Below are 56,483 nucleotides of genomic sequence, written 5' to 3'. Positions count from 1 at the left end.
AAGAGCAGAGACGCGAAGAGCAGACGATAATCGACCGCGGCGTCGGTGAGCCTGACCATCTGCAACGGTTGTGGACGCCGCACCGGATGAGCTACATTGCCGAGGCGCCGATGAAGGGCGGTTCGGCGGGATCGGGCAAGTCTCTGCAGCCGTTCACCGACATCCCCATGATGTCGGACGAGGAGGGACTCGTCGTCGCGCGTGGCGAGTCGGTCTACATCGTGCTCAACCTGTACCCGTACAACCCGGGCCACTCGATGGTGGTGCCCTATCGGCGGGTGGCCGAGCTGGAGGATCTCACCCCGGACGAGAGCCTCGAGCTGATCTCGTTCACGCAGAAGCTGATTCGGGTGATCAAGTCGGTGTCCCGGCCGCACGGCTTCAACGTCGGGCTCAACCTCGGCCAATCGGCGGGCGGCTCGCTGGCTGATCATCTGCACATGCACGTGGTGCCGCGCTGGAGCGGCGATGCCAACTTCATCACGATCATCGGCGGCTCGAAAGCGGTGCCGCAGTTGCTGGGTGAAACCCGTGAACTCCTTGCCAAGGAATGGGCGAGGCAGCAGTGAGCAACTTCTATCTGATGACCCGCGCGGCGTACGAAAAGCTCAGCACGCCGGTCGCCAAGGCTGCGCTTCGGGTGGGTTTCACACCCGACAGCATCACCATCCTGGGCACCGCCGGCTCCGTGTTGGGCGCGCTGACGCTGTATCCGATCGGTCAGTTGTGGTGGGGCTCGGTGGCCGTGTGGCTCTTCGTGCTCGCCGACATGCTCGACGGCGCGATGGCCCGTCAACGCGGCGGCGGCACCCGGTTCGGCGCCGTGCTGGACGCCACCTGCGACCGGATCAGCGACGGCGCCATCTTCTGCGGGCTGCTGTGGTGGGCCGCGTTCGGGCTGCGCAGCACGTCGTTGGTGGTCGCAACCGCGATCTGCTTGGTGACCTCGCAGGTGATCTCGTACATCAAGGCCCGCGCCGAAGCCAGTGGGCTGTCCGCGGAGGGCGGCTTGATCGAGCGTCCGGAGCGGCTGATCATCGTGCTGCTCGGGGCCGGGTTGTCGGGATTGTTCGGGGTGGAGTTGTTGCTGCACTTCGCGATGTGGGTGCTCGCGTTGACCAGCCTGGTCACGCTGGGCCAGCGGGTGCACAGTGTGCGTACCTCGCCGGGGGCGATGGACCGCATCGCCAAGCCCGGCGCCACCGACTCCGGTAAAGAGAAACCGGAGGCGTGGGGGAACCACCCGCCCGGAGGGCAGGGGGACGAGCCGTGACGACCACGCCCTCGGGGCCGACGGCCAGTGCCCATCCAGTGGGTGGCCGCTTGGCCGACTGGGGGTACGCCGCCGGATGGCGGGTCGTCCGTGCGATGCCGGAGTTCCTCGCGCGCAACGCGTTCGACGCCGGAGCGCACTATGCGGCGCGTGGCGGCGGACCGGAACAGCTGCGCAAGAACCTGGCTCGTGTCGTCGGCATCGCACCCGAACAGGTGCCCGACGGCTTGATTCGCGCATCGCTCGCCTCCTACGCCCGGTACTGGCGGGAGGCATTCCGGCTGCCGACGATGGACCACGAGGCGATCGGCCGTGAGCTCGTCGTGGACGACATCGATCGGCTATGGGCCGCGCTGGACGCGGGTCGCGGCGCCGTCTTGTCGCTGCCGCACAGCGGTAACTGGGATATGGCGGGGGTCTGGCTCGCGCAGAACTACGGCACATTCACCACGGTGGCCGAGCGGCTCAAGCCCGAGTCGCTGTACAACCGGTTCGTCGCCTACCGGGAAGGCCTCGGCTTCGAGGTCGTTCCGCTGAGCGGCGGTGACCGGCCGCCTTTCGAGGTGCTCGCCGAGCGGTTGCGGGGCAACCGGCCAGTGTGCCTGATGGCGGATCGGGACCTGAGCCGCAACGGAGTTCAGGTCGATTTCTTCGGCGAAGCCACCCGCATGCCGGCGGGTTCGGCCAAACTCGCGATCGAGACCGGGGCGGCGTTGTTTCCGGTGCACTGCTGGTTTGAAGGCGACGGTTGGGGCATGCGGGTGTATCCCGAGGTCGACACGTCCTCCGGTGACGTCACCGTCATCACCCAGTCGTTGGCGGACCGGTTCGCCCGCAACATCGCCGCGTACCCCGCCGACTGGCACATGATGCAACCGCAGTGGCTGGCCGACCTGCCCGCGGAGCGGCGCGCGAAGCTGGAGGCGGGCTAGTGCGCATCGGCATGGTCTGCCCGTACTCGTTCGACGTGCCCGGCGGCGTGCAGTCGCACGTTCTGCAATTGGCCCAGGTGATGCACGATCGCGGCCACGACGTCAGCGTGCTCGCGCCGTCGTCGCCGGGTACGGAGTTGCCCGACTACGTGGTCTCCGGCGGTAGGGCCGTGCCGATCCCGTACAACGGGTCCGTCGCGCGTCTGCGATTCGGGCCCGCCACGCACCGCATGGTCAAGCGGTGGCTGGCCGACGGCGACTTCGACGTGCTGCACCTGCACGAGCCCAACGCGCCGAGCCTGTCGATGCTGGCGCTCAACGTCGCCGAGGGCCCGATCGTGGCGACGTTTCACACATCGACGACAAAGTCGTTGACGCTCACCGTGTTCGAGCCGATCCTGCGGCCGATGCACGAGAAGATCGTCGGCCGGATCGCGGTCTCGGACCTGGCGCGGCGCTGGCAGATGGAGGCGTTGGGCAGCGACGCCGTCGAGATCCCCAACGGCGTCGATGTGGGCGCGTTTGCGTCCGCGCCGCTTCTCGAGGGCTATCCCCGCGCGGGTAAGACGGTGCTGTTCCTGGGTCGTTTCGACGAGCCGCGCAAGGGCATGGCCGTGCTGCTGCGTGCGTTGCCGAAGTTGGTCGAGCGGTTCGGTGACATCGAGATACTCATCGTCGGCCGCGGTGACGAGGACGAACTGCGTAAGGACGCCGGTGAACTCGCCGCGCGTCTGCGCTTCCTGGGTCAGGTCGACGACGCAGAGAAGGCCTCGGCGATGCGCAGCGCCGACGTGTACTGCGCGCCGCACACCGGCGGTGAGAGTTTCGGCATCGTCCTCGTCGAGGCGATGGCGGCCGGCACTGCGGTGGTGGCCAGCGACCTCGACGCGTTCCGGCGGGTACTCGCAGACGGTGTGGCCGGACGCCTGGTCCCCGTCGACGATGCGCCGGCACTGGCCGACGGGCTGATCGAAATGCTCGAGAACGACGCGGTGCGCGAGCGCTACATCGCGGCAGCGACCGACGCGGTCCGGCGCTACGACTGGTCGGTGGTGGCGCGCCAGATCATGCGGGTGTACGAGACCGTCTCGGGCGCGGGGATCAAGGTGACGGTGGCCGGTGGTGACGGCAGCGGCCGGGCCAAGCCCGCCAGAGCGAGGGCAGGGAAGGCGACCGGAGGCGTCCGGTGATCACCTGGATCGTGGTGATCACGCTGGCGCTACTTGTCGTGGTTCTTCTGGCGATCGGTGCGTGGGCGTTGCAGATGGCCAACCGGCTGGACCGGCTGCATGTGCGTTACGACCTGTCGTGGCAAGCGCTCGACGGCGCGTTGGCTCGCCGCGCTGTGGTCGCCCGCGCGGTCGCCGTCGACGCCTACGGTGGCGGCCCGGAGGGCAGGCGGCTGGCGGCGCTGGCCGACGCAGCCGAGCGGTCGGCGCGGCCAGCGCGCGAGGCCGCCGAGAACGACTTGTCCGCCGCGCTGACCATGGTCGACCCGGCGTCGCTGCCACCGGCTTTGGTCACCGAACTCGCCGACGCCGAAGCGCGGGTGGTGCTGGCCCGCCGCTTCCACAACGACGCGGTGCGAGACACCCTTGCGCTTCGCGAACGACCGGTGGTGCGCATCCTGCGGCTCGGCGGAACCGCCGCGCTACCAACCTATTTCGAGATTGTCGAGCGACCGGAGGCGGCACCGGGGGTCAGCCGCCGGTGAGCTGGCGCACGTCGGCGCGAGTGGTTCTGCTCGACGAGACCGGTGCGGTGCTGTTGCTTCGCGGCTCGGACCCGGCGATCGTCGACGCGCCGCTGTGGTGGTTCACCGTCGGTGGTGCGGTGGAACCGGGGGAGGCCCTGGCCGAGGCCGCGGCGCGAGAAGTCGGCGAGGAGACCGGCCTGCGAGTGGCCGCCGCCGACCTGGTCGGCCCGCTATGGCGGCGCCAGGCGGTCTTCGAGTTCGACGGCGCGGTGATCCGGAGCGAAGAGCTGTTCTTCGTGCACCGCACCATCCGGTTCGAGCCGTCTATGGGCGGTCACACCGCACTGGAACGACGCACGATTCACGGCTACCGCTGGTGTGATGAGACAATGATTCAAGAACTGGTCGCCAACGGCGAAACCGTCTACCCGCTGCAACTCGGCGAGTTGCTGAAACAAGCCAATGCGCTCGCCGACGCGCGCGGGGGCGGTCTGCGGCCGCAGTTGCAGTCGATCCGTTGAAGCGCGGAATCAACACATTTGCGCCCGCCCTTAGACTGGATCAGTAGCGATTCGGAGGAGATAGCAGTGGATACCGCACCTAACGGGGTCCCAGGGGGCTGGAGCGATGGGGGTACCTCCCATCCGGAGGGTAGGGGGACGACCGGGGGGAAGGACGGGGTGACCCAGACCGGAACCGCCCGGGTGAAGCGCGGCATGGCAGAGATGCTCAAGGGCGGCGTGATCATGGACGTCGTCACGCCGGAGCAGGCTCGGATCGCCGAGGGCGCCGGTGCGGTGGCGGTCATGGCGCTCGAACGCGTTCCCGCCGACATCCGCGCGCAGGGTGGCGTCGCGCGGATGAGCGATCCCGATCTCATCGAGGGCATCATCTCCGCGGTGACCATTCCGGTCATGGCCAAGGTCCGTATCGGGCACTTCGTTGAGGCGCAGATCCTGCAGAGCCTCGGCGTGGACTACATCGACGAGTCCGAGGTGCTCACCCCCGCCGACTACACCCATCACATCGACAAGTGGAAGTTCACCGTCCCGTTCGTGTGCGGTGCGACCAACCTGGGCGAGGCATTGCGTCGCATCACCGAGGGCGCGGCGATGATCCGCTCGAAGGGCGAGGCCGGCACCGGTGACGTGTCGAACGCGACCACCCACATGCGTCAGATCGGCGGCGAGATCCGTCGGCTCACCTCGCTGTCGGAGGACGAGTTGTACGTCGCCGCAAAGGAACTGCAGGCGCCGTACGATCTCGTGGTCGAGGTGGCTCGGGCCGGCAAGCTGCCGGTCACGCTGTTCACCGCCGGTGGTATCGCGACCCCGGCCGACGCGGCGATGATGATGCAGCTCGGCGCCGAGGGCGTGTTCGTCGGGTCGGGCATCTTCAAGTCCGGCGACCCCGCCGCACGCGCCGCCGCGATCGTCAAGGCCACCACGTTCTACGACGATCCCGACGTGCTGGCGAAGGTGTCGCGCGGGCTCGGCGAGCCCATGGTCGGAATCAACGTGGAGGACGTCGCGGCCCCGCACCGGCTCGCCGAGCGCGGCTGGTAACCGGATCCGATGTCGATCGAACAGATCCTCGATCTCGAACAACTCGAGGTCAATATCTACCGCGGCACCATGTGGAGCCCCGAGTCGGGCTTTCTGCAGCGCACGTTCGGCGGGCATGTGGCGGGACAGTCGCTGGTGTCGGCAGTGCGCACCGTCGAGAGGGAGTTCGAGGTGCACTCACTGCACGGCTACTTCCTGCGCCCCGGGGACGCGACCGCGCCCACGGTGTACATCGTCGAGCGGTTGCGTGACGGCGGTTCGTTCGCGACGCGCCGCGTCAATGCGATCCAGCACGGCGAGACCATCTTCTCGATGTCGGCGTCCTTCCAGACCGACCAGAGTGGCATCGAGCATCAGGACTCGGTGCCGTCGGCGCCGCCACCGGATGATCTCCCGGCGCTGACGGATACCAAGGCCTTCGACGACGCAGGCTTCAAGCAGTTCGAGGAGTGGGACGTGCGCATCGTCCCGCAGGAGAAGTTGGTGCGGGTCCCAGGCAAGGCTTCTCAGCAGCAGGTCTGGTTTCGGCACAAGGATCCCCTGCCCGACGACCACGTTCTGCACATCTGCGCGCTGGCCTACATGAGCGACCTCACCCTGCTGGGGTCGGCGCAGGTGCACCATGCCGATGAACGCAAGCACCTGCAGGTCGCCTCGCTGGACCACGCCATGTGGTTCATGCGGCAGTTCCGCGCCGACGAGTGGCTGCTCTACGACCAGTCCTCGCCGTCGGCGTCCGGTGGCCGCTCGCTGTGTCAGGGCAAAATCTTCAATCAGGACGGTGAGATGGTCGCCGCGGTGATGCAGGAGGGCCTGACCCGCTACAAGCGCGACTACAACCCGTGAGCACACCCCACGTCGGCGTGCTGGCGCTGCAGGGGGACACCCGCGAACACCTTGCCGCACTGCGGGAGGCCGGCGCCGAGGCGTCGACCGTGCGGCGGGTGCCCGAGCTGGAGTCGGTCGACGCGCTGGTGATCCCCGGCGGCGAGTCCACGGCGATGAGCCACCTGCTGCGCGAACTCGATCTGCTCGAGCCTCTTCGGTCGCGGCTGGCCGATGGTATGCCGGCCTACGGCTCGTGTGCGGGGATGATCCTGCTGGCGTCGGAGATTCTAGATGCCGGCGCGGCGGGCCGCGAAGCCACACCGCTCAAGGGCATCGATATGACGGTGCGGCGCAATGCCTTTGGCCGTCAGGTCGATTCGTTCGAAGAAGACATCGACTTCGGCGGTGTCGACGGGTCGGTGCACGCCGTATTCATTCGGGCGCCGTGGGTCGAACGTGCCGGACCCGAGGTGGAAGTGCTGGCCGAGGCGGCCGGTCACATCGTCGCGGTGCGTCAGGGCAAGCGGCTCGCGACGGCCTTCCATCCGGAGATGACCGGCGACCGCCGCATCCACAAACTGTTCGTCGACATGCTCTGAGCGGCGATTTGTGGAGCCGCACCGGCGGTGAGCGCCGGTGCGGCTCCACAAATCGCTTGCTCAGCGGATCTCGAGGCCCGTGACCGCGCGGCCGATCACCAGCCGCTGGATCTCGCTGGTGCCCTCGAAGATCGTGAAGATCTTGGCGTCGCGGTGCATCCGCTCGACCGGATACTCGCGGGTGTAGCCGTTGCCGCCGAGGATCTGGATCGCCTCGTCCGTCACATACACCGCGGTCTCGCTGGCGACCAGCTTGGCCATCGAGCCCTCGGCGTTCTCGAACGGCTTGCCGTTGCGGGCCATCCAACCGGCGCGCCACACCAGCATCCGGGCGGCGTCGATGCGGGCCTTCATATCGGCCAACTTGAACGCAATGGCCTGGAATTCGCCGATCTTGCGGCCGAACTGCTCACGTTGGCGGGCGTAGTCGAGCGCGTACTCATATGCCGCGCGCGCCACGCCGACGGCCATCGCCCCGACACTGGGTCGCGTGCGTTCGAACGTCATCAGCGCCGCCTGGCTCTTGGCGCTCTTACCCTCGCGCACGCGCGCGATGCGTTCCTCGAACTTCTCTCTGCCGCCGACGATCAGACGGCCCGGGATGCGCACGTCCTCGAGCACCACCTCGGCGGTGTGCGAGGCGCGGATGCCGTGCTTGAGGAACTTCTGGCCCTGCCGGAAACCGGGTGTGTTCGGCGGGATGATGAATGTCGCCTGTCCGCGCGTGCCGAGTTCGGGATACACCGAAGCGACGACGATGTGCACCTCGGCGATACCGCCGTTGGTGGCCCAGGTCTTCACGCCGTTGAGTACCCATTCGTCCGTGGCCTCGTCGTAGCGGGCGCGGGTGAGGATGGCCCCGACGTCGGAACCCGCCCCCGGTTCCGACGAGCAGAACGACGCGACTTTCGGCTCGTTGACGGTGCCGAACATCTGCGGCAGCCATTCGCCCATCTGCTCGGGCGTTCCGTTGGCGGCCAGTGACGCCGCCGCCAGACCGGTGCCCAAGATGGCGAGCGCGATGCCCGCGTCGCCCCAGAACATCTCCTCGAAAACCGTCAGCATGCCGAGGCCGGTCGGCTCCGCGGACTGCTCAGCGAACATCTCCATCGAGTACAACCCGACCTTCGCGGCCTCCTGGATGATCGGCCAAGGCGTCTCTTCCCGCTCGTCCCATTCGGCGGCGGCGGGCCGGATGACGTCGGCTGCGAACTCGTGCACCCAGTCCCGGACGTGGATCAGGTCGGGGGACAACTCAAGCGAGAAGGACATGCGCGCTATCTTACTGCGGAGTAAGATAGCCGCGAAATCCTGTGGCAGAGCTAACAGGCGGGCCCCCGGAGGGGAAGCCGCAACCGCGCTTCGACACGCTCGTCAGATCCCTGGGCCGGACTGGCGCCATCGTCTCCCGACGCTGTTCGGTAGAGCGCAAACGTCCACGTAGACTCGTCGAGCGGACTTAGCGCACGAACTTTGCGCATTGATAGCGCACGGAGAGGTATCACCAGCATGAGCGGCCATTCCAAGTGGGCCACCACCAAGCACAAGAAGGCCGTCATCGACGCCCGCCGCGGCAAGATGTTCGCCAAATTGATCAAGAACGTCGAGGTCGCGGCGCGCGTCGGCGGCGGCGACCCGGCGGGCAATCCGACGTTGTACGACGCGATCCAGAAGGCCAAGAAGTCGTCGGTGCCCAATGACAACATCGAACGGGCCCGCAAGCGCGGCAGCGGTGAGGAAGCCGGCGGCGCCGAATACCAGAACATCACCTACGAGGGGTACGGCCCCAACGGCGTCGCGGTGCTGATCGAATGCCTGACCGACAACCGCAATCGCGCGGCCGGTGAGGTGCGCGTCGCGATGACCCGTAACGGCGGCAACATGGCCGACCCGGGTTCGGTGTCCTACCTTTTCTCGCGCAAGGGCGTCGTCACGCTCGAGAAGAACGGCCTCACCGAAGACGACGTGCTGATGGCCGTGCTCGAAGCCGGGGCCGAGGATGTCAACGATCTCGGCGATAGTTTCGAAGTCATCTGTGAGCCAACCGATCTCGTCGCTGTGCGCACCGCCCTACAGGACGCTGGTATCGACTACGAGTCGGCCGAGGCCGGGTTCGAGCCGTCGGTCAGCGTGCCGCTCGACGCAGACGGCGCCCGCAAGATCATGAAGCTGGTCGACGCGCTCGAAGACCTCGACGACGTCCAGGACGTCTACACCAACATCGACATCCCCGACGACGTCGCAGCCGAGCTCGACAACGACGACTAGAGGGGCATGGCCGTCATTGGCTCATTATCGGCAACCGCGTCAGATCAGTGGTTGCCGTTGGACCGCGCGAGGTCGTCGTCGCACTCGATCGTGTGATCGAAAGCCTTGGCACGTTCCTCGGCTTCGGGGCTGCCGGAGAACATCCCCGCCGCGACGCGTTTGGTCTCGCCGGCGACTTCGCGGTCGGTCTGCGCTTCCGGAGCGGGCGCCGCAGGTTCGATGCGCTGAATGGGCACCACGCCGCCGGTGCGCTGCACCCAGTCGACCATTCCCTCGCGCACCGCGCACTGCAGATCGAACAGTGCGCCGGCGTTGCGCGCGCTGACGACGATGCGCACCCGCACCACACCGGCGACCGCGTTGGTCACCTGCAGCACGCCGCGTCGGCCGTCCCAGAGCTCGCTTTCGCCGAGCAGCCGGTCGAGCTCGGCGCGCATGTCGTTGAACGGGACCGAGAAGTCGACGTCGAACTCGACCGCGCCCATGATCTCGGTGGCGCTGCGAGTCCAGTTCTCGAACGGCTCGGTGGTGAAGTAGGTGGACGGCAGCACCAGCCGGCGCTCGTCCCAGAGCCGCACGACGACGTAGGTCAGCGTGATCTCCTCGATGCGGCCCCACCACTGACCGTTTTCGAGCTGCACGATGTCGCCGACGCGGATCGCGCCGGAGAACGCGATCTGCATCCCCGCGAAGACCGCGCCAAGTGACGTCTGCGCGGCGAGACCGGCGACCACCGACAACACACCGGCGGAGGCGAACACCGTGGTGCCGATGTCGGAGAACCTCGGGAACGTCATCAGAATCGCGGCCCCGCCGAGGATGACGACAAGCGCGATCGCGAGCCTGCGCAGCACCGTGACCTGGGTCCGCACCCGTCGCCAGCGCCGGTCGGCGTCGGAGATCTCCTCACCACCCCCGCCGTAGCGGGCGATCATTCGCCGTTCGGCCACGCGGACCAGGCCGGTGAGAAGCCAGGTGATCGACGCGATCATCAGGATCAGCAGCCAGTGGTCTACCCAATCGCGCCACGAGTCGGCGGTGTCCGAGGTCCGTCGCACCGCGAACGTCGCCGCGATCACCATCAGCAGCATGCGCACGGGCTTGCGGGTGAGCACCTCGATGTCCTTGATCAAGGCGCTACGCCGGCTGACCCTGGCCATCAGCCAGGTCAGCGCCACCCCGAACACGTACACGGCGGCGATCGCTCCGACGGCCCAGGCCGCGGTCACGGCGATGTTGCTTGCGGTCTGCAGTTCGGTCTCGTCCGGCATGGGGATGGGGTCAGCTCCACGAATCGGGGTCAGGTCCTCTGCGCGACGGTAGCGGCGATACCGCCGGCCGTCACATCGCGATCGCGGGTGTCGACGCGGATTCGGCCCTCTCACAAGCACAATTGGCATGGCAGTGGTGCGCGACACAGGTGGCCGTCGGTTCGTCATCCGAGCCGGGCGTGTCATGGCGGGCGCTGTCCCGCAGGGCGGCTAAGCTCTCGAACAAGTGTTCACAGAAGGGCCTGACGTGCGGGTGATGGGAGTCGACCCCGGGTTGACGCGCTGCGGTCTGTCCGTCATCGAGGGCGGCGCGGGCCGGCAGGTGATCGCGCTCGATGTCGATGTGGTGCGCACCCCGTCCGGCGATCCGCTGCACCGGCGACTGCTGACGATCAGCGACACGGTCGAGTACTGGATGGACACCCACAAACCCGACGTGATCGCGATCGAGCGGGTGTTCTCCCAGCAGAACGTCTCGACCGTGATGGGCACCGCGCAGGCAGGCGGCGTGATCGCGCTCGCCGCGGCCCGACGCGACATCGACGTGCATTTTCACACTCCGAGCGAGGTCAAGGCGGCGGTCACCGGCAACGGCAACGCCGACAAGGCTCAGGTGACCGCGATGGTGACCAGAATCCTCGAGCTGCAGACCAAACCGACACCAGCGGACGCCGCCGACGCGTTGGCGCTGGCGATATGCCATTGCTGGCGGGCTCCGATGATCGCCCGGATGGCCGCGGCGGAGACGCTGGCCGCCGAACAACAACGCAAATACCAGGCGACGCTCAAGGCGAAAACGAAGGCGGCACGATGATCGCATCTGTTCGCGGCGAGGTTCTCGACATCGCACTCGACCACGTCGTGATCGAAGCGGCCGGCGTGGGCTACAAGGTGATGGCGACCCCGTCGACGCTGGCCACACTGCGGCGCGGCACCGAGGCCCGGTTGATCACCGCGATGATCGTGCGCGAAGACTCTCAGACGCTGTACGGCTTCGCCGATGCCGACGCTCGGGATTTGTTTCTCACGCTGCTCGGGGTGTCCGGCATCGGGCCGAGCATCGCGCTCGGGGCGTTGGCGATGTACGACGGAACGACCCTGCGCCAGGCCATCGGTGACGGCGACATCACCGCGCTGACCCGGATCCCCAAGGTGGGCAAGAAGACCGCCGAGCTGATGGCGTTGAGCCTGCGCGACAAGGTGGGCGCGAGTTCACCGGCCGGCAGCCTGACGGCGAACGGCCATTCGGTTCGTGGCCCCGTGGTGGAAGCGCTCGTCGGGCTGGGGTTCGCGGCCAAGCAGGCCGAGGAGGCCACGGACAAGGTGCTGGCCAATGACCCCGAGGCCACCCAGTCGACCGCACTGCGGTCGGCGCTGTCGATGTTGGGCAACAAATGAGCCGGTTCACCGACGACGAGGGTGAGCCCGAGGACCGTGAGGTCTCCCCGGCGCTGACGGTCGGCGAGGGCGACATCGATGCCAGCCTGCGTCCGCGGTCGCTGCGGGAGTTCATCGGCCAGCCCCGAGTGCGCGAGCAACTGCAGCTGGTCATCGAGGGCGCCAAGAACCGCGGCGGCACACCGGATCACATCCTGCTGTCGGGGCCACCCGGCCTGGGTAAGACGTCGCTTGCGATGATCATCGCCGCGGAACTCGGGTCGTCGCTGCGGGTCACCTCCGGGCCGGCATTGGAGCGCGCCGGCGACCTCGCGGCGATGTTGTCCAACCTCGTCGAGCATGACGTGCTGTTCATCGACGAGATCCACCGCATCGCCCGGCCGGCCGAGGAGATGCTTTATCTCGCGATGGAAGACTTCCGCGTCGACGTCGTGGTCGGGAAAGGCCCTGGAGCCACATCGATTCCGTTGGATGTCGCCCCTTTCACGCTGGTGGGGGCCACCACCCGCTCGGGTGCGCTGACGGGTCCGTTGCGCGACCGGTTCGGTTTCACCGCCCACATGGATTTCTACGAACCCACCGAACTCGAGCGGGTGTTGGCGCGCTCGGCGGGGATTCTCGGCATCGAGTTGGGCGCCGAAGCAGGAGCCGAGATCGCGCGCCGGTCGCGGGGCACGCCGCGCATCGCGAACCGGCTGCTGCGCCGGGTCCGCGACTACGCGGAAGTGCGCGCCGACGGCGTGATCACACGCGATATCGCCAAGGCGGCGCTCGAGGTCTACGACGTCGACGAGCTCGGGCTCGACCGTCTCGACCGGGCCGTGTTGTCCGCGCTGATACGCAGTTTCGGCGGTGGGCCGGTCGGGGTCTCGACGCTGGCAGTCGCGGTCGGGGAGGAGGCGGCCACCGTGGAAGAGGTGTGCGAGCCGTTCCTCGTGCGCGCCGGGATGATCGCCCGCACACCCCGTGGGCGCGTGGCCACCGCGCAAGCCTGGACGCACCTCGGCCTGACGCCGCCGAGCGGCGTCAGCGGTCTCGGGCAGGCGGGTTTGTTCGACTGAGGAGGACCTATGGGAAGCGGCACGATCAGGCTGGGTGGATTGCTCGGCGTGGCCTCCGCCGCGGTCATCGTGCCCGCGTATGTTGTCGGATCACCGGAGACGCCGAAAGACGCCGACGGCTTGCAGGCCTACTTCGACAGCGCCGCAACGTTTCTCACCCTCAACGGCACGCTGGCCGCTTTGCATCTCCTGTTCGGCCTACTGTTTCTCGGGGTGTTGGTGTCGATGCTGCGGTCGGCGGCCGGACCCACCGGTGCGGTGTACACCGCGGTACTCGGCGCGGCGGTTTTCGTCGCCCTGACCGCTGCCGGATTGGCTGCCGAGGTCGCCGTCCCGGCGGCCATCGTGCGGTTCGACGACCCCATGACGAATTATTCTCAACCATTCTTCGGTCTGGCGGTGTGGCTGTACCACTACAGCCATATCGGTTCGGCCGCCTTGATTTTCGCCACCACTTACATCGTGTGGCGCACCGGCGTGCTGCCGAAGTGGTCGGCAACGCTGGCGCTGCTCGGTGTGCCCGCGTTGTCCCACATCTGGATCGGGCTGCCCGGCGCGTACAGCGTGATCGTGTGGATCGCATTGACGGGGCTGCTCATGCTGGCGATACCGCCGGTCGTTCGAGTGGAAAGCGTAGGGGCATAATGGGGTTCGCCGGTTTGTTCTTTGCGGGCCTCGCGGCGCTCCTGCATGTCTACATCTGGGTGATGGAGTCGCTGACGTGGACGTCGCCGCGTACCAGGGCGACATTCGGCCTCACCGAAGAAGAGGCGTCGGCCACCAAAGAGTTGGCCTTCAACCAGGGCTTCTACAACCTGTTTCTGGCCATCATCACAATTGCCGGAATCGTGATCGGCGGCATCGGCGACAACTGGGCGGGCCTCGCGCTCGTCTTCGCCGGTGTCGGGTCGATGCTGGCGGCAGCGCTGGTGCTGTTGCTGTCCTCCCCGGACAAGGCGCGCGCCGCCATTACACAGGGAATCTTTCCGCTGATCGCCATAGTGCTGCTGGGAGTGGCCGTCGCGCTGTAGTGCGGCCGCGTCCCCAACAAGCCGCTCGCGCTCCTCGCCGGTGCGTCGGCGGTGTCGTGTTCGAGCCGATTAGGTCCAACTTCGGCCAAGCGCCGGTTACGCAGCCGTCAACGTGGGTAATCACCGAACGACCAAGGAGGCATCATGACCGATACGCGTGTATCGCCCCGAGGTGGGCGGATGCGAATGCCGCGCAGCCGCGGTGCTGCAAGCGGATTCCTGCTGATCTTGTTGGGCGCATGGGGCGCGCTGGCGCCGTTCATCGGACCGTTGTTCAACTTCGCTTACAGCCCGGACCAGGCGTGGACGTGGACGACCGGGCGAGGCTGGCTGGAAGTGCTGCCGGGTGCGGTGGTCGCGCTGGGTGGGCTGCTGCTGCTGATGTCGCGCAACCGTGCGACGGCGATGTTCGGTGGATGGCTCGCCGTGGCCGGTGGCGCGTGGTTCATCGTCGGCCGCGCGTTGGCTGGGCCGCTGGGTATCGGCGACGCCGGTGTGCCCGTCGCCGCCACCGAAGCCAAGCACGTCGCGCTGGAGTTGACGTACTTCTACGGCCTCGGCGCACTGATCGTGTTCCTCGGGGCGGCGGCGCTGGGGCGTATCTCGGTACGTAGCGTGCGCGACGTCGAGTGGGCGGATCGGCCGGTGGCTGCGGGTGCAGTCGCGGAACAGCCCACGGTGACCGAACCCGAGGCTGGACACGCCGCGGTGGCAGAGCATCCCGCGACGACGGAGCAGCCGGCGACGACGGCTGGGCAGCCCGCGATGGCCGAGCAGCGGACCGAGGTCATCGGGCCCACGGCCGAAACCGCGCAACCGCGGCGTCGCGGCTTGCTTGACAGGTTCCGCTCGCGCGGTCGCGGTGGTGGCCGCCTCGCGCACCGCTAGCACGCAGAGGAACGAAGTGCTCCGACGCTGTTCGGGGCACTTCGTATGTCAATGGCGGCCTGCCTCCTGGGCGAGTTGAACTCTCGATCTGACATCCAGCTTGTCGTAGATGTGACGCAGATGAGACTGAACGGTGCGCGGGGAGACGAACATGTGTGTGCCGATGTCTTTGTTCGACAGTCCATCGCGCACCAGGCCGGCGACCTGAAGCTCGGTAGGGGTGAGAGCCTCCCACCCGGATGACGGGCGTTTGCGTTCTCCGCGGCCGCGCAGCGCGTATGCGATCGCGTCATCGGTGGACATGGCCTCGCCTTCGGCCCAGGCGGCTTCGAAGTCGTCATCGCCCATCGTATTTCGCAGCCCATCAACGAAAGCCTCGTGCTCGGGATCGAAGGCCTTGAACCGGACCATGCACATTCGCCGGCGCGCGCCATCCGCCGCGCCGAAGAGCCGCGCTGCGTCACGGTGGCGATCCGCGCGACAGGCTAGACCGGCGATGCATTCGAGTATGTCGGGGATGGTGAGTCGCCCGTCGACAGTCACGGCAAGTGTGAGCGCCGCGTAGGCGTCGGCCTCGGCCTGGATGAGGTTGTCCAGCGTGAGATGGACGCGGGCGCGCGTGGTCAGTGCGGTCGACAGCCACCAGCCCTTCACGGCGGGCACCGCCTCGTCCAGCCACCGAAGCGCGGTGGCCGACTCGCCTGACACCATGGCAATCTGGGCCAGGAACGCCCTGTTGGTCATCGCTGCCGGCGGATTGATCGGGGCGGTGAGTCCGTCTTGCGCTGCCTGCCACGCCGTTTCGCAATCCCCGTCTGCCAGGCACGCCATAGCGAACATGACGTAGGCGCCCTGGTCGAACACCCCACCGATATCAGCGCAGGCTTGAATGGCCGCTCTGCCTGCCGAACGTGCACCGGAGCAGTCGCCGTTCCAGGCGCGCAGGGTCGTCTCGTTCATCAAACCGATCGCGATGTTCACCGGATCGTGCACAGCAGTGGCCTCGGCGATGAATTGCGAGTTCTGCGCAAGGGCGCCCACCAGATCCCCGCGAAGAGCCTGCATGTTCAACAGGACCCAGCGGCACTGCCGCGCGTTGAAGCGGTCCCCGATCGCCTCGGCGATGTCGCGCCCTTCCGTTGCAACCGGTTGGATCGAAGGGAGGTCGCCCACCATGAACTCGCCATAAGCCTGACGGCTGAGGATCTGGCTCAGCCGCCACGAATCGCCCAGTGCGCGAGCCATTCCGATCGCCTCGTCGAAATACGGTCGCGACAGCTCAGGATCGTGGGCCGTGATGCAGGCACATGCGGTGAGCGCTCGGGTCGTCAGCGCTGGATCCTCTTCAGCGCGTGCGATCTCCAGCGCCTCAATCGCTTGGTCGAGGCTGGCACTGATATCAACCCAAGAGTTCAACGCCGCCGTGTCGGCGAGGGCGAGCGCACGCACCCTGGCGGGGCATCTCGATTGGTCGCCATCGCGATTCGTCAGCGCGGACGCGAGCCAGGCGAGACCCTCGACGAAGCGACCGCGGGCCAGCCACAGCGGCTGCAATGACGACGCCAATTCGACGGTTCCGGTGATATCGCCGTACTCGTGACACCAGGTGAACGCCGACCGCAGGTTGTCGATCTCGAGTTCGGCTTGTTCGATGAGTTGCTCGTAGTCGTCGCGTGCGGCCGTGTCCAAGCGGCGCGCGAGCGATGTGAAATAGGCACAGTGCCGACTCCGTACAGTGTCCGCTTCGCCGGACTCGCTCAGCTTCTCGAGCGCGAACTGTCGAACGGTCTCGAGAAGTCGGTATCGGGTTGGACCGCTCGCATTCTCGGCCACGACGAGCGACTTGTCGACGAGCAGGCTCAACTGGTCGAGTACCTGGAAGCGCTCCACCGCCGTAGCCACCGCGACCGCTTGCGCCGCGGGGAGGTCGAACCCGCCCATGAACACCGCCAACCGTCGGAACAGCACGCGCTCCGGTTCGGTCAACAGCGCATGAGACCAGTCCACCGAAGCACGTAGAGTCTGCTGTCGTCGCACCGCCGTGCGGGCCCCGCCGGTCAGCAACCGGAATCGGTCGTGCAAGCTGTCGGCGATCTCCTTGACCGACAACGCCCGCACCCGCGCCGCCGCCAGTTCGATCGCCAACGGCATACCGTCCAAGCGACGACAGATCTCGGTTACGATCGCGGAATTGTCCTCGCCGACAATGAAGTCCGGCCGAGCTCGATGTGCTCGATCGGCGAACAACTCGACGGCCTCATCGGCGAGCGATAACGACGGCACACTCCAGTTCAATTCACCGGGAACCAGTAGTGGCTCGCGACTGGTCGCCAGAACCGTCACACTCGAACACCCGGCCAGAATCTCGCTGACGAGCGTGGCGCAGGGCTCCAGCAGATGTTCGCAGTTGTCGAGCACCAACAGCAGGTGGCGGTCACGGATGTGGGCCTGCAGCGTGTCGCTGATCGAGCGGCCCGGCTGGTCAGGCAATCCGAGGGCGCGCGCGACTGCAACGGGAACCACTTCGGGATGAGTTATCGGTGCGAGGTCGACATACCAGCCGCCGTCGCGGAAATGCGGCGAAACCTTTGCCGCTATCTCGATGGCGAGGCGCGTCTTGCCCGCGCCCCCGGTGCCGGTCAGGGTGACCAGTCGGTTGCCGGCGAGGATGGAGCGGAGGTCGGCGATCTGCGCCTCGCGGCCGATGAAGGTCGTCAACGGTGTCGGGAGGTGTTGTGTACCAACATTTGACGGGGCACGAAGGGGAGCGAACTCGTTCGTCAAATCGCTGTGACACAGCTGAATGACGTGAACCGGCTTGGGCAGGTCGCGTAGCGGGTGGCTGCCGAGGTCGGTCAGCCAGGCGCCGTTCGGCAGGCCGTCCTCGACCAGTTCTGCAGTCACGGCGGACATCACGGTTTGGCCGCCGTGGGCGAGGTCGCGTAGGCGAGCGGTCTTGTTGATGGTGCGTCCGGCGTAGTTGCCCTCGTCGCGGAGTTGGACATCACCGGTGTGTACTCCGATGCGCAGTTTGACGAGGCCCAGATCCGCCCCCTGCAGCGCGAGGGCGCATTGCACCGCATCGCGCGCGTGGGTGAACGCGACCACGAAGCTGTCACCCTCGCCCTGTTCGACCGGTCGGATCCCGTGATATTCCGCGACGCGGGCATCGACGGTGTTGTTGAGATCGGCAATGGCTTCCGTCATCGCAGCGGACCGGGTTTCCCAAAGCCGGGTCGAGCCCTCGACGTCGGCGAGCAACAGCGTGACCGTTCCGGTCGGAAGCAGCTCGGCCATGGCAACCTCGCTCGACTCAGCTGTGCTCATCGTGCCAGCATGGGGCGATCGATATCGGCGAAACATCCGCCATTTGGCGCATGTCGACCGAATGTCCCTGGCGCCGAGCTCGCTGGCAGGTGACGTGGGTCTCCAGCCGTTGCTGATGCGACGAGTTTCACCGCGTCGCTGTGACCTGCATGACTGACCGTGCCCCGCACCGAAGCTAGCCTGGCTATCTAATCTCATGCGAAGTACGCCGTCTGGCCGATGTTCCGTGCTCGGCGGCGTCCGATAGTCGACGTATCACGATTTCTCAGGAGGCCGACCATGCCCGACAGGCCTAACATCACCGATTCGATTGTGGCGCGCCAATGTTCGGCCGCCGCGTTGTGTGAAGCGTTCGGCTTCCCGGAACAGGATTGGCCGATGTTCGCCCGATGGGCCGCCGGTCCGATGACGCCGCGAGACGAGGAGACGCTGTACCAATACGTTGATGTCATGATCGCCGAGCGTTGCTGCAAGCCCACCGAGGACCTGTTGTCTCACCTGATCGACCTCGAGGTCGGCGGGGCCGAACTGACCGTCGACGACATTCACCGCTTCGTCGCCACGCTGGTGACCAACACTCCCGTCGCCTGAGCGATTTGTGGAGTCGCACCGGCGGTCAGCGCCGTGTTCTGTTCGGGGACATCGCTGACAGTTGTATGTCTCGGGACATCGCTGACACTTGAGTAGGGCCTGGGCCAGGATGGCTCATGGCTCAGAAGGTGACGGCGATGGACATTCGGATGGCTTCGGCGTTGGCCGGCCAGGTCGACAACGTGGCGCAGTTCTGCCGGGACAGCGCGATCAGTCGACAGACGTATTACAAGTTCCGCAAGCGTTTCCGTGACGGTGGGATCGAGGGTCTGCAGGATCGGTCGCGGCGTCCGCTGACTTCGCCGGGGCAGACCCCGGTCGAGGTGGAAGACCTGATCGTGTTGCGGCGTAAGCAGTTGATCGAGGATGGCCGCGATCACGGTGCACAGTCGATCGTGTGGTCGTTGCAGCGCGAGGGTATCGCGGTGCCGTCAGTGTCGACGGTGTGGCAGATCTTGACCCGTCGCGGGGCGATCGTCCCGCAGCCACAGAAGCGGCCGAAGTCGGCGACCAAACGGTTTTGCTTCGATCGGCCCAACGAGTGTTGGCAGTCCGATTGGACCGGATGGACGCTGGCCGACGGCAGCGCGGTGGGCATCGCGGGCAGTCTCGACGACCACTCCCGGTATGTGGTGGGTTTGCGCGCGGGCGCCGGTGACGCGGACGCCGAGCTTGTCTGGGAGGTGATGCTGGCAGGCATCGACGAGTGCGGGATACCATCGATGTCGTTGTCGGACAACGGAATCGTCTACACTGGCCGGTTCCACGCGCATGAATCAGCTTTCGAGGTCAATCTGCGCGCTCTCGGGGTGCGGACCATCAACTCGACGCCGTTTCACCCGCAGACCTGCGGCAAGATCGAGCGGTTCTGGCAGACGCTGAAGAAGTGGCTGTCTGCCCGCGATCCGGCGGCTACTGTCGAGGAACTCAACGCCCTGCTCGAGCAGTTCCGCACCTATTACAACCACCAACGGCCGCACCGCGCGCTACGTGGCGCCACCCCGGCCGAGGCATTCAGCGCCACCGTCATGGCCCGCCCCGCCGAGCGTCCACTGCCCGCACCGGTGTTCGTCAGCCGCCGCACCGTCGGAGAGAAGTCGGGACACGTGTTCGTCGCGCCCTACAAGGTCAACGTCGGGCTGCGCTGGGCCGGCCACGACTGCGATGTCATCCGCGACGGCGAGCACATCACCATCTTCAGCGGCAACCGACTCGTGCGCACTCTCACTGCCGATCCCACACGCAACTACCAGTCCATCGACAAGACCACCCGCACCTATCGCACCCGCGAGCCCAAACCGGCATCATGAGTGTCAGCGATGTCCCGAGACATAAGTGTCAACGATGTCCCGAGACACCACACGGCGGTCAGCGCCGCTAACACTCCACAGATCGCACGTAGTTACCCCGTGTACGCCATGACGTGCTTGATGCGGGTGTAGTCCTCGAACCCGTACATCGACAGGTCCTTGCCGTGGCCCGACGACTTGAACCCGCGATGCGGCATCCTGGCCGAGTTCCCCTCCAGCACCCGTGCGGCGCCGGCGAAGAATGGATCTGGTCGACCATTGGCGGGACCTCTTCAGCCGTGGTGACGCGGTTGGGCTCACGGGGCCGGAACAGCACCGATTCGGTTGATAACGCAGGCGCACTGTGGCGTGATTCTTAGCCATCACGGATAGCTGCGACGGAATCCGTGGCGCTGGACAACACCGGGCCGTGACGCCGCACCGTGAGCCGCGCTGATTCGGGCCTTGATCTCGGTGGGCTCATCGCCCTGGCCGCTCGCAATGGCACACTGGTCACTTATGGGCGCGGCCCGACCGTCGCTGCGCCGCGACCACAAGAACTAACGAAAGACTTTGTTGCCATGGATCTCGTCGTCTTCCTTCCCCTCCTCATCGTGCTGGGCGCGTTCATGTTCTTCGCGTCGCGGCGCCAGAAGAAAGCGATGCAAGCCACCATTGACCTGCACAATTCGCTTCAGATCGGCGACCGCGTGCACACCACCTCGGGTCTCGTCGGAACCATCACCGGCATCGCGGACGACGATGTCGAGCTCGAGATCGCGCCGGGCGTCATCACTACCTGGATGAAGCTCGCGGTGCGCGACCGCATCACCGACGACGAGTTCGACGATGTCGAGCCCGAGTCGACCGCCACCGAGCTCACCGAAAGCCCGACCACCAAGACTGACGGCTGAGATCTCAGCTAGAGCCCGTACTCTTTGCGGTGCTGACGAACTGATCTCGAGGAGACCTGACAAAACGTGGCATCGTCTTCGACGCCGGTGCGTCCTGCCCGCTACCTGTTGCTGTTCATGGCGTTGCTGGTCGGCGCCTACTGTCTGGTCTTTCTGACCGGAGACAAGAAGCCCGAGCCCAAACTCGGTATTGATCTGCAGGGCGGCACCCGCGTCACCCTGACCGCACGCACCCCCGATGGGTCGCCGCCCACCCGCGACGCCTTGAACCAGGCACAGCAGATCATCAACGACCGAGTCAACGGGCTCGGGGTATCCGGTTCCGAAGTGATCATCGACGGCAGCAACCTTGTCATCACGGTGCCTGGCAGCGAGAGCAGCGAGGCCCGCAACCTGGGCCAGACGGCGCGGCTCTACATCCGGCCGGTCGTGCACGTCATGCCCGCCGAGGCGCCGGGTGAACAACCACCGGCAGCGGGACCGCCCGGAATGCCACCGGGCGGCCCCATGCCCGGAATGCCGCCGGGCACCCCGATGATGCCCGGAATGCCGGGCGCCGATCAGCCACCCGCCCCGCCCGCCGGTGAGCAACCGCCCGCGGAACCGGTCGTGCCGCCGGCCGCGCAGCCGCGCCCCTATCCGCAGGAACCGCCCGCGCAACCGGCGCCGGAGCCCCCTCCCACTCCTGCGCCGCCCACCCCCGGCGAGCCCGCGCCACCGCCGGCGCCGGCCAAGCCCCCCTCGCTCGAGGACATCCCGCTGGCGCAACGCATCGCCGACGAAAAGCAGTTGCGACAGAGCACCGACCAGCAGATCCAGATCTTGGCCCTGCAGTTCCAAGCCACCCGCTGCCACGAGGACGACGTCCTCGCCGGCAACGACGATCCGAACCTTCCGCTGATCACCTGCTCGGCCGACGGCACCGAGGTGTATCTGCTGGACAAGTCGATCATCAACGGTGAGCAGATCGACAACGCCACCTCCGGCCTCGACCAGCAGCGCGGTGAATACGTCGTCGATCTCCAGTTCAAGAGCGAGGGAGCGAAGACCTGGGCGGACTTCACCGCCGCCAACGTCGGCACCCAGACCGCATTCGTCCTCGACTCGAAGGTGATGAGCGCCCCCGAAATCCGGGAGGCGATCCCCGGCGGACGCACCCAGATCAGCGGCCACTTCACCCAGCAGACCGCGCGCGAACTGGCCAACGTATTGAAGTACGGCTCCCTGCCGCTGTCGTTCGAGTCATCGGAGGCCGAAACCGTCTCGGCCACATTGGGTTTGTCGTCGCTTCGGGCGGGCTTGATCGCCGGCGCGGTCGGGTTGGCGCTGGTGCTGGCGTACTCGCTGCTCTACTACCGGATGTTGGGCGTGCTGACCGCGCTGTCGCTGGTCGCCTCCGGCGCAATGGTTTACGCGATTCTCGTGCTGCTCGGCAGATGGATCGGCTACACGCTCGACCTCGCCGGTATCGCGGGTCTGATCATCGGTATCGGTATGACGGCCGACTCGTTCGTGGTGTTCTTCGAACGCATCAAAGACGAGATCCGCGAGGGTCGTTCGTTCCGCTCGGCCGTGCCGCGCGGCTGGGCGAGGGCGCGCAAGACGATCGTGTCCGGCAACGCGGTGACGCTCCTTGCCGCGGTGGTGCTTTACATCCTCGCCGTGGGCCAGGTCAAGGGCTTCGCGTTCACGTTGGGTCTCACCACGATTCTCGACGTCGTCGTGGTCTTCCTGGTGACGTGGCCGCTGGTGTATCTGGCGTCGAAGTCGCCAACACTGGCCAAGCCTTCGCTGAACGGACTCGGTGCCGTGCAACAGATCGCCAGGGAGCGACGAGCAGCCGCACACGCGATGGGACGGGAATAACACATGGCGGCCAAGCACTCATCGGATGAACAGCAGAGCAGTGCAGTGGAGGCGCCCGACCTCGAGTCTGCCGCGCCGCAGCACGGCTTCTTCGTCCGGCTCTACACCGGCACGGGTGCGTTCGAGGTCGTCGGTAAGCGCAAGCTGTGGTACGCGGTCAGCGGTCTCATCGTGGCCGTGTGTCTGGCCAGCATGCTGTTGCGCGGCTTCACCTTCGGCATCGACTTCGAAGGCGGCACCAAGGTGTCGATGCCGACCGCGACCGAGTCCGGCACCGTGACCACCCAGCAGGTCGAGGACGTCTTCAGCAGGACACTGGGCAAGAGCCCGGAGTCGGTGGTCGTCGTCGGCAGCGGCGGCTCGGCCACCGTGCAGATCCGCTCCGAGACATTGACCAACGACGAGACGGAAGAACTGCGCACCGCTCTGTTCGACGAGTTCAAACCGAAGGGTTCGGACGGGCAGCCGAGCGAGCAGGCCATCAGCGATTCCGCGGTGTCGGAGACGTGGGGTGGCCAGATCACCCAGAAGGCGTTGATGGCCCTGGTGGTGTTTGTGGTGCTGGCGACGCTCTACATCATGCTGCGCTACGAGCGCTATATGTCGATCGCGGCGATGGCGACGCTGTTGTTCGACCTCGTGGTCACGGCCGGCGTGTACTCGATCGTCGGGTTCGAGGTCACCCCGGCGACCGTGATCGGCCTGCTCACGATTCTCGGGTTCTCGCTGTACGACACCGTCATTGTGTTCGACAAGGTGGAGGAGAACACCCACGGCTTCGAACACACCACCCGGCGCACCTTCGCCGAGCAGGCCAACCTTGCGGTGAACCAGACCTTCATGCGGTCCATCAACACCAGCCTGATCTCCGTACTGCCGATCGTGGCTCTGATGGTGGTGGCGGTGTGGCTGCTGGGTGTGGGCACGCTGATGGATCTGGCGCTGGTGCAGTTGGTCGGCGTCATCGTAGGCACCTACTCGTCCATCTTCTTCGCCACTCCGCTGTTGGTGTCGCTGCGAGAGCGCACCGACTTGGTGCGCAACCACACCCGCCGGGTGATGAACCGCCGCCAGGGGGCGGCAGCGAGAGCCGCTCAAGCAGAGGAAGCGACCGGCGGCGAACCGGAGACCGTCGCCGCCACCGCCACGGCGCGCGCCGATACCGCCGCGCGGACCGACGCAGCGCCGCCCCCGGACAAACCTGCGCCTGGTGCGCGTCCGCTGCGGCCGTCCAGCAGCCGGACCGGACGCCCGTCGGGTAAGCGCGGCACCCGGCGGCGGTAGGCACGATGGAGGCCCGCAAGCGGGCGGGCGCCCAGCCCGCGAGGGAATCGAATCCGATACGGCGTTGCGGCGTGCTGGCGGCCGCTCTGGTGCTCGCCGCGGGTCTGGCGTCGGCGTGTACGCCGAGCCCGGCCGACAGCATCGACTACGCCGTCGACGGCACGCTGAGCACCTACAACACCAACACCGTCGCCGGCGCCGCTTCGGCCGGCCCGCAGGCGTTCGCGCGGGTGCTGACCGGATTCAACTACCACGGCCCCGACGGGCAGATCGTCGGCGATCACGACTTCGGAACGATCTCCGTCGTCGGCAGGCAACCCCTGGTGCTCGACTACGAGGTCAACGCCAACGCGGTCTATTCCGACGGCAAGCCGATCACCTGCGACGACCTCGTGTTGGCGTGGGCGTCGCAGTCCGGCCGGTTCCCTACGTTCGACGCCGCCAATCGTGGCGGTTACAGCGATATCGCCTCCGTGGACTGCACGCCTGGGCAGAAGAAGGCGCGGGTGTCGTTCGCCCCGGATCGCGGGTTCGTCGATTTCGGGCAGCTGTTCTCCGCGACGTCGCTGATGCCGTCGCACGTCATCGCCGATCAGCTGGGCCTGGGCGACGGCGGGGTCACCAGAGCGATTTTGGACAACGACGGCCCGGCGGTGGAGCGCATAGCGCAGGTCTGGAACACCGGCTGGACGCTCAAACCCGACCTGGACATGAAGAGGTTCCCGTCGTCGGGTCCCTACAAACTCGATGCGGTGACCGACGACGGTGCGGTCGTGCTGGTCGCCAACGACAAGTGGTGGGGTGCCAAACCCGTCACCGAGACGGTAACCGTGTGGCCCCGCGGCGCCGACATCCAGGAGCGCGTCAACCAGGGCTCCTACGACGTCGTCGACATCGCCACCGGATCGTCGGGGACCCTCAACATGCCCGATGACTTCGTGCGGACCGACGCCCCGTCGGCGGGCATCCAACAGCTCATCTTCGCCCCGCGAGGCCCGATGGCCGCCCCGCCGGCGCGCCGCGCGCTGGCCCTGTGCACGCCGCGCGACGTGATTGCCCGCAACGCCGAGCAGCCCATCGCCAATTCGCGGCTCAACCCCGCGACGCAGGACGCCTACAGTGCGTCCGAGGGTGGCGCGGAAGCCGGGCAGTTCGTCGCCGCCAACGCCGACGCGGCCAGGGCCGCGCTCAACGCGCGACCGTTGACCGTTCGCGTCGGCTATCAGAGTCCCAATGCGCGGCTGGCCGCCGCCGTCGGCGCGATCGCGAAGGCCTGTGCGCCCGCGGGCATCACCGTGCAGGACGCGGCGGGCGACGCCGTTGGGCCATTGTCGTTGCGTGACAACGTGATCGATGTGCTGCTCGCCAGCACGGGCGGTGCGGCGGGCAGCGGATCGTCCGGGTCGTCGGCGATGGACGCGTACCAGTTCCACACGGGCAACGGCAACAACCTGCCGCGCTACTCCAATCCACAGATCGACCGGGTCGTCTCGACGATGGCCATCACCAACGACCCCAAGGAAATGGCCCGGCTGCTCGGTGAGGGCGGCCCGGTGTTGTGGGCCGATATGCCGACGTTGCCCCTGTACCGGCAGCAGCGCACGGTGCTGACGTCGAAGAAGATGTTCGCCGTCAGCAGCAACCCGACCCGGTGGGGCGCGGGCTGGAACATGGACCGCTGGGTGCTCGACCAGTGAGTGCCGGACCGGGCGGGTCGGCGGGGACCATCTCGGCTCTGATCGCGGCGATGATGCGCGAGGTGCCCGACTTCCCCGAACCCGGGATCGCGTTCAAGGACCTCACCCCGATTCTGGCCGACGCGCACGGGTTGGCCACGGTCACCGATGCGCTCGCTGAGATGTCCGGCGGAGCCGACCTGGTCGCGGGAATCGACGCGCGCGGGTTCCTGCTCGGTGCGGCGGTCGCCTTGCGGCTGGGCACGGGCGTCTTGGCGATCCGCAAGGGCGGCAAGCTGCCGCCGCCGGTGTACAGCGAGACCTATGCGCTCGAATACGGCACCGCGACGCTGGAGATCCCCGCCGACGGCATCGATCTCGGGGGCCGCGACGTGCTGATCATCGACGATGTGCTGGCCACCGGCGGAACAGCCGCCGCCGCCGTCAAGTTGCTGCAGCATGCGGGCGCGACGGTGACGGGCGCCGCGGTGCTGCTCGAACTGACCGCGCTCGGCGGTCGCCGGCTACTCGAGCCGTTGCCGGTCACCTCACTGCATCGGGCCTGAGGGATATCCTCGAAGTCGGGGTGCGGGCAGGTAGCGCGTGACGAGGAGGTGAGCATGGCCGAAGAACCCGGCACGGGCCAGGCCGTGCAGTCGCCGCCGCCGGCAGCGCAGATGCCCGAGACGCAGCCTGTGGAAACGCCGAAAGCCCCGGCAAGCGCGTCGCGTCGGGTGCGCGCCCGGTTGGCACGCCGGATGACGTCGCAACGCAGCGCGATCAACCCGGTCCTCGAACCGCTCGTCGCGGTCCACAAAGAGATCTACCCGAAGGCCAATTTGCAGTTGTTGCAGCGCGCCTACGAAGTCGCCGAAGAGCGCCACGCCGATCAGCTACGCCGCTCGGGCGACCCCTACATCACCCATCCGCTGGCGGTGGCCAACATCCTGGCCGAACTCGGTATGGACACCACCACGTTGATCGCGGCGCTGCTCCACGACACGGTCGAGGACACCGGGTACACGCTGGAGGCGCTGACCGAGGAGTTCGGCACCGAGGTCGGCCACCTCGTCGACGGCGTCACCAAGCTGGACAAGGTCGCGCTGGGTACGGCCGCCGAGGGCGAGACCATCCGCAAGATGATCATCGCGATGGCGCGCGACGCCCGCGTACTGGTGATCAAGGTCGCCGACCGGCTGCACAACATGCGCACCATGCGATTCCTTCCGCCGGAGAAGCAAGCCCGCAAGGCCCGTGAAACGCTGGAAGTCATTGCGCCGCTGGCGCATCGGCTGGGCATGGCCACGGTCAAGTGGGAGCTCGAGGACTTGGCGTTCGCCATCCTGTATCCGAAGAAGTACGAGGAGATCGTGCGCCTGGTCGCCGACCGTGCGCCGTCGCGCGACATCTACCTGGCCAAGGTGCGCGCCGAGATCAACGCGACGTTGAACGCCTCGAAGATCAACGCGATCGTGGAGGGCCGGCCCAAGCACTACTGGTCGATCTACCAGAAGATGATCGTCAAGGGTCGGGACTTCGACGACATCCACGACCTGGTCGGCGTGCGCATCCTGTGCGACGAGATCCGGGATTGTTATGCCGCGCTCGGCGTCGTCCACTCGCTGTGGCAGCCGATGGCGGGGCGGTTCAAGGATTACATCGCCCAACCGCGATACGGCGTCTACCAGTCGTTGCACACCACCGTTGTGGGACCCGAGGGCAAACCGCTGGAAGTACAGATTCGCACTCACGACATGCACAAGACCGCCGAACTGGGCATCGCCGCGCACTGGCGCTACAAGGAAACCAAGGGCCGCAACCCCGTTCCGAGCCAGCACTCGTCGGCCGAGATCGACGACATGGCCTGGATGCGACAGCTTCTCGACTGGCAGCGGGAGGCCGCCGACCCCGGTGAGTTCCTGGAGTCGCTGCGCTACGACCTTGCGGTGCAAGAGATCTTCGTCTTCACCCCCAAGGGCGACGTCATCACGCTGCCCACCGGGTCGACGCCCGTCGACTTCGCCTATGCGGTGCACACCGAGGTCGGCCACCGCTGTATCGGCGCCCGGGTGAACGGCCGCCTCGTCGCTTTGGAGCGCAAGCTCGAAAACGGGGAAGTGGTCGAGGTTTTCACGTCGAAAGCGCCCAACGCCGGCCCGTCCCGCGACTGGCAGACCTTTGTGGTCTCGCCGCGCGCGAAGGCCAAGATCCGGCAGTGGTTCGCCAAGGAGCGCCGCGAGGAGGCGCTCGAGGCGGGTAAGGACGCGATCGCACGCGAGGTTCGGCGAGGTGGACTTCCGTTGCAGCGGTTGATGAACGCGGAGTCGATGGGGGCGCTGGCCCGCGAGCTGCGGTATGTCGACGTCTCCGCGCTCTACACCGCGGTGGGCGAGGGTCATGTCTCGGCGCGGCATGTGGTGCAGCGGTTGGTCGCCCAGTTCGGCGAGGACGAGGAGGCCTCCGACGAACTAGCCGAGCGATCCACGCCCGCGACGATGCCGGTGCGTCACCGCACCAGCGACGACGTCGGGGTGGCTGTGCCCGGCGCTCCCGGCGTGCTGACCAAACTGGCCAAGTGCTGCACCCCGGTGCCCGGCGACAACATCATGGGCTTCGTCACCCGCGGCGGAGGAGTCAGCGTGCACCGCACGGACTGCACGAATGCCGCGTCGCTGCAGGAGCAATCGGAGCGCATCATCGACGTGAAATGGGCGCCGTCGCCGTCGTCGGTGTTCCTGGTCGCCATCCAGGTCGAGGCGCTGGACCGGCACCGGCTGTTGTCCGATGTGACCCGGGTGCTCGCCGATGAGAAGGTCAACATCCTGTCCGCGTCGGTGACGACATCCAACGACCGGGTGGCGATCAGCCGGTTCACCTTCGAGATGGGCGACCCCAAACATCTCGGTCATGTGCTCAACGTGGTGCGCAATGTGGAGGGTGTGTACGACGTCTACCGGGTGACTTCTGCGGCGTGAGCCGCGATTGGGCAGAAGCGGCGTGAGCCGCGATTGGGCAGAAGCGGCGTGAGCCGCGATTGGGCAGAAGCGGCGTGAGCCGCGATTGGGCAGAAGCGGCGTGAGCCGCGATTGGGCAGAAGCGGCGTGAGCCGCGATTGGGCAGAAGCGGCGTGAGCAAATGTGTTCAAGCCCGTCAATTTTCCTCAGGTCTGCGATACTGCGACGATGCGGCGCGGTCTGCTCGTCCTTCTCGTCTCGCTCGGCGTCGTGGTCGTCGGCTGCAGTTCCACGATCAAGCCGGAAGGCGCCGCGCAGTCCGTCGTCGACCTCGTCTCCGAGCAGACCGGGTTCAAACCCACCGACGTCAAGTGTCCCGAAAATGTCGAGGCCAAAGAAGGTACTCGGTTCGAGTGCACGTTCACTGGACCGGAAGGCGCGGAGTACACCGCGAACATGCGGGTGACCAAGGTCGAGGGCGACGACGTCGAGTTCTACATCGAGACCGCGCCGAGCAAGTAGCCGGTCAGTCCAGCAGGATCGACTTCACCGTGACCGGAGTGGCCGGTGCGCTGTCGTCGCCGCCCCCGGCAACCCCGGCCGCAGCGATCTTGTCCAGCGTGGCCAGGCCTGTCTCGTCGATCGTGCCGAACACGGTGTAGTTCGGCGGCAGCTTCGAGTCCTGATAGACGAGGAAGAACTGGCTGCCGTTGGTGTCCCGGCCGGCATTGGCCATGGCGAGGGTGCCGCGCGGATAGAGCACCGGTTCCCTCAGTTTCGGGTCGTCGGGCTGGTACTGGTTGGTCGGATACTCGTTGGCGAACGAATAACCTGGGGTGCCGGTCCCCTCACCGGCCGGGTCGCCGCACTGCAACACCTTCAGTTGTTCGGCGGTGGTCAGCCTGTGACACGGGGTGTTGTCGAAGTAGCCTTGCTGGGCGAGGCTGGCGAAGCTGTTCACCGTGCACGGCGCCTTGCCGTTGTCCAACAGCAGGCCGATGTTGCCCTGGTCGGTGGACATACTGGCACTGACCTCGGCGGGATCGGTGGGCACTTTGCCGGTGCGCGGCGGGTTGACCTGCTTGCTGGCCTTCTCCGCCGACGCCGGGTACTGGCAGTTCTCGCCGAGACCGGCCGGCGCGGTGAACGGGGGCAGCGCCCCCGGTGCGCCCGGCGCGGCCGAGGGCGTGGTGGTTGTCTCGGTTGCGGTCGCGGTCTCGCCGCCGGAGTCACGGTTGATGACGACGATCGCGATGACGGCGGCGATCACGACGACCGCGGCCGCGACCGAGCCGATGATCGTGTACAGGCGCCGCTTGCGGGCCTTTTCGGCGCGGTGTTCCATCTGCCGCTCGAGTTTGCGCTTCGCTGTCGCCCGCCGCTGTTCGTTGGTCGGCACCGCCGGTGTCCTCCTCGTGTCGATCGATCGGGAACGAGTGTGCCAGGCATCGCTGAGTGTGGCGCTGCGACCCACGCCATCGCGGGATGGGAAACTGGAGGTCGTGTTCATCACCGCGTTTCCGGCCGGCATGCTGGCGTGCAACTGCTACGTGCTGGCCCCACGGGCCGGGGCCGACGCCGTCGTCGTCGACCCCGGTCAGAGGGCGATGGGGCCGCTGCGCCGAATCCTCGACGAGAACCGCCTGACACCGGCCGCGGTGCTGCTGACGCACGGCCACATCGACCACATCTGGTCCGCCCAGAAGGTCGCCGACATGTACGGCTGCCCGGCCTATATCCATCCCGAGGACCGCTTCATGCTGACCGATCCGATCAAGGATTTCGGGCGGGGCTTGATCGGGGGGCTGGCTAGCTCCGCGTTCGGGGCGCTGTTCCGCGAGCCGAAGCAGGTCGTCGAACTCGACAGGGATGGCGACAAGGTCGAACTGGGCGGCATCACTGTCACCGTCGACCACACGCCGGGCCACACGCGCGGATCGGTGGTCTTTCGTGTCGACTCGGCCATCGGGCCGGGTCCCGGATCGGTGGCACTCACGGGCGATACCCTGTTCCAGCAGTCGGTTGGCCGCACAGACCTGCCGGGCGGCAGCGGCCGGGACCTGCTCGGCTCGATCGTCAACAAACTGTTGGTGCTCGACGACGACACCGTGGTACTACCGGGACACGGCCCGACGACCACGATCGGTGCCGAACGTCGTACCAACCCGTTCCTCGAAGGCTTGACCAAGTGAGCTCCAGTGAGTGAATTTCAGGCGCCCAAGGGTGTCCCTGACTATCTGCCGCCCGACTCGGCGCAGTTCGTCGGCGTCCGCGACGGTCTGCTCGCCACTGCCCGGCGCGCCGGTTACGGCGACATCGAACTGCCCATCTTCGAGGACACCGCGTTGTTCGCTCGCGGGGTCGGCGAGTCCACCGATGTGGTGTCGAAGGAGATGTACACGTTCTCCGACCGTGGTGACCGGTCGGTCACACTGCGGCCCGAGGGCACCGCGGGCGTGATCCGCGCCGTCATCGAGCACGGCCTGGACCGCGGGCCGCTGCCGGTCAAGCTGTGCTACGCCGGGCCGTTCTTCCGGTACGAACGCCCGCAGGCCGGCCGCTACCGCCAGTTGCAGCAGGTGGGAGTCGAGGCGATCGGGGTCGACGACCCGGCGCTGGACGCGGAGGTGATCGCGATCGCCGATGCCGGATTCCGATCGCTGGGGCTTGACGGCTTCCGGCTGGAGATCACCTCGCTCGGCGACGACACTTGCCGACCGCAATACCGAGAACTGTTGCAGGAGTTCTTGTTCAAGCTCGACCTCGATGAGGAAACGCAGCGGCGCGTTCGGTTGAACCCACTGCGGGTGCTCGATGACAAGCGGCCCGCGGTGCGCGAGATGACCGCCGATGCGCCGGTGATGTTGGACCACCTCTCCGATGTCGCCAAGCAGCACTTCGACAGTGTGCTGGCGCATCTCGACGCGCTCGGGGTGCCCTACGTCATCAACCCGCGCATGGTGCGCGGGCTGGACTACTACACCAAGACGACGTTCGAGTTCGTGCACGACGGCCTGGGCGCGCAATCCGGTATCGGCGGCGGCGGGCGTTACGACGGGTTGATGGCGCAGCTCGGCGGAAAAGACCTGTCCGGCATCGGGTTCGGGCTCGGCGTCGACCGGACGATGTTGGCGCTGCAGGCCGAAGGAAAGAAGGTCGGTGGGACGGCGCGCGTCGACGTCTTCGGTGTTCCGCTAGGGGAGCAGGCCAAGACGAAGTTGGCGGTGCTGGGCGCGCGACTGCGGGCGGCCGGTGTGCGGGTCGACCTCTCCTACGGCAACCGCGGCATCAAGGGTGCGATGCGCGCCGCGGATCGTTCGGGTGCGTCGCTTGCGCTGGTGGCCGGTGACCGCGACATCGAGGCGGGCACCATCGCAGTGAAGAACCTCGCAACGGGTGACCAGACGGATGTCCCGGTTGACGACGTGCTGGCCGAAGTCCTCACTCGGCTCAACCGCGCCTAACGTTTGGCTTGCGCGAGCGCGCGTGTTTGCACACGACGCGCCACGCATTCCCCGGAGATTGCGCACGCTCGTGGACGGACGAGCGTGCGCAACTGCGGTGTTGCCGAACATGACCCGCGCGAGTAAGGCGGTCAAACCGGCAATGTGATTTCCGTCGGCGCTCGGCCGCGGTCGATCAGTAATACGTCGGGCCCGCGTTTGGCCACTGCAAAGGGCGCTCCGATCGGTCAGTGGTAAGGGTCACGCAGAACCGCGGGCGACTGAGTTGAGCAACTCGTCGATGTGGCCGACCCCGCCGTCGAACGGGTTGCCGCGCTTGAGCACCTTCGTGCCCCCGGGCATCACGGCCACGAGTTTCGGTGAGCTGGAACCGATTTGGAACTTGCGGACAAAGCGCACCTGATCCAGCTGCACCAAGGCGCCACCACGATAACTGAACAGTCCGAGTTTGCGATCGAGGACCGCTGCCGATCGGCAGTCGTGCAGGGGCCGGGAGCGCACGCGGCCGATTCGGCGGACAACGAAGGTCGTCGCCACCGCCAGTGCCACACCGACGGCCACGAAGACTGCGCCCGATGCCCGCGACGGCACGCCGGCGATGAACGCTGTCAGCCCGAACCCTGCCACCACGAGCGTGAGGATGCCGAGGACGAACGCGAGTACCGTCAGCGCTCCCGTGCCGCGGTCCACGACGAGCACCCGTCGGCCGTCGTCGGTGATGACCAGCCCGCCGGTGTCGGCGAGTACCTGCGGCTCCGATGCTGTGTCCACGGGTGCACTGTGCCATTTCGTCGGTCGCGAGCGTGCGCAAACTGTTGAAAAATCACAGTGTGTCGTGTGCCAACACGCACGCTCGCGGAAACGTCTTCCCCGCGCACGCCGCCCCGCGGTGGTGTAACGGTTTGGTACCGTCCGGCGATGTGACGAACATGCGAACAGCTAAAGCCAAGGTCGGGGCGGCGTTAATACTGGCAGCAGCGTCAGTCGCAGTCAGCCATGCAACGGCGGATGCCCAGTCGGAGGGCCATCTGGTCCGGTACACGCTGACGGCGACGGGGGCGGCCGACTTCCAACTCAACTATCTGATTGCGCAACCTCCGAGCAAGGCGGCGTACAACGCCGACGCCTACGCCTACCTGAAGAAGGAACAAGTGGTCGTGTCGCCCGGCGTGCCGTGGGTGTTCGAGACGACGATGCAAGATCCGCAGTGGGCGATCCTCACCGCGAGCACCGGCGTGCACGCCATGCAGGCTTCGCCGAACCCGCACTGTGAGATCGCGATCGACGGTCAGGTGGCAGTGCAGCACGACGGCACCTACACGGTGCAGTGCCAATTGAGCCAGTGGTGATCCGACCGCTGCACGTGTGACGGCGCTCCGACGGGGACACGGTTCCCGCCGGCCTTGACATCTTGTCGAACGTCAGTTCGAATCAAGGCATGCGGTGGGATGGTCAGGCAGTCGGTGCCGACGACGGCGCGCTGCCCGGCCTGCAGCGAATCGGTTTCGTACGCAGCGTGCGCACACCGCAGTTCGAAGGCATCACCTTTCATGAGGTGCTGTGCAAATCGGCGCTCAACAAGGTGCCCAACGCCGCCATGCTGCCGTTTCGGTTCACGGTCAACGGCTACCGCGGGTGCTCGCACGCCTGCCGTTACTGCTTCGCCCGGCCGACGCACGAGTATCTCGACCTGGATTGCGGCAGCGACTTCGACAGCCAGGTCGTTGTCAAGACCAATGTCGCCGACGTGCTGCGTCGTGAACTGTCGCGGCCGTCGTGGCAACGCGAAACCGTCGCGCTCGGCACCAACACCGATCCCTACCAGCGTGCCGAGGGCCGTTACGCGCTGATGCCCGGGATCATCTCCGCACTGGCCGATTCCGGCACACCGTTCTCGATCCTGACCAAGGGCACGCTGCTGCGGCGGGATCTGCCACTGCTGAGCGAGGCCGCCCGGCGGGTCGACGTCAGCGTCGCGGTCTCTCTCGCCGTGGCGGATGCAGAACTGCACAAGGAGGTCGAACCCGGTACGCCCTCACCACAAGCCCGGCTGGGGTTGATCGCCGCGATCCGCGACGCCGGACTGGACTGCCACGTGATGGTGGCTCCGGTGCTGCCGTATCTGACGGACTCGGTCGCGCATCTCGATGCGCTGCTTGCGCAGATCGCGGCGGCCGGGGCGACCGGCGTCACCGTATTCGGCCTGCACCTACGCGGTTCCACGCGCGGGTGGTTCATGAACTGGCTGGCCGGCTCACACGCTGAGCTGGTGCCGAAGTACCGGAAACTGTATCGCCGTGGCGCCTATCTGCCGCAGGACTATCGAAGGATGTTGCACCACAGGGCGGCACCGCTCGTCGCAAAGCACGGACTGGCACCGCACCGTCGCTCCTTCCGCGCGGCGGACACTCCGGCCGAAGCACCCGTCGAGGCGCTGCAACCGACGCTGTTCTAGGCGTGCACCCTGAGCGCGAGCAGAGCGAAACCTGCCTGAAACAGCTCAAAGGGAGTTCTCGTGCAGGCGACATCAGCCCCTGTTGTGCTTGACCTCTTTGAACGGCACGTCGCGGTCGGCGGCGGGTTCGCGGGGGAAGCCCAGCACACGCTCGCCGATGATGTTGCGCGCGATCTCGGTGGTTCCGCCGCCGAGCGCCGCGGCCTGCCGGGACAGGTACCGCTCGCCGTACCGGATCAGGTCACCGTCGACGTCGACCACACCGGCGCTGCCGGTGATCGCCAAGGCGGTGTCGAACTCGACGTGGTGCACATCGGCATGGGCGATGCGGATGATCGAACCCGCCGCCGGGGGAAGCGACCCGTCGAGGACACCGTGATACACATGGTCGATCAACTGCTCGCGGACCGCGCGGTGGACCAGCGCCCGTCCCGCCATCTCGCGCAGCCGCTCGTTGTCGGGCGCTCCGATGCTCTCCAGCAACCCGACGTAGTCGATCGGCACGTCGGATTTGCCTTCGGCCCCAATGCCGCTCGCGAACTCTGAGCCGCCGCCGACCGCCCGTCGTTCGTGGTACAGCTGGCGCGAGGCCACATGCCAGCCCCCGTTGACCTCCCCGACCACCGCGTCGTCGCCCAGCTCGAGGTTGTCGAAGAACTCCTCGCAGAACTCGACCGACCCGTTGACCTGCTTGATCCGCCGCAGGGTGATGCCCGGGCTGTTGATCGGCACGAGGAACATCGTCAGCCCCTCGTGCTTGGGCGCGTCCCAGTTGGTGCGCGCCAGCATCAACCCGTAGTCGGCGGCGAATGCGCTTGTGCTCCAGGTCTTTGCGCCGTTGATGACCCACTTGTCGCCCTTGCGGTCGGCGCGGGTGATCACACCGGCGAGGTCGGAACCGCCGCTCGGCTCGGACAGCAGCTGCACCAACACCTCGTCACCGCGCAGGGCCGCGGAGATGTGTCGGCGCTTCTGCTCCTCGCTGCCGGTGTCGAGGATCGTGGCCGCGCAGATCGTGAACGTCGGGGTGTTGAGAATGACGGGAAGCTCGTAGCAGCGGGATTCGGTGTTGAACGCCTTCTGGTACGCGATCGGCAGACCGAGCCCGCCGTACTCCGTCGGGAAGCAGATTCCGGCGAATCCGCCGTCCCAGAGCAGCTTCTGGAGTTCACGGGCACGCTGCCACGGTTGCTCCTCGCCGCGGTCGTGTTCGGGCGGATTGTTGGGGTCGATCGGTGGCATGTTGCCCGCGAGCCACGCCCGGGCGCGAGCCGCGAACTCCTCGACCGACTCCTGGGTCGTGGTCGGCGCCGATGTGGTCTCGGTCATGACGCTTGCCCCACTTCGGTCAGCGAGTAGACGCGAAGGTTGTGATCCTCGGGCGTGCCGAACAGCGAGCGGTACAGGGTGACCCGTCGCAGGAACAGGTGCAGGTCGTGCTCCCATGTCACCCCGATGCCACCGTGGAGTTGTATGCAGAGCTGAAGCATTCCTGGAGCGTGTTCGCCCACATAGGATTTCGCGACACTGACCGCCATCGCGGCGCCGGGTGAGCGCGCCGCCACCTCGGCTGCCGCGGCGTTGGTCGTCGCCCGACAGCCTTCGAACCAGATCTTCAGGTCGGCGAACTTGTGCTTGAGGGCCTGATACGAGCCCAGTGGCCGACCGAACGAGTGCCGGTCAAAGCCCCACTGGATCGTGAAGGCCAGCACCGTGTCCAGGATCCCGATGATCTCGGCGCATTGCAGCACAATGGCGATCTGGCTCTGCCGCTCGATCAACGCCTCGGTCAGTTCGGCCGAGCCGACGACCGCGGTCTCGCCGACCTCGACGCCGTCGAACTGCACCCGGGCGTAACTCTTGACCATGTCGATGGAACGCTGCGATTGCACCCGCACGCCCGATGCGTCCGCCGGAACCAGGAACTGGCGGGGGTGACCATCGAATTGCGCTGTCACGAGGAGCATTCCACTGTCCGCGCCGGCCTCGACACGGTCTTTGACACCGTCGATGCGAAATCCGGCGCCCGTCTGGGTGGCGGTGACCGACGGCGTCAGCGGCGCCCACGGCCGACCGGGTTCATAGACCGCCCAGCTTGCCACCAACTCGCCGGCGATCAGCGCTTCGATGGTGTCCTCGTGGCCCTCGGGAGCCTCGACAAGCCCGGCCAGAACGGTGCTGACCGGATGCAATGGACCCGGCGCGACGGTCTTCCCCGCGATTTCGGCGACCAGTGCCAGATCCTTGACGCCCCCGGAGACACCGCCCGACACGCTGCCCCCGCCGAACTCCTCGGGGACGAGCAGGCTCGTCCAGCCGAGTTCGGCCGCCCGCCGCCACCACTGCGGGTCGAATGACGTTCCCTCGTCGTGCATCTGCCGCATCCGGCTCAGCGGCACTTCCTTCTCGAGGAACGACTGGGTCGTCGAGGCGAAGAGCAGCACCTCGGGATTCGCGCTGTCGGTCACGGGCTCGCTTTCGTGGTAGTGCGGACGTGCGTGTCGATGGGGCGCACGCACGTCCGCGGTGGTGAGCCTAAGTCAGGCGGGGATGACGAGCGCAGGCACGTCGGGGTTGTGGACAATCTCGTTTGGCACCTTGAACAAATCGATCATGTTGCCGCCCATGACTTTCCGCTGGCCCTCTGCGTCGAGACCCTGCAGGTCGTCGATCAGGTGCGTCGGCTCGGCCAACCCTTCCGGATGCGGCCAGTCGGAACCGAAGATCACCCGGTCCACTCCGAGCAGATCGGCCATCTGCTTGAAGTCGTCCTCCCAGAAGGGGGCGACGTATACACAACGCTTGAACGCCTCGATCGGGTTCTCCGGGAACTCCTGTGGCATCTTCTTGTAGACGCCGTCGAACTGCTTGAACAGGTAGGGCACCCAGTCCGCTCCGTTCTCGATCGACAGGACCCGTAGATCGGGATTGCGCGTCAATGCGCCGTGGCACACCAGCGCGGCCATCGAGTCCTCGATCGGACGCTTGCCCATCGACACCATGCGGAACGCCGTGGGCTTGAACGGCAGGTACTCGTCGGCGGGCTCCCAATCGTTGAGGTACTCGGCGTAACCGGAGTCCGACGCGTGCATCGACACGGGGATGCCGGCCTTGACGCAGGCATCCCAGAACGGGTCGAATTCGGGCAGCCCGAACGATCGCGTGCCACGCAAGCCGGGCACGGGCGCGGGCCGGACCAGGACCGTCTTTGCCCCGCGCTCGAGACACCACTCGAGTTCCTCGAGCGCCCGGTCGACGATGCCGAGGTTGATGACCGGCGTGGAGAAGATCCGGTCCTCGTAATTGAACTGCCACGTCTCGTACATCCACTCGTTGAGCGCATGGATGACGTCGAGGATGAGTTCCGGATCGTCCTTCATCCGTTCCTCGACCAGGCTCGCCAGGGTCGGGAACATCAGCGAGTAGTCCAGGCCGAGGCCGTCCATCACCTCGAGCCGTGCGGCGGGTTCCCGGAAGGCCGGGATCGCCTTCATCGGCTTGCCCATCACCTCGCGGAAGCTCTTTCCGCCGCTGCCGTGCTTGAAGTACTCCTCCTGGGCGCCCGGCCGCGCGACGACCTCGAACGTGGGGTTCGGGATGTAGTCGCTGACCTGGTTGCGCACCATGATCTTGGTGCGGCCGCGGACCTCGATGTAGTCGATGACGTTCTTGCGATGGTCGGGGAGGAACTTCGTCAGGGCCTCTTTGGGCTCGTAGAAGTGGTTGTCGGCGTCGAACACCGGGAAGGGAAGCTGGCGGGCCATTTGCGCCTCCTGGACGTGTGCTTGGCTGCTGGTGGTAATGACATTACCACGTTCGGACCAGCATAAACACCGGGTCGGAGAAGTGCATTCTCCGGCGGTCGGCTCGCAGGTCAGGCCGGGTCCGCGCGAAGGCCGCCGACGCAGAAGTCGTAGATGTCGTCGGCGTCGATCGGGGCACCGTTGAGTTCGGCGCCGAGCACCTGCAGCCGGATCGCCCCCAACGACGACTGCATGATCAGCGCCGCCCGGGCGTCGACGTTCACATCCGCGCGGAAGACCCCCTCGGCGATCCCGCGGTGGATGATGTCCTTGATCAGGTGGTGCACCGGCGACAACACCCGGGCGTACTCACGAGGCAGGGTCTCGGCGAGGCGGTCGTTGTAATTGGTCAGGCCCCGATTGACCTTGTCCTGGGCCGTCGTCTCCGCGGGTGTGCAGATGCGGTCGATCAGAACCCGGAGTGCGGCGGCGGCGGGCAGGCCGGCGGTGTCCTCGCGCCACCGGCGCGTCGACTCGGACATGATCTTGTCGACCAACGCGAGCAGCAACTCGTCCTTGGTGGAGAAGTGTTGATAGAACGACCGCAGCGACGTCTTCGAACGCTCGACGACCTCGAGCACCGTGAAATCCGTGCGACCGGTCTCGCCGAGGATCGCCAGCGCCGACTTCATGAATCGTTTGGGGCGGGACTCGGGGTCGGGGAGGCGGTCGGGTGTGGCGGATCGGGCGGTCCCGGCCGCCGCTCGTCCGCTTGGCTTCGCCATCGTCGACACCTTCCCCTCATGGGTGCTCCGCTGGTAACGACGTTACCGCTTTTGCTGAAGCTCGGTTACTGTTCTTTTCCATGACCACAGACTCAGCGCAGAACACGTGGACCGTCGAGGGGTTGCTCGACCTGTTCGATGTTCGGTCGGACGGGGAGAACCGATTCATCGCCGAGACCGGCCCGGCCGGGGAAGAGGACCGGCAGGTGGTGGAGGGCACGCAGGTGCTCGCTCAGGTGATCGTGGCGGTGGCCAAACGCTTCGAGGGCAAGTCGGTGCGCTCGGCGTACGCGGTGTTCTCCCGGGCGGTCATGGTCGGCGCCGGCCCGCTTGAGTTGGAGATCGACGTCGTCAACGAAGGCCGTTCCACCGCAACCGCTGTCGTCGCCGCCAAGCAGAACGGCAAGCGGTGCATCACGGTGACCGCGCTGGCCGACGTGCCGACGCCCGACGTCATCCGCCACGCCGTCGCCCGCCCCGAGACGAAGTCGCCCGCCGAGGCGCACGATGCCCATATGCCGATGACGGGCCGCGAGATTCGGCTGGTCGACGTCGTCGACGTCAACAGCCCCGATGAGGTCGGGCCGCCGGAACTGTACGCCTGGGTGCACTATGACCCGGTCCCGACCCGCGACGAGCTCGCCAAGGCTCTGGTCGCGTATCTGACTGGGCACCTTGGTATTTCGACGACGATGCGAGCACATGAGGGCATCGGCACCGCCCAGTCGCACGTCACGGTGTCGACGGCGCCGATGACGGTGTCCGTCAGCTTCCACGAGCCGTTCGAATGGAACGGGTGGCTGCTCTACGGCCACGAGAGCACTCAGGTCGGTGCCGGCATGTCGTATGTGCGGGGCACCGTGCACACGGAATCCGGTGAGCTGATCGCATCGTTCAGCCAGGACGCCCTGATCCGCCCGCTGCGCAGCAGCGATACCGCGATCAAGGAGCAGTCGCGCCTCTAGATCTTCAAATAACCCTTGTCGGCGGGGACTTGGGCCGCGGTCACCAGAGACGACGCGTCGCTGGCCAACCAGACCACGATGTCGGAGATCAGATTCGGGTCGGCCAGCGTCTCGGTCGGCAGCGCGCCGGGCGAGAAGCTGTGGATGTAGTTCTGGTGGTCGGCGAAGATCTGCCACATCGAAGTGTCGTTGCCCATCGGGGTGTCGGTGCCGTACGGATGCACCGAGTTGACGCGGATGCCGAACTCGCCGAGCTCGACCGCCAGCGAGTTGGTCAGTGCGACCACGCCGAACTTGCTGGCGCAGTAGTGGCCACACCCCGGAACGGCCTTGATGCCCGCGGCCGAACTGATCGTGATGATCGACCCGCCGTTGCCCGCCTCGATCATCGGCGGCACCACGGCCTTGATCGTGTTCCACACCCCGGTCAGATTGACGTCGAGCACGTCCTGCCACTGCTGCGCCGAAATCTCCCACAGCCGACCCCAATTCATCACACCGGCGTTGGCGACGACGATGTCGAGGCGGCCGAACTGTTCGAACGCTTCGGCCACCACGCGTTGCTGACCGCCGGCGTCGCGGACGTCGACCCGGTCGGCGACGATTTTGCGGCCCTCGCTTTCGACCAGGCTCACGGTCTCGGCGAGGTCTTCGGGTAACGCAGGCGGGTAGCCGTTGTGTTCGGCGACCGGCCCGCAGGCGTCGATCGCGACGATATCGGCGCCCGCGCGTGCCAGCCGGACGCAGTGCGAGCGACCCTGTCCGCGGGCCGCGCCCGTCACGAAGGCGACCTTGCCCGCCAGCGGGGCGTCCAGGTTCGTCATATCCGGTTCTCCTGTTCAGTTGGCGCCGGCGGCGAGCCAGTCGTCGAACGTCGTCGGGGCGAGGCGCGCATTCTTCCCTGGCAGCAACACGTTTCCGGCCATCGACAGTCCGAAGACCCCCGACCAGGTCGGCACGAGCTTCACCTGCTGCCCCCTGGCGTCGAGTGTCCGGCGGGCCATGTCGACGAGATCCTGCGTCTCGGGTCCGGCGACGTCCACATGCCGACCCTGGGGTTGGCCGGTGGCGACCTCGGCGAGGATGCCGGCGATGTCGTCGGGTGCGATCGGTTGCACCAGCAGCGGTGCAATGGTGGACACTCCGTTCTGTTCGGTCCAGCCGGCGACCATGGCCGCGAAATCGTGAAACTGGGTGGCGGGCACGATCGTCCAGGGGACCGGCCCTTCGGTGATCAACCGTTCCTGTTTCCGCTTGCCCGAGTAGTGCGCGTTGCCCTCGATGCCCTGGATCCCGACGATCGACAGCAGGACGTGGTGTTGCACGCCCGCGCGGTGCTCGGCGGCGAGCAGGTTGCCCGTGGTGCTCCCGAAGTACTCGACGGTGCTGTCCCGGTCGGTGGGTGGTGCACTGGTCGCGTCGACGACCGCTTCGACGCCGGCGAGGGCGGCGTCCAAACCCTCACCGGTCACCAGGTCGACGCCGAGCGAGCGGCTGATCCGGACGACGTCGTGACCGTCGCGTTCGAGTGCGGCGGCGGTGCGGGCGCCGATGTTTCCCGTCGCTCCGGCGACTGCGATGCGCATGGAGGTCTCCTTCGGCCCAAGGGTGATGCCGCCTGATGGTATGGCCGCGCGTCACTCCGTGGCGCGTTTCGGAGACACGCTCTAGTGTTCGACGTCCCAGGCGTGGTGGACCACGTCATGCAAGTGGTAGATCGCGAGCGTCGCGATCGTGAAAGCGCTTCCGTTGCTGCGCAGTCCCCGACGAGACCACGCCGTCGGCGGCACGGCGTCGTAGGTGTCGGCCACGACGGACGCGGCGTCGAACAGTTCAGTGGCCACGGTGCCGGGGTCCTGCGAGCCGTAGTCGTCGGCGCGGGCGGTCTCGTTCTGGTCCCAGTTTCCGAACAGGGGATCGTCCTCGTCAAGCATTAGTCGAACCCGGTGATCGAAGATGCGGTGCACATCGCGGACATGACAGCCGTACTCGAGCGTCGACCACACATTCGGCCGCGGGCGCACGCGTACGTCGGGACTTTGGAGTCGGCGCACCCAGTCGCCGCGTCGCGTCGGATGCGCTCGGCGACCTCGGCGCGGTCGAAGGCCTCGGGATCGAATCCACAGTCGAGACAGGACTTCGACAGCACCCAGGTCCAGTCCTTAATATCCGGTTCGACCGGGTCCCCTTCGATGCTCACGGCGTCAGTGTGGCAGCGACGTCGCGAAGCCGGTCACGGGCGCCCGACAGGATCGGCTCGCCGTATCCGAAACATGCCGTTTCGACGTCGAGCGCGGCGAGCCGCCGGAACGACGTCACCGTTCGCGCCCGGTCCTGGTTGAAGGTGCCGAGCATGGGCACACCACGTTGGCGGCGTCGCCGGCGCCGGTCAGCACCGTGGCCCCGGTCGACTCGCGCGACTCGGCCGCCGAGCCGGTGTGGTCGACGTGCCCGTGCGTCAACAAGATTCGATGAATGCCGGGCACTGCCTCGGCGATCGCCGCGCCGGATCCCGGTGCGCCGGTGTCGATCAGCGTGACCGAATCGCCGCACCGCCAGACGTAGACCTGCCAGCCCTTGACGACGTGCATGGTGAGGTTGGGCGTGACGGTCACGGTGTCCATGCGTCGACGCTAGGATCTCTGCGTCGATTTCAGAAACCGATATTGCTATTGGCGAATCCGGTTCCATGGTTGTACCACGGTGCCACGATATTGACGTGGACGACCGGGGGCGAGGCCGCGCGCATCTGCGTGAAAATGCTCGGCGATAACCGCTACGAGTCGTTTGCCGCTGCCGGCCAGGCGATGTCGAACGCTGCGATGGCGGCCTACGCCTTCGAGCAGATCGACCGGACCCGAGCCGCGCTCAGCTCGCCGACAGCGCAGACTTGAGTACGTCGAGCGGCAGGCCGCCGAGGTCCAATGCGCGGCTGTGGAACTCCTTGAGCGATACGCCCCGCCCCAGCATCTCGTCGCGCAGCTGTTCCCAAATCCGTTGCCCGATCGCGTACGACGGCGCCTGGCCCGGCCAGCCGAGGTAGCGGTCGAGTTCGAACTGTAGGTGCTCCTCGTTCATCGCGCTGTGGGACACCAGGAATGACCACGCTTTCTCGGCGTCCCACACTCCTCCGTCGGGTGCCGTCATCCCGCAGTGCACACCGATGTCGATGACCACGCGTGCGGCCCGGAAACGTTGTGCGTCAAGCATTCCGATGCGGTTGCCGGGATCGTCGAGCCAGCCGAGTTCGGCCATCAGCCGTTCGCCGTAGAGGGCCCAGCCCTCACCGTGTCCCGACACGAAGCAGCCGAGGCGCCGCCACCGGTTGAGCTGGTCGGCTAGCACCACCGCGCGACCGATCTGCAGGTGATGGCCGGGCACCCCCTCGTGGTACACCGTGGTTGTCTCCCGCCAGGTGTGGAAGGTCTCCACGCCGTGCGGTACCGACCACCACATCCGCCCCGGTCGGCTGAGGTCTTCGGACGGGCCGGTGTAGTAGATCCCGCCGGTGTGCGTCGGCGCGATGCGGCACTCCAGCCGTCGCAGCGGCTGCGCGATGTCGAAGTGCGTGTCGGCCAGCGCCTCGACCGCACGATCGGACAAGTCCTGCATCCAGGCCTGCAGCGCGTCGACACCGTGCACGAGGTAGCGTTCCTCGCCGTCCAGGCGGAGCAGCGCGTCGGCCACAGACGTCCCCGGGTACATCTGCTTCGCGAGGCTTTCCTGTTCGGCGACAATGCCGTTCAGCAGTTCGCGACCCCACTCGTAGGTCTCGTCGAGATCGACCTCGGCGCCCAGGAACGACCGCGACCACAACCGGTACTGGTCGCGGCCGACCGCATCTTCGGCGCGGGCGTGCGGGGCGATCTCGTCGCCGAGGATCCTGCCGAGTTCCCGGTAGGCGTTCGCGGCGCTGGCCGCGTTCTGCTGCAACTCGTCGTGCAGCGCCGCATTTTGCGGTGCTGCGCCGGCCACCATGTCCACGAACAGGTGCTGGATGGTGGCGGCCTGGTCGATGCCCCGCACCACCTGACGCACCGCGGGTGGATGGCCGTCCGCGACCGCGGCGCGCAGCGCGTCGGCGTATCCGGCCGCCCGGTCGGGAATGTGCGACAGCCGGTGGGCGATCACTGTCCAGTCGGCGTCGGTTTCGGTCGGCATCAGGTCGAAGACATCGCGCATGGACTGCAGTGGAGATGCGATCACGTTGAGCTCACCCACGTCCAGTCCCGCATCGTTGAGCTCGACCACGACGCCGAGGCGTTCGCGCATCGCAGCCACGGTCACCTCGTCGGTCGCGTCCGCGGGTTTCACCTCGGCCAGCTCACGCAGCGCGCGGCGGGCCGCGTCCGCCCGGGCGGCGACCCCGGCGGGAGAATAGTCGGTGATCTCGCCTTCATAAATCCGGCCGGGACCGACAATTCCCATTTCCGTTGCGGCGCAAGGGTCGAGCTCAGCGAGGGTGTCAAGGTAGCGTTCGGCGACGGCGTCGACGGCCGTGGGCGTCCTACCCAAGGTCGTTCGTCGCGAAGGTGTCGCAAGCCTTCGGATCGCCGGTGCGGTAGCCCTCCGTGAACCACTTCTGCCGCTGAGCCGCCGATCCGTGGGTCCACGCCTCGGGGTTGACCCGGCCGGTGGCCTGCTGCTGGATGCGGTCATCGCCCACCGAGGCCGCCGCCGACAGAGCATCTTCGATGTCCTTGTCGGTCAACGGTTCCAGAAAGGTCACGTCGGTGCCTTCCTGCTTGGTGATGGCGGCGTAGTGCGCCCACACACCGGCGTAGCAGTCGGCCTGCAGTTCAGTACGCACACCGCCGCCCGTCGGGCCCGCGGCGCCGGGACCCTGCGACTTCCTCAGCGTGCCCGTGAGGTTCTGGATGTGGTGGCCGAACTCGTGGGCGACGACGTATTCCTGCGCAAGCGGGCCGCCGCTGGAGCCGAATTGGTCTCTCAGCACATTGAAGAAGTCGACGTCGAAATAGGCGGTCTGATCCGGCGGGCAGTAGAACGGCCCGACCTCGCTGGTCGCTGGGCCGCATCCGGTGTCTACACTGCCGGTGAAGAGCCGAACGTGCGGCCGGGTGTAGTCCGGCATCAGCTGAGGCCATATTCCGTCCAGCGAGTTTCCAGTTGCCACCACGCGGCACTCGGGGATCTCGTTGGCATCGGCACCCGTCTTGCACTGGCTCAAGTCGAAGCCGGGCGCCTCGAGACCCTGGCTGTCGTACGGGCCCTGCTGCGGCACCACCGTGCTGGGGTCGACGCCGAGAAACAACGCCACCACGAGAACTAGTAGGCCGCCGACCCCGCCACCGACCGCGATGCCGCGGCCGGGACCACGTCCGCCACCGCTCGACGAGGTGGTGCTCGTGTCGATCTGCATGCCTTCGTTGAAGGTCATGACGATCAGCTTCGCACACTACGATTCGGTTGTGGCCACCGTTGTCGGACATTCGGTCATCGTGCACACCGACCTCGGTGATCTCCGCGGCACGACCGAGGGCGGCGTGGCGGTGTGGCGCGGGGTGCCCTACGCCGAGCAACCGGTAGCTAGGCGACCTCGGTGACGAGTTCGGCAACAACCTCGCATTGCGCGAACAGATGGCCGCACTCCAATGGATCCGCGATTACATCGCGGCCTTCGGCGGCGATCCGAGCCGGGTGACGGTGTTCGGTGAGTCCGCGGGGGCACGTCGGTGCTCGCCCTGCTCGCCAGCCCTGCCGCCGAGGGCCTGTTCTGCCGGGCTATCGCGCAGAGCCCGGCGCTGCCGCTGATCGCCGAGCGGGAGCTGCGGGCCAAGCAGGCCCACGAGTTCCTGCGCCGCCTGGGGGTGCCCGCCGCCGACGTCAAGCGGGCACCGCAGCGCGAGTTGCGCCGCGCAGCCGGCAGTCTGCAACTCGAAAAGCGCCGCGACCACCCCGACGCTGGCCTACGGGCTGACGTACGGCGTCGACCTGCTGCCTCGTCATCCGGTGGACGCCGCGCGCGACGGCGCCCTGCGCCGCGTGCCGCTGATCATCGGCACCAACAGCCACGAAGCGTCGATGTTCGCCTGGACCAAACCCCCGATGCTGCCCACCACCCGGGCGTCCGTGGAGGCCTACCTCGAGCGGGTCGCGCCGGGCGCCAAGAAACGGGTGGGCGCGTATCCCCAACTATCCGCGCAGCAGGGCACTCGTCGCGTTCGGCTCCGACGTGATGTTCGGGGGCCGGCGTGGGCCTTCGCCGATGCCTACAGCGGCCGCGCCCCGACGCACGTGTACCGCTTCGACCACGTCGGCTTCAGCCTGCGGATGCTCGGGCTCGGCGCGACCCACGGCAGCGAGATCGTGCACATCCAACACAGCTACGCCTCGTACCTCGGCCGCAAGATGCACCCGCTGGGGCGGCGGCTGCAGCCGGCGGTCGGTCGGCGGATGCAGCGGGCGTGGCTGGACTTCGCCGCGCAGGGTTGGGGAACCGGCGAGCGCCGCAAGGCCTGGGCGGGGCTCTACTGATCGCGAAACTGTGTTCCAGCAGCGAAAGTGCGAGAAGACGCCTGCGTGGTTACAGTCTCGCGGCGCTGAGGGCTACTTCCCCGCGTACCGCTCGGCGGAGTAGTCGCGCAGGTTGTGCAGGAACTTCTGGAACATCCAGCCCATCACCGGCCGCCCGAGCGACATCCCGATCCGGGCGGCGACGCCCCTGGGCTTCATCGCCATCACCCATGTCAGGTGACAGCCGTGAGGCGTGCGCACCACCCGGTAGTCCTCCGCGAACGCCGCGATGCTTCCCGTCGACGCTTCGTTGAAGCGGAACGCCATGTGGCTGTAGGGCTTCCAGGCTAAGAACTCCTCGTCGCCGACGATGCCGCCGCGCATCTTCACGGTCCGCGTGGTGCCGACGCCGCGTGGTTCGGGACTCGTCCACGTCACCTCGGTGATCACGGTGGCCCAGTGCGGCCACGACTCCGCGTCGGCGAGCACCTCGAAGAGTTGCTCGGGCGTGATCGCCAGGTCGACGGTGCTGACGAACCGGAACGGCGCGCTCTCGATGAAATCCAGACCGACACGCTCACACGGCTGCATGGCCATACACCGTAAGGCATGGTGTCTATCTCATGGCGTGAGCCAGGGCGATGTGCCCTTCCATACCGGTTGACTCCGCATGGCTGCGGTAGCGGTCACGCAGATCGCGGTAGGTCGCGTCGTCGCCGCGTGCCCGGGCAAGCAGCGCCCGAAGCCGCATCAGCGGCAACTCGTAATAGAGGAAGCCGGGTTCGGCCGGCAGGTTCGACAGCCGGTCGATGGCGGCCTGGGCGAGGTCGAGATCGCCCTCCGACGCGCGGCCGAGCAGCGCTTCAACGAGCACCGTTGTGCCCCAACCCTGATTGATCGCCTCACCGCTGCCCAATTCGTTGTCCAGGACGCGGCCCGCCAGCTCGACTGCCGTCTCGAAGTCTCCTCTTCTGGTCATCTCCGCCGCCACATCGAGGTCGGTGCACCACGCCGCGATGATGGTGTACCGGTGTTGCCGCGCCGTCTGGGCGGCGCTTTCGAGCAGATCGAAACCGCGTTCGTGGTCTGCGTTGCCGTGGCGTACAAGCACCAGGCCATGGGCGAACTCGGCATTGGCGACGGTGAAGTCATCGGCGCCGCGGCGAGCGATTTCCAAGGCCTCTGCAGTGTCGTGCAGCGCCACGTCGTCAGCCTGGAGTGCCCAGTTCAACACGGCGATGTACTTGAACTGTACGACTCCGCAGAAAGTGAAGGGATCGACGCTGCGGGCCATCGCGATCGCACAGTCGAAATCATCGCGCCATCCCGAAATACCGAGACAGCACCGTGCCGATCCGCGCAGCGCCAGCATGAAGGCGAGTGGAGAGCCGATGACCAAATTGCCCGCAGTCGGATCGCCCTCGGAAAGGTCGATTGCGCGTTGGGACAAGCGCATGGCTTCGGAGATGTGGCCGGCGTTCCACTTCGCCAGAGTCGGAGTGATGAGAAAGGCGATTGTCAATTCCGCATCGCCGATCGAATCGAGTAGGGCCACGTACTCGGATGCGAGCTGCGACGCTTCGGTGAACTTCCCGTGGAAGTTGAGCATCTGTACCTGCCCGATCATTCCCATCGCCAACGACCGCTTGTCGCCCGCAGCGGTCGTCAGTTCGCGTAGCTCATCGAAGCCGACGTCGTCGAGGTCCCCTCCTACCCGCCAGACCGTCGCGCACAGCCACGTTCGTGGCACGATCCGCATCGTCAACCGGCCGGGATCGTCTTCGGGCAGCGCGTCGGCGACCGCGCGTGCCCGCTCCCAGCTCATCCGGGCGGCCGCGATATCGCGGTGTACCGACCAGGTTCCGGCCCGCATATGCCAATCGAAAGCCTCATGCAGGTCGCCCGCCGCCTCGAAATGAGTCGCGATCAGGGCGGCGTTCTTGTCCACTGACGACGGATCCTGCTGTTCGATAGCGGCGGCTACCCGCCGGTGAAGTTGCGAACGGCTCGACTTGAGTTGCGACTCGTAGGCCACCGTTCGGATCAACGGATGTCGGAAGGCGAACTCTGACGGCGACACGGGCTCGACAAGCTCGGCATCGACCAACTCGGCCACTTCGGCGACATCGAGCGCGTTCAGTAAGTCGTCGCCGAACTGGGAGCCGATCACCGAAGCCGCGTTGAGAGTTGCCTTGGCGGCCGGGCCGAGGCGGTCGATGCGCGCGGCGATGGTGGCCTGAACCGTCGGTGGAACGCTGACTTCGCCGTCGCCCCTATAGACGTAGGCGCCGCGTTCACCGTCAAGGATCTTGCGCTCGGCCAGGTCGCGGACGATCTCCTCGGTGAAGAACGGGTTGCCCGCGCCGCGGTCGGCAATGCGTACGGCGATCTGCGCGACCGAGGGGTCCGACCCCAACAATTCGGCGGTCAGCCGCGAGGTCTCGGAGTAACCAAGGGGGGCAAGCGAAATCACGTCAGTGATCACGCCGGTACCGGGTGCCCGGCCAAGTTCACCGTGATAATCCGGACGGTACGTGATCAACACCAGCGCATGCGCTTTCGGGACAGTAAAGAGCAGCTCGGTGAGCATCGATTCGCTCACGGAGTCGATCCACTGCGCATCGTCGATGACGTGGACGGCGGGTTCGGTACGCGCGAAGAGCGCCGTGGCGAGCAGTCCGGTGAGCCGACGCCTGCGGGCGTCTGGGTCGATACCACTGCCTGCACCGTGGTCACCGATACCGAGCAGGTCGTGCAGCAGGTCGAGATCCTCGGGATTCGCTTCGGGCGCCTTGGTTCGGATTCTGAGCGCGGCCTCGGCTGGGTCCAACCCGTCGACCCCGAAGAACGAGCGCAGCAGCTCGGCGGCGGCGGAGAATGGAATTCGGCTGGAATGCGATTCGCAGTACGTGGCGAAGACATCTATGCCGTGGTTCCTGGCCATTGCCACGGCTTCCTCGGTGATCCGGCTCTTGCCGACCCCGGGCGCTCCTTTGATCGCTATGACGCGCCCGTGCCCGCCGAGCGCCTTGTCGAGCGCCGCTTCTATCAGGCGCATCTCTCGCTGTCGGCCTACCAGTGAGGCCGTGCGCCGCCGGGTGCGGCGATGGGTGCCGACGGCCAGCAGTCGGCGCGCTGTCACCGGCTCAGTTGCCCCTTTGATGCGGACGGGCTGCGGATCGCTGAGCCGTGTGTCGTCTTCAACCAACCGGGCCGTGGATTCGCTGAGCATCACTCCACCGGGCGGCGCCACGGATTCCATCCTCTGGGCCATCCCGACGTGCTCGCCGATCGCCGTGTAGGCGAGAGCTTCCGGACCGATGTCGCCGGCAACAACCATTCCGGAGTTGAGCCCGATCCGCAGTTGCAGGGAGATCCCATCACGGCGAGCGGTCTCCGCTGCCAAGGCACGGACCTCTTCCTGAACGTCGAGCGCGGCCAGACATGCCCGACGAGCGTGATCCTCCAATGCCCTCGGAGCGCCGAACAGCGCCATGATTCCGTCGCCGGTGAATTGGTTCACGGTGCCGTCGTACCGACGGATGACGGCTGTGGCGCGGAGCACGAGCTCTGTCATCACTTCCCGGAGCCGCTCCGGGCCTAGCGCCGCGGCGATGTCCATCGACCGGACCACGTCGGCGAACAGCACCGTCACCTGCTTGTACTCGGCGAGGTGAGGCTTATCCAGCGGGGTTCCGCACCCATCGCAGAACCGGGCGCCGAGACGCGCTTCGGTAGCGCAGGTGGGGCAGCGCGCCGGTGCTTTCATCCGCCGCCTTTAAGAGGCCGTCGCTCGATCGGTGCCGGAAAACGATATCGCCGTCCGGCGCCGCCCGTGCGGTTATCCGGGCCCGTCGCTGGCCGCGGCCAGCAGCGGCACCAGCACCTCGCTGATCGGGGCGGGCAGCCCGTGTTCAGCGGCCTTGCGGACGATCACACCGTTGCGGATATCCCATTCCAACCGCCGGCCCGCCTGGCGGTCGGTCAGCATCGACGTCGTGATGTCCTCCGGGGACTTCGCGAGCAGGTCGACGATCTGGTCGATCACCTCGTCGCCCAGCTTGGCGCCCTCGGCCCGCGCGACGGCCAGGCACTCGGCGAGATAGCGGCGTGCCAGGCCGGCCACGTCGTCGCGGCGGAAAATGCCCGCGCGGCGACCGGTGAGCACCATGAACCCCACGACCGCATTGACCAGAAGTTTGTGCCAGGCCGCGCTGACGAAGTTCGGATCGATCTCGACCGCGACCGCGCTGCCCTCGAAGAAGTCCGCCAGCGTCCGCGCGGCAGCGGTGTCGGGCAACACCAGGCGCGCCGCCGTGCGCAACCGGACAAAGCCATCTTGCGTCGACTCCGCTGAAACCCACACCGCCGCAGGCACTACCGTCGATCCGGGGCAGTAGCGGCCGACGCGCTCGATCTGCTCGACCCCGTTCTGCAGCGCACCCACCACCGTGCGTTCGTCACACAACCTGGCCAGCCACCCGGCCGACTGTTCGGTCTGGGTGTCCTTCACCGCCAACAACACGACATCGACCGGTTTGTCGATGGCGGCGGGATCGGTCAGCACGGGACCGGGCACTACGATCGGCTCGCCCTCATCGGGTCTGACCTCAATCGAGTCGCGCGGCGTGCGGCCGCACAGCGTCACCGTGTGACCGGCCGCATGCAGCAGGGCAGCGAACGTCGAGCCGATGGCGCCGGGACCAACGACCGCGGTACGGGTCGCGCAGCCAGGGTCTTCGCGCGAGCGCTCATCCACAGCGCCAAACTACCGGCGCGGAAGGGCCCCTCTACACTTGGGCAGTTGTCTTGTCGGACGATTTCCTCAGGAGTTTCAGTGCTGCGCAGTCATGCCGCCGGATCGTTGCGGCTCGCCGACGCCGGTCAGAAAGTGACGCTGGCCGGCTGGGTGGCGCGTCGCCGCGACCATGGCGGTGTCATCTTCATCGACCTGCGCGACGCGTCGGGGGTGTCGCAGGTCGTGTTCCGCGAAGGGCAGGTGCTCGAAGCCGCGCACCGGTTGCGCGCGGAGTTCTGCATCGCCATCGACGGTGTGGTGGAGATCCGCCCGGAAGGCAACGCCAATCCGGAGATCGCCACCGGTGAGATCGAAGTCAACGCGACGTCGTTGACCGTGCTGGGGGAGAGCGCGCCGCTGCCGTTCCAGCTCGACGAGCAGGCCGGCGAGGAGGCGCGGCTGCGGTACCGCTACCTCGACCTGCGCCGCGACGGCCCCGGTCACGCGATCCGGTTGCGCTCCAAGGTGAATGCCGCGGCCCGGGAGGTGCTCGCGCGCCACGACTTCGTCGAGATCGAGACACCGACGATGACCCGCTCGACCCCGGAGGGCGCCCGCGACTTCCTGGTGCCCGCTCGGCTGCAGCCGGGATCGTTCTACGCCCTGCCGCAGAGCCCGCAGCTGTTCAAACAGTTGCTGATGGTGGCGGGCATGGAGCGGTACTACCAGATCGCGCGCTGCTACCGCGACGAGGACTTCCGTGCCGACCGTCAGCCCGAGTTCACCCAGCTGGATCTCGAGATGAGCTTCGTCGACTCCGAGGACGTGATCGCGGTCTCCGAGGAGATCATCGCCGCCCTGTGGCGGTTGATCGGATACGACGTGCCGTTGCCGTTGCCCAGGATCACCTATGCGGAGGCCATGCGCCGGTTCGGTACGGACAAGCCCGATCTGAGATTCGGACTCGAACTCGTCGAGTGCGCCGAATACTTCTCCGGCACCCCGTTTCGGGTGTTCCAGGCGCCGTATGTCGGCGCCGTCGTCATGCCCGGCGGCGCATCCCAGCCGCGTCGCACGCTGGACGCCTGGCAGGACTTCGCCAAACAGCGCGGCCACAAGGGGCTGGCCTATGTGCTCGTCGCGGAGGACGGCACGCTGGGCGGCCCGGTCGCCAAGAACCTGTCCGACGCCGAACGCGACGGTCTGGCCGCTCATGTCGGCGCGTCGCCGGGCGACTGCGTGTTCTTCTCGGCCGGTCCGGCCAAGGGGTCGCGGGCGCTGCTCGGCTCGGTCCGCATCGAGATCGCCAAGCGACTGGACATGATCGACCCGGACGCCTGGGCGTTCACCTGGGTGGTGGACCCGCCGCTGTTCGAGCCGGCCGACGACGCGACGGCACACGGCGACGTGGCGGTCGGATCCGGTGCGTGGACCGCGGTGCACCACGCCTTCACCGCACCCAAACCCGAGTTCGAGGACCGCATCGACAGCGATCCGGGCAGCCTGCTGGCCGACGCATACGACGTGGTGTGCAACGGCAACGAGATCGGCGGCGGTTCGATCCGTATCCACCGCCGCGACATTCAGGAGCGGGTGTTCGCGGTGATGGGTTTGGACAAGGCCGAAGCCGACGAGAAGTTCGGATTCCTGTTGGAAGCGTTCACCTTTGGCGCGCCGCCACACGGCGGGCTGGCGTTCGGCTGGGACCGCACCACCGCATTGCTGGCCGGCGCCGACTCGATTCGTGAGGTGATCGCGTTCCCCAAGTCAGGCGGCGGTGTCGACCCGTTGACCGGTGCCCCCGCGCCGATCACCGCGCAGCAGCGCAAGGAATCCGGCATCGACGCCAAGCCGAAAACCGACTAGCCCCAGTCCACGTCGGGTCCGGCGCGACGAACGCTACGACCGCGGGTGACAGTGCCGATCAGCGCGGCCAGTCGCATCCGGTGAGTTCGGCCGACGCGTCCCACAACCGGCGGGCCATCACCGGATCGACCGCCTTTCGCCGCAACCGCGTCACCTTGGGCCGGCCGAACTGGTTGAACCGCGGCGCCAGATAGGTGCCGCTGGGGAGCTCGGTTGTCACGGCCTGCAGGGTGGCGCGGGCGCCCTGGGCCGGGGTGTGCATCAGGCGCCGCATCCGCCGATGCTCGCCCATTCCGAGCGATCGGGTGATGTCGGTGTCGGTGGCGCCTGGATCGGTGGCGTACGTGCGCACGCCTCGGTTGGCCAACTCGGCGACGAACAACAGGTTGGCCAGTTTGGATTCGCCGTAGGCGCTCCACTTCGAGTATTTCCGGCGGTGCCAGTTGAGATCCTCGAGGTGCAGCGTGCTGAACAAGTACGTCGCGCTGGCCACCGAGATGACCCGGTCCGTGATCCGGTCGGCCAGCAGGCACGTCAGCGCGAAGTGGCCGAGGTGGTTGATGCCGATGTGGGCCTCGAACCCGTCGGTGGTGCGCGTCAACGGCATACCCATCACACCGGCGTTGTTCACCAGCACGTCAACGGATTCCACGGAGTCGGCGAACGCGCGCACGCTGGCCAGGTCGCCGAGATCGACGGCGGCCACGTCGACGTCGCCGGCCATCTCGGCCGCAGCGCGCTTCCCTTTGTCGACATCGCGGCAGGCGATCAGGACGCTGTGGCCGTCGGCCGCCAGTGCCGCTGCCGTCGCCTTACCCACGCCGCTGTTACCGCCGGTGACTATCGCTCGCATGGCTGTTGATTATGCGGGGTGACTTCGGTGCGCATCTGGTCGGTCATCGATCAGTTACGCACCGAAATCCCAATCACGGCGATAACCGATTACCGTTCTGCACTGATGGCACTTCCGGCACCGAATGCGTCCGACGGCCTGCTGGCGAGGTACCGCACCGCGCGGATCCAGCAGGCGCTGTTCGACGTGCGCCCACCCGACGCCGACTACCAGGCCGCGCTCGACCGCCACTACACCGACGGAACGCCCGCGAACTGGGGGCAGACCTACGTATCCTCCTACGCCACCATGCATTCGGCCGAGGACTGGGCGGAGACGTTCGCGCACTATCTGCACATCCGCGACACCCTCGACACCGCCGCCGCGTTCGGTGTCGCGCCCGCGGCGGCGACATTCGAGCGTAAAGTGCTGGGGCCGAGCGGGTTCGACGCCATCATCGAGTTGTGGCTACCACTGTCGTGGGCGCTGAACATGTTGAACCGCTCGATGGGTGAAACGGATCTCTATCCCTTCGTGCTGGCGGCCGCGGTGCTCGAGAAGATGCGGTTCATCCACACGGTGGTCGAGGAGATCGCCTAGCCTCACAACTGCCGCGAGCGACCGTGTTTGCGCGCGACACGCCGCGCAAGTTTGGCATTCTGCGGTCGCTCGTGAGTTATGAGTGTCCCGCCACTCCCAACGCCAACAGCTCCCGCGCCTCGGCCGTGCCATTCAACGCCCGTGTCCGCCGCGCGACGATGACCCATCGCCCGTCGCGGCGGCGCAACCGGAAGTGGTTGGCGCCCGCCCGCGACACGGCGAACCCGTCGTCGCGGCGTGTCACCAGCACCGACTCGCACACGGCGACCGCGTCATCGCCATCGACCGTGACCACCGCCGGCCCGAGGAAGTGGCAGCAGCCTCGACGAATCAGCCCCTGGTGGGCGTCGGAGCGCACCATCGCCGCGACCTCGTCACGGTTGGCCATGTACCACCCCTCGACGTCGTAGCTGCCGTCTTGCGCCCAGAGATCCGCCACGACGTCTGCTTCGCCCGCGTCGACGAGGGGGCCGTACGAGGCAATCAGCCGTTCGACCGCGCGCTCGTCCTCGATGCGCTGCAACCGCCGCTCCAGGTCCGCCACGTCGGTCATCTGCTTCCTTTCTCGCCCAACAACTTCTCCATGAAACGGTGGGTGCCCAGGACGATCTTGGCCCGGTCCGGATCGCTGCGACGCGCGACATCGGCGGCGTTGCCGCCCGCCACATGCACCGGCCCGTTCCCCAACTGCGCCAGGCCTTCACGCGCCACGTCGGCGGGCTCGGCGACCCGCATACCGGGCACGTCGAAGTTCAGCCCGACGCGCTCCATCGCGGGCGTGCGGGTCACTCCGAGAACGAGTTCCAGCACGTGGACGTCGTATTCGCGCAACTCCAGCCACAGGCCCTCGGCGAAGACCCGCCCGAACGCCTTCACACCGCCGTACACCGTGTGGCGCATGGACCCCAGGTAACCCGCCATCGATCCGACCATCAGGATTCCGCCCCGGCGGCGCCCGCGCATCGGACGGCCGAAGTGCTGCACCAGTGCGAGCATCGCGCCGACGTTCAGGTCGATCACCCGCTGGAAGTCGTCGAGGTCCGCGTCGAGGAAATGCTCGCTGCAGGTGTTGGCGCCGGCGTTGTAGATCAGCAGTCCGACCTCGACGTCGGAGGTGGCGGCCACCACCCGGCCCAGCGTGTCGGGTGACGTCAGATCGGCAGCGACCGTTCGCACGTCGACGCCGCTTCGACGGCACGCGTCGGCCGTCCGTTCGAGGGGATCGGGCTTGCGCGCGATCAGCACGAGATTGATCCCCGCAGCGCCGAGTTGGTGGGCGAACTCGGCGCCCACACCCTCGGAGCCGCCGGCGATCACCGCCCACGGTCCATATCGGGTCAGATCCGTCACACCCAGCATTGTCGCTGACGAAATCTCGGCGTGTCGGGGACACTTTGCGTCAGTTGGCGGGAGAACCGGACCCTACGATCGCCCGGTGGCTGATCGCTATGGCTCTGACATCCTCGCCAACAACCCGCACCGCAAAGTCCGTTCGACCGAGCGGCCGGCCGAGATCGGACTGGTCGTCGAAGACGCGCAGACCGGCTACGTCGGCGCCGTCGTGTGCATCGAATACGGCCGGATGGAACTGGAGGACCGCAACGGCCGCCGCAAACCCTTTCCCGTCGGCCCGGGATACCTGATCGACGGTAAACCCGTCATCCTGACCGCGCCCAAACGCGCCGCACCCACAATTACCCGGACCGCGTCGGGATCGGTGGCGGTACACGGGGCGCGGGCAAAGGTCGCGCTGGAGAGTCGCATCTACGTCGAGGGCCGACACGATGCCGAACTCGTCGAGCAGGTGTGGGGCCACGATCTGCGGGTCGAAGGGGTCGTCGTCGAAC

At 66.9% G+C, this 56,483-nt stretch carries 55 protein-coding genes and 3 pseudogenes (2 of these 58 cut by a window edge); 36 read left to right on the top strand and 22 right to left on the bottom strand.

The annotated features are described in order from the left end of the window. The 8 genes and pseudogenes from QGN32_RS01830 to pdxT all read left to right on the top strand — a co-directional run. Positions 1–569, top strand: partial view of an ATP adenylyltransferase gene (locus QGN32_RS01830; RefSeq protein WP_326546984.1) — the 3' portion only. The gene continues 10 nt to the left of window position 1, outside the view; only the last 569 of its 579 coding nucleotides appear in the window; its start codon lies off the left edge, out of view; the stop codon is at positions 567–569. Then, on the top strand, positions 566–1,273 hold the full coding sequence (pgsA, locus tag QGN32_RS01825) for a phosphatidylinositol phosphate synthase (protein ID WP_326546983.1): 708 nt from the start codon (positions 566–568) through the stop codon (positions 1,271–1,273). The genes QGN32_RS01830 and pgsA overlap by 4 nt, the downstream gene beginning before the upstream one ends. A gap of 95 nt (positions 1,274–1,368) precedes the next feature. Beyond that, positions 1,369–2,205 carry a phosphatidylinositol mannoside acyltransferase gene (locus QGN32_RS01820; protein ID WP_442791813.1) on the top strand — a complete coding sequence of 279 codons (837 nt, stop codon included), beginning with the start codon at positions 1,369–1,371 and terminating at the stop codon, positions 2,203–2,205. Next, positions 2,205–3,395, top strand: a complete 1,191-nt coding sequence (locus tag QGN32_RS01815) for a glycosyltransferase family 4 protein (protein WP_326546981.1) — start codon at positions 2,205–2,207, stop codon at positions 3,393–3,395. Before QGN32_RS01820 ends, QGN32_RS01815 begins: the two co-directional genes overlap by 1 nt. Next, positions 3,392–4,422, top strand: a pseudogene (locus QGN32_RS01810) (NUDIX hydrolase). Before QGN32_RS01815 ends, QGN32_RS01810 begins: the two are co-directional and overlap by 4 nt. 195 nt (positions 4,423–4,617) lie before the next feature. Further along, the gene (gene pdxS / locus QGN32_RS01805; protein WP_231967450.1) at positions 4,618–5,466 is read left to right on the top strand and encodes a pyridoxal 5'-phosphate synthase lyase subunit PdxS; all 849 of its coding nucleotides are present in this window, start codon (positions 4,618–4,620) and stop codon (positions 5,464–5,466) included. A gap of 9 nt (positions 5,467–5,475) precedes the next feature. Then, entirely contained in the window at positions 5,476–6,312 is an 837-nt protein-coding gene (gene tesB / locus QGN32_RS01800; RefSeq protein ID WP_326546980.1) for an acyl-CoA thioesterase II, read from the top strand. Next, complete coding sequence (gene pdxT, locus QGN32_RS01795) at positions 6,309–6,893, top strand: pyridoxal 5'-phosphate synthase glutaminase subunit PdxT (RefSeq protein ID WP_326546979.1); 585 nt, start codon at positions 6,309–6,311, stop codon at positions 6,891–6,893. Before tesB ends, pdxT begins: the two co-directional genes overlap by 4 nt. 60 nt (positions 6,894–6,953) lie before the next feature. On the opposite strand, the gene QGN32_RS01790 is transcribed toward pdxT, so the two are convergent. Beyond that, positions 6,954–8,165, bottom strand: a complete 1,212-nt coding sequence (locus QGN32_RS01790) for an acyl-CoA dehydrogenase family protein (protein ID WP_326546978.1) — start codon at positions 8,163–8,165, stop codon at positions 6,954–6,956. 237 nt (positions 8,166–8,402) lie between these two features. On the opposite strand from QGN32_RS01790, the gene QGN32_RS01785 reads away from it, so the two are divergent. Then, positions 8,403–9,161 carry a YebC/PmpR family DNA-binding transcriptional regulator gene (locus QGN32_RS01785; protein ID WP_326546977.1) on the top strand — a complete coding sequence of 253 codons (759 nt, stop codon included), beginning with the start codon at positions 8,403–8,405 and terminating at the stop codon, positions 9,159–9,161. Positions 9,162–9,205: 44 nt separating this feature from the next. Here the strand turns inward: QGN32_RS01785 and QGN32_RS01780 are convergent, their stop codons facing one another. After that, a complete protein-coding gene (locus QGN32_RS01780) occupies positions 9,206–10,432 on the bottom strand; it encodes a mechanosensitive ion channel family protein (protein WP_326546976.1) in 1,227 nt (408 codons plus the stop codon). Positions 10,433–10,679: 247 nt separating this feature from the next. Between QGN32_RS01780 and ruvC the strand changes: the two genes are divergently transcribed. The 6 genes from ruvC (at position 10,680) to QGN32_RS01750 (ending at position 14,810) form a co-directional block, all read left to right on the top strand. Further along, a complete protein-coding gene (ruvC, locus tag QGN32_RS01775; RefSeq protein ID WP_326548883.1) occupies positions 10,680–11,246 on the top strand; it encodes a crossover junction endodeoxyribonuclease RuvC in 567 nt (188 codons plus the stop codon). Next, a complete protein-coding gene (ruvA, locus tag QGN32_RS01770) occupies positions 11,243–11,830 on the top strand; it encodes a Holliday junction branch migration protein RuvA (protein ID WP_326546975.1) in 588 nt (195 codons plus the stop codon). The genes ruvC and ruvA overlap by 4 nt, the downstream gene beginning before the upstream one ends. Beyond that, a complete protein-coding gene (gene ruvB / locus QGN32_RS01765) occupies positions 11,827–12,891 on the top strand; it encodes a Holliday junction branch migration DNA helicase RuvB (protein WP_326546974.1) in 1,065 nt (354 codons plus the stop codon). Before ruvA ends, ruvB begins: the two co-directional genes overlap by 4 nt. Before the next feature lie 9 nt (positions 12,892–12,900). Then, positions 12,901–13,536 carry a hypothetical protein gene (locus tag QGN32_RS01760; protein WP_326546973.1) on the top strand — a complete coding sequence of 212 codons (636 nt, stop codon included), beginning with the start codon at positions 12,901–12,903 and terminating at the stop codon, positions 13,534–13,536. After that, entirely contained in the window at positions 13,536–13,922 is a 387-nt protein-coding gene (locus tag QGN32_RS01755; RefSeq protein WP_326546972.1) for a DUF1304 domain-containing protein, read from the top strand. The genes QGN32_RS01760 and QGN32_RS01755 overlap by 1 nt, the downstream gene beginning before the upstream one ends. A gap of 144 nt (positions 13,923–14,066) precedes the next feature. Then, complete coding sequence (locus QGN32_RS01750; RefSeq protein ID WP_326546971.1) at positions 14,067–14,810, top strand: hypothetical protein; 744 nt, start codon at positions 14,067–14,069, stop codon at positions 14,808–14,810. 48 nt (positions 14,811–14,858) lie between these two features. Here the strand turns inward: QGN32_RS01750 and QGN32_RS01745 are convergent, their stop codons facing one another. Then, positions 14,859–18,137, bottom strand: coding sequence for a LuxR C-terminal-related transcriptional regulator (locus tag QGN32_RS01745; RefSeq protein WP_326546970.1), 3,279 nt, complete (start codon positions 18,135–18,137; stop codon positions 14,859–14,861). A 279-nt stretch (positions 18,138–18,416) separates the two neighbouring features. Between QGN32_RS01745 and QGN32_RS01740 the strand changes: the two genes are divergently transcribed. The 9 genes from QGN32_RS01740 to QGN32_RS01700 all read left to right on the top strand — a co-directional run bounded on the left by QGN32_RS01740 (position 18,417) and on the right by QGN32_RS01700 (position 29,233). Beyond that, positions 18,417–18,728, top strand: a complete 312-nt coding sequence (locus tag QGN32_RS01740) for a hypothetical protein (protein ID WP_326546969.1) — start codon at positions 18,417–18,419, stop codon at positions 18,726–18,728. A 116-nt stretch (positions 18,729–18,844) separates the two neighbouring features. Beyond that, complete coding sequence (locus QGN32_RS01735) at positions 18,845–20,038, top strand: integrase core domain-containing protein (protein WP_326545936.1); 1,194 nt, start codon at positions 18,845–18,847, stop codon at positions 20,036–20,038. 560 nt (positions 20,039–20,598) lie between these two features. Next, positions 20,599–20,931, top strand: coding sequence for a preprotein translocase subunit YajC (yajC, locus tag QGN32_RS01730; protein ID WP_326546968.1), 333 nt, complete (start codon positions 20,599–20,601; stop codon positions 20,929–20,931). A gap of 66 nt (positions 20,932–20,997) precedes the next feature. Then, positions 20,998–22,797, top strand: a complete 1,800-nt coding sequence (gene secD, locus QGN32_RS01725; RefSeq protein ID WP_326546967.1) for a protein translocase subunit SecD — start codon at positions 20,998–21,000, stop codon at positions 22,795–22,797. 3 nt (positions 22,798–22,800) lie between these two features. Next, positions 22,801–24,081 carry a protein translocase subunit SecF gene (gene secF, locus QGN32_RS01720; protein WP_326546966.1) on the top strand — a complete coding sequence of 427 codons (1,281 nt, stop codon included), beginning with the start codon at positions 22,801–22,803 and terminating at the stop codon, positions 24,079–24,081. A 5-nt stretch (positions 24,082–24,086) separates the two neighbouring features. Next, positions 24,087–25,778: an ABC transporter substrate-binding protein gene (locus QGN32_RS01715; RefSeq protein ID WP_326546965.1), complete on the top strand. Its 1,692-nt coding sequence runs from the start codon at positions 24,087–24,089 to the stop codon at positions 25,776–25,778. Between the two features lie 50 nt (positions 25,779–25,828). After that, positions 25,829–26,323 (top strand): adenine phosphoribosyltransferase, encoded by a 495-nt coding sequence (locus QGN32_RS01710; protein ID WP_326548882.1) that lies wholly within the window; start codon positions 25,829–25,831, stop codon positions 26,321–26,323. A 54-nt stretch (positions 26,324–26,377) separates the two neighbouring features. Next, positions 26,378–28,732, top strand: coding sequence for a RelA/SpoT family protein (locus tag QGN32_RS01705; RefSeq protein WP_326546964.1), 2,355 nt, complete (start codon positions 26,378–26,380; stop codon positions 28,730–28,732). A gap of 207 nt (positions 28,733–28,939) precedes the next feature. After that, positions 28,940–29,233 carry a DUF4333 domain-containing protein gene (locus QGN32_RS01700; RefSeq protein WP_326546963.1) on the top strand — a complete coding sequence of 98 codons (294 nt, stop codon included), beginning with the start codon at positions 28,940–28,942 and terminating at the stop codon, positions 29,231–29,233. Between the two features lie 4 nt (positions 29,234–29,237). Here QGN32_RS01700 and QGN32_RS01695 read toward each other — a convergent pair whose 3' ends face one another. Continuing rightward, positions 29,238–30,110: a peptidylprolyl isomerase gene (locus QGN32_RS01695; RefSeq protein WP_326546962.1), complete on the bottom strand. Its 873-nt coding sequence runs from the start codon at positions 30,108–30,110 to the stop codon at positions 29,238–29,240. A 103-nt stretch (positions 30,111–30,213) separates the two neighbouring features. On the opposite strand from QGN32_RS01695, the gene QGN32_RS01690 reads away from it, so the two are divergent. Together QGN32_RS01690 and hisS are read left to right on the top strand one after the other, a co-directional pair. Continuing rightward, positions 30,214–30,903, top strand: coding sequence for an MBL fold metallo-hydrolase (locus QGN32_RS01690; RefSeq protein WP_326546961.1), 690 nt, complete (start codon positions 30,214–30,216; stop codon positions 30,901–30,903). Between the two features lie 6 nt (positions 30,904–30,909). After that, complete coding sequence (gene hisS / locus QGN32_RS01685) at positions 30,910–32,175, top strand: histidine--tRNA ligase (protein WP_326546960.1); 1,266 nt, start codon at positions 30,910–30,912, stop codon at positions 32,173–32,175. Positions 32,176–32,415: 240 nt separating this feature from the next. Here hisS and QGN32_RS01680 read toward each other — a convergent pair whose 3' ends face one another. Continuing rightward, positions 32,416–32,946: a hypothetical protein gene (locus tag QGN32_RS01680; RefSeq protein WP_326546959.1), complete on the bottom strand. Its 531-nt coding sequence runs from the start codon at positions 32,944–32,946 to the stop codon at positions 32,416–32,418. A 158-nt stretch (positions 32,947–33,104) separates the two neighbouring features. Here QGN32_RS01680 and QGN32_RS01675 point away from each other — a divergent pair, with 158 nt between their 5' ends. Both QGN32_RS01675 and QGN32_RS01670 read left to right on the top strand, forming a co-directional pair. Next, positions 33,105–33,524, top strand: coding sequence for an Rv2576c family protein (locus tag QGN32_RS01675; RefSeq protein WP_326548881.1), 420 nt, complete (start codon positions 33,105–33,107; stop codon positions 33,522–33,524). A gap of 89 nt (positions 33,525–33,613) precedes the next feature. Then, the gene (locus QGN32_RS01670; protein WP_326546958.1) at positions 33,614–34,630 is read left to right on the top strand and encodes an Rv2578c family radical SAM protein; all 1,017 of its coding nucleotides are present in this window, start codon (positions 33,614–33,616) and stop codon (positions 34,628–34,630) included. Positions 34,631–34,702: 72 nt separating this feature from the next. Here QGN32_RS01670 and QGN32_RS01665 read toward each other — a convergent pair whose 3' ends face one another. The 4 genes from QGN32_RS01665 to QGN32_RS01650 all read right to left on the bottom strand — a co-directional run bounded on the left by QGN32_RS01665 (position 34,703) and on the right by QGN32_RS01650 (position 39,158). Next, entirely contained in the window at positions 34,703–35,959 is a 1,257-nt protein-coding gene (locus QGN32_RS01665) for an acyl-CoA dehydrogenase family protein (protein WP_326546957.1), read from the bottom strand. Then, a complete protein-coding gene (locus tag QGN32_RS01660) occupies positions 35,956–37,098 on the bottom strand; it encodes an acyl-CoA dehydrogenase family protein (RefSeq protein WP_326546956.1) in 1,143 nt (380 codons plus the stop codon). The genes QGN32_RS01665 and QGN32_RS01660 overlap by 4 nt, the downstream gene beginning before the upstream one ends. 72 nt (positions 37,099–37,170) lie before the next feature. Further along, on the bottom strand, positions 37,171–38,394 hold the full coding sequence (locus QGN32_RS01655; RefSeq protein ID WP_326546955.1) for an amidohydrolase family protein: 1,224 nt from the start codon (positions 38,392–38,394) through the stop codon (positions 37,171–37,173). Positions 38,395–38,504: 110 nt separating this feature from the next. After that, complete coding sequence (locus tag QGN32_RS01650; protein ID WP_326546954.1) at positions 38,505–39,158, bottom strand: TetR/AcrR family transcriptional regulator; 654 nt, start codon at positions 39,156–39,158, stop codon at positions 38,505–38,507. 80 nt (positions 39,159–39,238) lie between these two features. Here QGN32_RS01650 and QGN32_RS01645 point away from each other — a divergent pair, with 80 nt between their 5' ends. Further along, positions 39,239–40,123, top strand: coding sequence for an acyl-CoA thioesterase (locus tag QGN32_RS01645; RefSeq protein WP_326546953.1), 885 nt, complete (start codon positions 39,239–39,241; stop codon positions 40,121–40,123). On the opposite strand, the gene QGN32_RS01640 is transcribed toward QGN32_RS01645, so the two are convergent. From QGN32_RS01640 to QGN32_RS01620, 5 genes and pseudogenes are all read right to left on the bottom strand, one after another. Further along, positions 40,120–40,947 (bottom strand): mycofactocin-coupled SDR family oxidoreductase, encoded by an 828-nt coding sequence (locus tag QGN32_RS01640; protein WP_326546952.1) that lies wholly within the window; start codon positions 40,945–40,947, stop codon positions 40,120–40,122. The two genes, QGN32_RS01645 and QGN32_RS01640, sit on opposite strands and share 4 nt — an antisense overlap. A gap of 15 nt (positions 40,948–40,962) precedes the next feature. Beyond that, positions 40,963–41,709, bottom strand: a complete 747-nt coding sequence (locus tag QGN32_RS01635; RefSeq protein ID WP_326546951.1) for an SDR family oxidoreductase — start codon at positions 41,707–41,709, stop codon at positions 40,963–40,965. Between the two features lie 81 nt (positions 41,710–41,790). After that, positions 41,791–42,323, bottom strand: a pseudogene (locus QGN32_RS01630) (DinB family protein). Next, positions 42,320–42,442, bottom strand: coding sequence for a hypothetical protein (locus QGN32_RS01625; protein ID WP_326546950.1), 123 nt, complete (start codon positions 42,440–42,442; stop codon positions 42,320–42,322). The pseudogene QGN32_RS01630 and the gene QGN32_RS01625 overlap by 4 nt, the downstream one beginning before the upstream one ends. Beyond that, entirely contained in the window at positions 42,439–42,747 is a 309-nt protein-coding gene (locus QGN32_RS01620; RefSeq protein WP_326546949.1) for an MBL fold metallo-hydrolase, read from the bottom strand. Before QGN32_RS01620 ends, QGN32_RS01625 begins: the two co-directional genes overlap by 4 nt. Positions 42,748–42,837: 90 nt before the next feature. On the opposite strand from QGN32_RS01620, the gene QGN32_RS01615 reads away from it, so the two are divergent. Further along, entirely contained in the window at positions 42,838–43,017 is a 180-nt protein-coding gene (locus tag QGN32_RS01615) for a hypothetical protein (RefSeq protein ID WP_326546948.1), read from the top strand. On the opposite strand, the gene QGN32_RS01610 is transcribed toward QGN32_RS01615, so the two are convergent. Then, complete coding sequence (locus QGN32_RS01610; protein ID WP_326546947.1) at positions 42,992–44,638, bottom strand: DUF885 domain-containing protein; 1,647 nt, start codon at positions 44,636–44,638, stop codon at positions 42,992–42,994. The genes QGN32_RS01615 and QGN32_RS01610 overlap by 26 nt on opposite strands. Next, positions 44,631–45,524: a KPN_02809 family neutral zinc metallopeptidase gene (ypfJ, locus tag QGN32_RS01605; protein WP_326546946.1), complete on the bottom strand. Its 894-nt coding sequence runs from the start codon at positions 45,522–45,524 to the stop codon at positions 44,631–44,633. The genes QGN32_RS01610 and ypfJ overlap by 8 nt, the downstream gene beginning before the upstream one ends. A 31-nt stretch (positions 45,525–45,555) precedes the next feature. Between ypfJ and QGN32_RS01600 the strand changes: the two genes are divergently transcribed. The 3 genes from QGN32_RS01600 to QGN32_RS01590 all read left to right on the top strand — a co-directional run bounded on the left by QGN32_RS01600 (position 45,556) and on the right by QGN32_RS01590 (position 46,621). Continuing rightward, on the top strand, positions 45,556–45,690 hold the full coding sequence (locus QGN32_RS01600; protein WP_326546945.1) for a hypothetical protein: 135 nt from the start codon (positions 45,556–45,558) through the stop codon (positions 45,688–45,690). Between the two features lie 34 nt (positions 45,691–45,724). Next, a complete protein-coding gene (locus tag QGN32_RS01595) occupies positions 45,725–45,898 on the top strand; it encodes a carboxylesterase family protein (RefSeq protein WP_326546944.1) in 174 nt (57 codons plus the stop codon). 150 nt (positions 45,899–46,048) lie between these two features. Then, positions 46,049–46,621, top strand: a complete 573-nt coding sequence (locus tag QGN32_RS01590) for a carboxylesterase family protein (RefSeq protein ID WP_326548880.1) — start codon at positions 46,049–46,051, stop codon at positions 46,619–46,621. A 72-nt stretch (positions 46,622–46,693) separates the two neighbouring features. On the opposite strand, the gene QGN32_RS01585 is transcribed toward QGN32_RS01590, so the two are convergent. The 3 genes from QGN32_RS01585 to QGN32_RS01575 all read right to left on the bottom strand — a co-directional run bounded on the left by QGN32_RS01585 (position 46,694) and on the right by QGN32_RS01575 (position 51,359). Next, on the bottom strand, positions 46,694–47,197 hold the full coding sequence (locus tag QGN32_RS01585) for an SRPBCC family protein (protein WP_326546943.1): 504 nt from the start codon (positions 47,195–47,197) through the stop codon (positions 46,694–46,696). 19 nt (positions 47,198–47,216) lie between these two features. Next, positions 47,217–50,369: an ATP-binding protein gene (locus QGN32_RS01580; protein ID WP_326546942.1), complete on the bottom strand. Its 3,153-nt coding sequence runs from the start codon at positions 50,367–50,369 to the stop codon at positions 47,217–47,219. A 72-nt stretch (positions 50,370–50,441) separates the two neighbouring features. After that, positions 50,442–51,359, bottom strand: coding sequence for an oxidoreductase (locus QGN32_RS01575; protein WP_326546941.1), 918 nt, complete (start codon positions 51,357–51,359; stop codon positions 50,442–50,444). Between the two features lie 78 nt (positions 51,360–51,437). Between QGN32_RS01575 and aspS the strand changes: the two genes are divergently transcribed. Beyond that, on the top strand, positions 51,438–53,204 hold the full coding sequence (gene aspS / locus QGN32_RS01570) for an aspartate--tRNA ligase (RefSeq protein WP_326546940.1): 1,767 nt from the start codon (positions 51,438–51,440) through the stop codon (positions 53,202–53,204). A 58-nt stretch (positions 53,205–53,262) separates the two neighbouring features. On the opposite strand, the gene QGN32_RS01565 is transcribed toward aspS, so the two are convergent. Then, the gene (locus QGN32_RS01565) at positions 53,263–54,057 is read right to left on the bottom strand and encodes an SDR family NAD(P)-dependent oxidoreductase (protein WP_326546939.1); all 795 of its coding nucleotides are present in this window, start codon (positions 54,055–54,057) and stop codon (positions 53,263–53,265) included. Positions 54,058–54,252: 195 nt separating this feature from the next. Here QGN32_RS01565 and QGN32_RS01560 point away from each other — a divergent pair. Further along, positions 54,253–54,636: pseudogene (locus QGN32_RS01560) on the top strand (putative zinc-binding metallopeptidase); the annotation flags it as partial. A gap of 76 nt (positions 54,637–54,712) precedes the next feature. On the opposite strand, the gene QGN32_RS01555 reads toward QGN32_RS01560, so the two are convergent. Both QGN32_RS01555 and QGN32_RS01550 read right to left on the bottom strand, forming a co-directional pair. Beyond that, positions 54,713–55,189, bottom strand: coding sequence for a nuclear transport factor 2 family protein (locus QGN32_RS01555; RefSeq protein ID WP_326546938.1), 477 nt, complete (start codon positions 55,187–55,189; stop codon positions 54,713–54,715). Beyond that, positions 55,186–55,986, bottom strand: coding sequence for an SDR family NAD(P)-dependent oxidoreductase (locus QGN32_RS01550; protein WP_326546937.1), 801 nt, complete (start codon positions 55,984–55,986; stop codon positions 55,186–55,188). The genes QGN32_RS01555 and QGN32_RS01550 overlap by 4 nt, the downstream gene beginning before the upstream one ends. Positions 55,987–56,071: 85 nt before the next feature. Here QGN32_RS01550 and QGN32_RS01545 point away from each other — a divergent pair, with 85 nt between their 5' ends. Further along, on the top strand, positions 56,072–56,483 hold the beginning of the coding sequence (locus QGN32_RS01545; RefSeq protein ID WP_326546936.1) for a DUF3097 domain-containing protein. The gene runs 425 nt beyond the window's last position; only the first 412 of its 837 coding nucleotides appear in the window; the start codon lies at positions 56,072–56,074; the stop codon falls past the right edge of the window.

The organism is Mycolicibacterium sp. ND9-15 (assembly GCF_035918395.1).
In the GTDB taxonomy this organism is placed as follows: domain Bacteria; phylum Actinomycetota; class Actinomycetes; order Mycobacteriales; family Mycobacteriaceae; genus Mycobacterium.
The sequence above is the reverse complement of the archived record's forward strand: the minus strand, read 5'-3'. Positions and strand labels throughout refer to the sequence as shown.

Coding starts and splice junctions, on each gene's coding strand:
- QGN32_RS01820 (WP_442791813.1), top strand. CDS start 1,369: ATGCCGGAGTTCCTCGCGCGCAACGCGTTCGACGCCGGAGCGCACTAT.
- pdxS (WP_231967450.1), top strand. CDS start 4,618: ATGGCAGAGATGCTCAAGGGCGGCGTGATCATGGACGTCGTCACGCCG.
- tesB (WP_326546980.1), top strand. CDS start 5,476: ATGTCGATCGAACAGATCCTCGATCTCGAACAACTCGAGGTCAATATC.
- QGN32_RS01790 (WP_326546978.1), bottom strand. CDS start 8,165: ATGTCCTTCTCGCTTGAGTTGTCCCCCGACCTGATCCACGTCCGGGAC.
- QGN32_RS01785 (WP_326546977.1), top strand. CDS start 8,403: ATGAGCGGCCATTCCAAGTGGGCCACCACCAAGCACAAGAAGGCCGTC.
- QGN32_RS01780 (WP_326546976.1), bottom strand. CDS start 10,432: ATGCCGGACGAGACCGAACTGCAGACCGCAAGCAACATCGCCGTGACC.
- ruvA (WP_326546975.1), top strand. CDS start 11,243: ATGATCGCATCTGTTCGCGGCGAGGTTCTCGACATCGCACTCGACCAC.
- ruvB (WP_326546974.1), top strand. CDS start 11,827: ATGAGCCGGTTCACCGACGACGAGGGTGAGCCCGAGGACCGTGAGGTC.
- QGN32_RS01760 (WP_326546973.1), top strand. CDS start 12,901: ATGGGAAGCGGCACGATCAGGCTGGGTGGATTGCTCGGCGTGGCCTCC.
- QGN32_RS01755 (WP_326546972.1), top strand. CDS start 13,536: ATGGGGTTCGCCGGTTTGTTCTTTGCGGGCCTCGCGGCGCTCCTGCAT.
- QGN32_RS01750 (WP_326546971.1), top strand. CDS start 14,067: ATGACCGATACGCGTGTATCGCCCCGAGGTGGGCGGATGCGAATGCCG.
- QGN32_RS01745 (WP_326546970.1), bottom strand. CDS start 18,137: ATGAGCACAGCTGAGTCGAGCGAGGTTGCCATGGCCGAGCTGCTTCCG.
- QGN32_RS01740 (WP_326546969.1), top strand. CDS start 18,417: ATGCCCGACAGGCCTAACATCACCGATTCGATTGTGGCGCGCCAATGT.
- QGN32_RS01735 (WP_326545936.1), top strand. CDS start 18,845: ATGGCTCAGAAGGTGACGGCGATGGACATTCGGATGGCTTCGGCGTTG.
- yajC (WP_326546968.1), top strand. CDS start 20,599: ATGGATCTCGTCGTCTTCCTTCCCCTCCTCATCGTGCTGGGCGCGTTC.
- secF (WP_326546966.1), top strand. CDS start 22,801: ATGGCGGCCAAGCACTCATCGGATGAACAGCAGAGCAGTGCAGTGGAG.
- QGN32_RS01715 (WP_326546965.1), top strand. CDS start 24,087: ATGGAGGCCCGCAAGCGGGCGGGCGCCCAGCCCGCGAGGGAATCGAAT.
- QGN32_RS01710 (WP_326548882.1), top strand. CDS start 25,829: ATGATGCGCGAGGTGCCCGACTTCCCCGAACCCGGGATCGCGTTCAAG.
- QGN32_RS01705 (WP_326546964.1), top strand. CDS start 26,378: ATGGCCGAAGAACCCGGCACGGGCCAGGCCGTGCAGTCGCCGCCGCCG.
- QGN32_RS01700 (WP_326546963.1), top strand. CDS start 28,940: ATGCGGCGCGGTCTGCTCGTCCTTCTCGTCTCGCTCGGCGTCGTGGTC.
- QGN32_RS01675 (WP_326548881.1), top strand. CDS start 33,105: ATGCGAACAGCTAAAGCCAAGGTCGGGGCGGCGTTAATACTGGCAGCA.
- QGN32_RS01670 (WP_326546958.1), top strand. CDS start 33,614: ATGCGGTGGGATGGTCAGGCAGTCGGTGCCGACGACGGCGCGCTGCCC.
- QGN32_RS01665 (WP_326546957.1), bottom strand. CDS start 35,959: ATGACCGAGACCACATCGGCGCCGACCACGACCCAGGAGTCGGTCGAG.
- QGN32_RS01655 (WP_326546955.1), bottom strand. CDS start 38,394: ATGGCCCGCCAGCTTCCCTTCCCGGTGTTCGACGCCGACAACCACTTC.
- QGN32_RS01650 (WP_326546954.1), bottom strand. CDS start 39,158: ATGGCGAAGCCAAGCGGACGAGCGGCGGCCGGGACCGCCCGATCCGCC.
- QGN32_RS01645 (WP_326546953.1), top strand. CDS start 39,239: ATGACCACAGACTCAGCGCAGAACACGTGGACCGTCGAGGGGTTGCTC.
- QGN32_RS01640 (WP_326546952.1), bottom strand. CDS start 40,947: ATGACGAACCTGGACGCCCCGCTGGCGGGCAAGGTCGCCTTCGTGACG.
- QGN32_RS01635 (WP_326546951.1), bottom strand. CDS start 41,709: ATGCGCATCGCAGTCGCCGGAGCGACGGGAAACATCGGCGCCCGCACC.
- QGN32_RS01620 (WP_326546949.1), bottom strand. CDS start 42,747: ATGGACACCGTGACCGTCACGCCCAACCTCACCATGCACGTCGTCAAG.
- ypfJ (WP_326546946.1), bottom strand. CDS start 45,524: ATGACCTTCAACGAAGGCATGCAGATCGACACGAGCACCACCTCGTCG.
- QGN32_RS01595 (WP_326546944.1), top strand. CDS start 45,725: ATGGCCGCACTCCAATGGATCCGCGATTACATCGCGGCCTTCGGCGGC.
- QGN32_RS01585 (WP_326546943.1), bottom strand. CDS start 47,197: ATGGCCATGCAGCCGTGTGAGCGTGTCGGTCTGGATTTCATCGAGAGC.
- QGN32_RS01580 (WP_326546942.1), bottom strand. CDS start 50,369: ATGAAAGCACCGGCGCGCTGCCCCACCTGCGCTACCGAAGCGCGTCTC.
- QGN32_RS01565 (WP_326546939.1), bottom strand. CDS start 54,057: ATGCGAGCGATAGTCACCGGCGGTAACAGCGGCGTGGGTAAGGCGACG.
- QGN32_RS01555 (WP_326546938.1), bottom strand. CDS start 55,189: ATGACCGACGTGGCGGACCTGGAGCGGCGGTTGCAGCGCATCGAGGAC.